The organism is Actinosynnema sp. NPDC004786 (genome assembly GCF_053601135.1).
The window spans coordinates 110,672-166,468 of the sequence record NZ_JBSGBG010000007.1; the positions used below are offsets into that span (position 1 = coordinate 110,672).

General features: G+C 72.8%; 56 protein-coding genes, 2 pseudogenes and 1 riboswitch (2 of these 59 only partly in view). Of the genes and pseudogenes, 23 read left to right on the plus strand and 35 right to left on the minus strand.

Annotated elements, in window-relative coordinates:
- Positions 1-150: the 3' portion of a DUF6191 domain-containing protein gene (locus tag ACWEFJ_RS08470; protein ID WP_378085808.1), read on the plus strand. It extends 147 nt beyond the left edge of the window; 150 of the gene's 297 nt are visible here — the last part of the coding sequence; its start codon lies off the left edge, out of view; its stop codon occupies positions 148-150.
- Here the strand turns inward: ACWEFJ_RS08470 and ACWEFJ_RS08475 are convergent.
- The 4 genes from ACWEFJ_RS08475 to ACWEFJ_RS08490 all read right to left on the minus strand — a co-directional run bounded on the left by ACWEFJ_RS08475 (position 122) and on the right by ACWEFJ_RS08490 (position 2,828).
- Entirely contained in the window at positions 122-1,042 is a 921-nt protein-coding gene (locus ACWEFJ_RS08475) for an aldo/keto reductase (RefSeq protein WP_449713316.1), read from the minus strand. The genes ACWEFJ_RS08470 and ACWEFJ_RS08475 overlap by 29 nt on opposite strands.
- A gap of 132 nt (positions 1,043-1,174) precedes the next feature.
- Positions 1,175-2,017: a helix-turn-helix domain-containing protein gene (locus ACWEFJ_RS08480; RefSeq protein WP_449713317.1), complete on the minus strand. Its 843-nt coding sequence runs from the start codon at positions 2,015-2,017 to the stop codon at positions 1,175-1,177.
- Positions 2,018-2,066: 49 nt separating this feature from the next.
- Positions 2,067-2,294: a hypothetical protein gene (locus ACWEFJ_RS08485; RefSeq protein WP_449713318.1), complete on the minus strand. Its 228-nt coding sequence runs from the start codon at positions 2,292-2,294 to the stop codon at positions 2,067-2,069.
- 129 nt (positions 2,295-2,423) lie between these two features.
- Positions 2,424-2,828 carry an IS5 family transposase gene (locus ACWEFJ_RS08490; protein WP_449713319.1) on the minus strand — a complete coding sequence of 135 codons (405 nt, stop codon included), beginning with the start codon at positions 2,826-2,828 and terminating at the stop codon, positions 2,424-2,426.
- 173 nt (positions 2,829-3,001) lie between these two features.
- On the opposite strand from ACWEFJ_RS08490, the pseudogene ACWEFJ_RS08495 reads away from it, so the two are divergent.
- Positions 3,002-4,113 (plus strand): annotated as a pseudogene (locus ACWEFJ_RS08495) (IS630 family transposase).
- A gap of 88 nt (positions 4,114-4,201) precedes the next feature.
- On the opposite strand, the gene ACWEFJ_RS08500 reads toward ACWEFJ_RS08495, so the two are convergent.
- Positions 4,202-4,969: an ABC transporter permease gene (locus ACWEFJ_RS08500; protein ID WP_378085802.1), complete on the minus strand. Its 768-nt coding sequence runs from the start codon at positions 4,967-4,969 to the stop codon at positions 4,202-4,204.
- Positions 4,966-5,874, minus strand: a complete 909-nt coding sequence (locus ACWEFJ_RS08505; protein ID WP_449713320.1) for an ABC transporter ATP-binding protein — start codon at positions 5,872-5,874, stop codon at positions 4,966-4,968. Before ACWEFJ_RS08505 ends, ACWEFJ_RS08500 begins: the two co-directional genes overlap by 4 nt.
- Before the next feature lie 111 nt (positions 5,875-5,985).
- Between ACWEFJ_RS08505 and ACWEFJ_RS08510 the strand changes: the two genes are divergently transcribed.
- Together ACWEFJ_RS08510 and ACWEFJ_RS08515 are read left to right on the plus strand one after the other, a co-directional pair.
- The gene (locus tag ACWEFJ_RS08510; protein ID WP_449713321.1) at positions 5,986-7,092 is read left to right on the plus strand and encodes a sensor histidine kinase; all 1,107 of its coding nucleotides are present in this window, start codon (positions 5,986-5,988) and stop codon (positions 7,090-7,092) included.
- Entirely contained in the window at positions 7,089-7,733 is a 645-nt protein-coding gene (locus ACWEFJ_RS08515; RefSeq protein ID WP_378085796.1) for a response regulator, read from the plus strand. Before ACWEFJ_RS08510 ends, ACWEFJ_RS08515 begins: the two co-directional genes overlap by 4 nt.
- A 400-nt stretch (positions 7,734-8,133) precedes the next feature.
- On the opposite strand, the gene arc is transcribed toward ACWEFJ_RS08515, so the two are convergent.
- Positions 8,134-9,933 (minus strand): proteasome ATPase, encoded by a 1,800-nt coding sequence (arc, locus tag ACWEFJ_RS08520; protein WP_378085794.1) that lies wholly within the window; start codon positions 9,931-9,933, stop codon positions 8,134-8,136.
- Between the two features lie 240 nt (positions 9,934-10,173).
- On the opposite strand from arc, the gene ACWEFJ_RS08525 reads away from it, so the two are divergent.
- Entirely contained in the window at positions 10,174-10,974 is an 801-nt protein-coding gene (locus ACWEFJ_RS08525; protein WP_378085792.1) for an Rv0361 family membrane protein, read from the plus strand.
- A gap of 66 nt (positions 10,975-11,040) precedes the next feature.
- Here ACWEFJ_RS08525 and ACWEFJ_RS08530 read toward each other — a convergent pair whose 3' ends face one another.
- Together ACWEFJ_RS08530 and ACWEFJ_RS08535 are read right to left on the minus strand one after the other, a co-directional pair.
- Entirely contained in the window at positions 11,041-11,868 is an 828-nt protein-coding gene (locus tag ACWEFJ_RS08530; protein WP_378085790.1) for a tRNA (adenine-N1)-methyltransferase, read from the minus strand.
- Positions 11,869-11,965: 97 nt separating this feature from the next.
- Positions 11,966-12,535: a hypothetical protein gene (locus tag ACWEFJ_RS08535; RefSeq protein ID WP_378085788.1), complete on the minus strand. Its 570-nt coding sequence runs from the start codon at positions 12,533-12,535 to the stop codon at positions 11,966-11,968.
- Between the two features lie 131 nt (positions 12,536-12,666).
- On the opposite strand from ACWEFJ_RS08535, the gene ACWEFJ_RS08540 reads away from it, so the two are divergent.
- The gene (locus ACWEFJ_RS08540; protein WP_378085786.1) at positions 12,667-13,788 is read left to right on the plus strand and encodes a sensor histidine kinase; all 1,122 of its coding nucleotides are present in this window, start codon (positions 12,667-12,669) and stop codon (positions 13,786-13,788) included.
- Positions 13,785-14,435, plus strand: a complete 651-nt coding sequence (locus tag ACWEFJ_RS08545; RefSeq protein WP_449713322.1) for a response regulator — start codon at positions 13,785-13,787, stop codon at positions 14,433-14,435. The genes ACWEFJ_RS08540 and ACWEFJ_RS08545 overlap by 4 nt, the downstream gene beginning before the upstream one ends.
- On the opposite strand, the gene ACWEFJ_RS08550 is transcribed toward ACWEFJ_RS08545, so the two are convergent.
- Complete coding sequence (locus ACWEFJ_RS08550) at positions 14,410-15,540, minus strand: site-2 protease family protein (protein WP_378085784.1); 1,131 nt, start codon at positions 15,538-15,540, stop codon at positions 14,410-14,412. The two genes, ACWEFJ_RS08545 and ACWEFJ_RS08550, sit on opposite strands and share 26 nt — an antisense overlap.
- 225 nt (positions 15,541-15,765) lie before the next feature.
- Between ACWEFJ_RS08550 and ACWEFJ_RS08555 the strand changes: the two genes are divergently transcribed.
- The 3 genes from ACWEFJ_RS08555 to ACWEFJ_RS08565 are packed head-to-tail and all read left to right on the plus strand — an operon-like array spanning position 15,766 to position 18,095.
- Positions 15,766-16,632 carry a RecB family exonuclease gene (locus ACWEFJ_RS08555; RefSeq protein WP_378085782.1) on the plus strand — a complete coding sequence of 289 codons (867 nt, stop codon included), beginning with the start codon at positions 15,766-15,768 and terminating at the stop codon, positions 16,630-16,632.
- 13 nt (positions 16,633-16,645) lie between these two features.
- On the plus strand, positions 16,646-17,419 hold the full coding sequence (locus ACWEFJ_RS08560; RefSeq protein ID WP_449713323.1) for a thioesterase family protein: 774 nt from the start codon (positions 16,646-16,648) through the stop codon (positions 17,417-17,419).
- Between the two features lie 43 nt (positions 17,420-17,462).
- Positions 17,463-18,095 (plus strand): phosphoribosyltransferase, encoded by a 633-nt coding sequence (locus ACWEFJ_RS08565; RefSeq protein ID WP_449713324.1) that lies wholly within the window; start codon positions 17,463-17,465, stop codon positions 18,093-18,095.
- Here ACWEFJ_RS08565 and ACWEFJ_RS08570 read toward each other — a convergent pair.
- From ACWEFJ_RS08570 to ACWEFJ_RS08585, 4 genes are read right to left on the minus strand one after another with little or no spacing between them, the layout of a single operon-like run.
- Positions 18,080-18,367, minus strand: a complete 288-nt coding sequence (locus ACWEFJ_RS08570) for an antibiotic biosynthesis monooxygenase family protein (protein ID WP_378085776.1) — start codon at positions 18,365-18,367, stop codon at positions 18,080-18,082. The genes ACWEFJ_RS08565 and ACWEFJ_RS08570 overlap by 16 nt on opposite strands.
- Positions 18,364-18,627 (minus strand): phosphoribosyl-ATP diphosphatase, encoded by a 264-nt coding sequence (locus ACWEFJ_RS08575; protein WP_033434999.1) that lies wholly within the window; start codon positions 18,625-18,627, stop codon positions 18,364-18,366. The genes ACWEFJ_RS08570 and ACWEFJ_RS08575 overlap by 4 nt, the downstream gene beginning before the upstream one ends.
- A 51-nt stretch (positions 18,628-18,678) precedes the next feature.
- On the minus strand, positions 18,679-19,071 hold the full coding sequence (locus ACWEFJ_RS08580; RefSeq protein WP_449713325.1) for a hypothetical protein: 393 nt from the start codon (positions 19,069-19,071) through the stop codon (positions 18,679-18,681).
- Positions 19,072-19,081: 10 nt separating this feature from the next.
- Positions 19,082-19,534: an N-acetyltransferase gene (locus ACWEFJ_RS08585; protein WP_378085772.1), complete on the minus strand. Its 453-nt coding sequence runs from the start codon at positions 19,532-19,534 to the stop codon at positions 19,082-19,084.
- Between the two features lie 83 nt (positions 19,535-19,617).
- Between ACWEFJ_RS08585 and ACWEFJ_RS08590 the strand changes: the two genes are divergently transcribed.
- The 4 genes from ACWEFJ_RS08590 (at position 19,618) to ACWEFJ_RS08605 (ending at position 22,715) form a co-directional block, all read left to right on the plus strand.
- Positions 19,618-20,793, plus strand: a complete 1,176-nt coding sequence (locus ACWEFJ_RS08590; RefSeq protein WP_449713326.1) for a GNAT family N-acetyltransferase — start codon at positions 19,618-19,620, stop codon at positions 20,791-20,793.
- Positions 20,794-20,868: 75 nt separating this feature from the next.
- Entirely contained in the window at positions 20,869-21,528 is a 660-nt protein-coding gene (locus ACWEFJ_RS08595) for a (2Fe-2S)-binding protein (protein WP_449713327.1), read from the plus strand.
- Positions 21,529-21,576: 48 nt separating this feature from the next.
- Positions 21,577-21,752, plus strand: a riboswitch (cobalamin riboswitch).
- Positions 21,753-21,783: 31 nt separating this feature from the next.
- On the plus strand, positions 21,784-21,969 hold the full coding sequence (locus ACWEFJ_RS08600; protein WP_378085766.1) for a CbtB-domain containing protein: 186 nt from the start codon (positions 21,784-21,786) through the stop codon (positions 21,967-21,969).
- A gap of 8 nt (positions 21,970-21,977) precedes the next feature.
- Positions 21,978-22,715, plus strand: a complete 738-nt coding sequence (locus ACWEFJ_RS08605) for a CbtA family protein (RefSeq protein WP_378085764.1) — start codon at positions 21,978-21,980, stop codon at positions 22,713-22,715.
- A gap of 78 nt (positions 22,716-22,793) precedes the next feature.
- Here the strand turns inward: ACWEFJ_RS08605 and ACWEFJ_RS08610 are convergent, their stop codons facing one another.
- Positions 22,794-23,459 (minus strand): HAD family hydrolase, encoded by a 666-nt coding sequence (locus tag ACWEFJ_RS08610; RefSeq protein WP_378085762.1) that lies wholly within the window; start codon positions 23,457-23,459, stop codon positions 22,794-22,796.
- Positions 23,460-23,820: 361 nt separating this feature from the next.
- Here ACWEFJ_RS08610 and ACWEFJ_RS08615 point away from each other — a divergent pair, with 361 nt between their 5' ends.
- The 3 genes from ACWEFJ_RS08615 to ACWEFJ_RS08625 all read left to right on the plus strand — a co-directional run bounded on the left by ACWEFJ_RS08615 (position 23,821) and on the right by ACWEFJ_RS08625 (position 26,225).
- Positions 23,821-24,717 carry a PAC2 family protein gene (locus tag ACWEFJ_RS08615; RefSeq protein ID WP_378085760.1) on the plus strand — a complete coding sequence of 299 codons (897 nt, stop codon included), beginning with the start codon at positions 23,821-23,823 and terminating at the stop codon, positions 24,715-24,717.
- Between the two features lie 387 nt (positions 24,718-25,104).
- Positions 25,105-25,827 (plus strand): DddA-like double-stranded DNA deaminase toxin, encoded by a 723-nt coding sequence (locus ACWEFJ_RS08620; RefSeq protein ID WP_449713328.1) that lies wholly within the window; start codon positions 25,105-25,107, stop codon positions 25,825-25,827.
- Positions 25,815-26,225: an Imm1 family immunity protein gene (locus ACWEFJ_RS08625; protein ID WP_449713329.1), complete on the plus strand. Its 411-nt coding sequence runs from the start codon at positions 25,815-25,817 to the stop codon at positions 26,223-26,225. The genes ACWEFJ_RS08620 and ACWEFJ_RS08625 overlap by 13 nt, the downstream gene beginning before the upstream one ends.
- Positions 26,226-26,280: 55 nt before the next feature.
- Here the strand turns inward: ACWEFJ_RS08625 and ACWEFJ_RS08630 are convergent, their stop codons facing one another.
- Positions 26,281-26,622 (minus strand): tyrosine-type recombinase/integrase, encoded by a 342-nt coding sequence (locus ACWEFJ_RS08630; RefSeq protein WP_449713330.1) that lies wholly within the window; start codon positions 26,620-26,622, stop codon positions 26,281-26,283.
- A gap of 214 nt (positions 26,623-26,836) precedes the next feature.
- Between ACWEFJ_RS08630 and ACWEFJ_RS08635 the strand changes: the two genes are divergently transcribed.
- On the plus strand, positions 26,837-27,982 hold the full coding sequence (locus ACWEFJ_RS08635; RefSeq protein WP_449713377.1) for an MFS transporter: 1,146 nt from the start codon (positions 26,837-26,839) through the stop codon (positions 27,980-27,982).
- On the opposite strand, the gene ACWEFJ_RS08640 is transcribed toward ACWEFJ_RS08635, so the two are convergent.
- The 5 genes and pseudogenes from ACWEFJ_RS08640 to ACWEFJ_RS08660 form a co-directional block, all read right to left on the minus strand.
- Positions 27,891-29,093: an MFS transporter gene (locus tag ACWEFJ_RS08640; RefSeq protein ID WP_449713331.1), complete on the minus strand. Its 1,203-nt coding sequence runs from the start codon at positions 29,091-29,093 to the stop codon at positions 27,891-27,893. The genes ACWEFJ_RS08635 and ACWEFJ_RS08640 overlap by 92 nt on opposite strands.
- Positions 29,090-29,647 carry a helix-turn-helix domain-containing protein gene (locus ACWEFJ_RS08645; protein ID WP_449713332.1) on the minus strand — a complete coding sequence of 186 codons (558 nt, stop codon included), beginning with the start codon at positions 29,645-29,647 and terminating at the stop codon, positions 29,090-29,092. Before ACWEFJ_RS08645 ends, ACWEFJ_RS08640 begins: the two co-directional genes overlap by 4 nt.
- Positions 29,648-29,696: 49 nt before the next feature.
- Complete coding sequence (locus ACWEFJ_RS08650; RefSeq protein ID WP_449713333.1) at positions 29,697-31,292, minus strand: ABC transporter permease; 1,596 nt, start codon at positions 31,290-31,292, stop codon at positions 29,697-29,699.
- Positions 31,289-31,648, minus strand: a complete 360-nt coding sequence (locus ACWEFJ_RS08655; RefSeq protein WP_449713378.1) for an ATP-binding protein DrrA1-3 family domain-containing protein — start codon at positions 31,646-31,648, stop codon at positions 31,289-31,291. The genes ACWEFJ_RS08650 and ACWEFJ_RS08655 overlap by 4 nt, the downstream gene beginning before the upstream one ends.
- Positions 31,631-32,191, minus strand: a pseudogene (locus tag ACWEFJ_RS08660) (ABC transporter ATP-binding protein); the annotation flags it as partial. The pseudogene ACWEFJ_RS08660 and the gene ACWEFJ_RS08655, both read right to left, overlap by 18 nt.
- A 94-nt stretch (positions 32,192-32,285) precedes the next feature.
- On the opposite strand from ACWEFJ_RS08660, the gene ACWEFJ_RS08665 reads away from it, so the two are divergent.
- Both ACWEFJ_RS08665 and ACWEFJ_RS08670 read left to right on the plus strand, forming a co-directional pair.
- Complete coding sequence (locus ACWEFJ_RS08665) at positions 32,286-32,795, plus strand: GbsR/MarR family transcriptional regulator (RefSeq protein WP_449713334.1); 510 nt, start codon at positions 32,286-32,288, stop codon at positions 32,793-32,795.
- A 186-nt stretch (positions 32,796-32,981) separates the two neighbouring features.
- Positions 32,982-34,787 carry a S8 family peptidase gene (locus ACWEFJ_RS08670; protein ID WP_378085740.1) on the plus strand — a complete coding sequence of 602 codons (1,806 nt, stop codon included), beginning with the start codon at positions 32,982-32,984 and terminating at the stop codon, positions 34,785-34,787.
- 66 nt (positions 34,788-34,853) lie between these two features.
- Here the strand turns inward: ACWEFJ_RS08670 and mshC are convergent, their stop codons facing one another.
- The gene (mshC, locus tag ACWEFJ_RS08675; protein ID WP_449713335.1) at positions 34,854-36,092 is read right to left on the minus strand and encodes a cysteine--1-D-myo-inosityl 2-amino-2-deoxy-alpha-D-glucopyranoside ligase; all 1,239 of its coding nucleotides are present in this window, start codon (positions 36,090-36,092) and stop codon (positions 34,854-34,856) included.
- A gap of 97 nt (positions 36,093-36,189) precedes the next feature.
- On the opposite strand from mshC, the gene ACWEFJ_RS08680 reads away from it, so the two are divergent.
- The gene (locus ACWEFJ_RS08680; protein ID WP_449713336.1) at positions 36,190-36,978 is read left to right on the plus strand and encodes an SPFH domain-containing protein; all 789 of its coding nucleotides are present in this window, start codon (positions 36,190-36,192) and stop codon (positions 36,976-36,978) included.
- Positions 36,979-37,049: 71 nt separating this feature from the next.
- On the plus strand, positions 37,050-38,840 hold the full coding sequence (gene ctaD, locus ACWEFJ_RS08685) for an aa3-type cytochrome oxidase subunit I (RefSeq protein WP_449713337.1): 1,791 nt from the start codon (positions 37,050-37,052) through the stop codon (positions 38,838-38,840).
- 37 nt (positions 38,841-38,877) lie between these two features.
- Here ctaD and ACWEFJ_RS08690 read toward each other — a convergent pair whose 3' ends face one another.
- The 9 genes from ACWEFJ_RS08690 to fabG all read right to left on the minus strand — a co-directional run bounded on the left by ACWEFJ_RS08690 (position 38,878) and on the right by fabG (position 49,416).
- On the minus strand, positions 38,878-40,812 hold the full coding sequence (locus ACWEFJ_RS08690) for a vWA domain-containing protein (RefSeq protein ID WP_378085732.1): 1,935 nt from the start codon (positions 40,810-40,812) through the stop codon (positions 38,878-38,880).
- Positions 40,809-42,194 (minus strand): sigma 54-interacting transcriptional regulator, encoded by a 1,386-nt coding sequence (locus ACWEFJ_RS08695; RefSeq protein WP_449713338.1) that lies wholly within the window; start codon positions 42,192-42,194, stop codon positions 40,809-40,811. The genes ACWEFJ_RS08690 and ACWEFJ_RS08695 overlap by 4 nt, the downstream gene beginning before the upstream one ends.
- 69 nt (positions 42,195-42,263) lie before the next feature.
- The gene (locus ACWEFJ_RS08700; protein WP_449713339.1) at positions 42,264-43,127 is read right to left on the minus strand and encodes an aminoglycoside phosphotransferase family protein; all 864 of its coding nucleotides are present in this window, start codon (positions 43,125-43,127) and stop codon (positions 42,264-42,266) included.
- A 107-nt stretch (positions 43,128-43,234) separates the two neighbouring features.
- Positions 43,235-45,061 (minus strand): glycoside hydrolase family 6 protein, encoded by a 1,827-nt coding sequence (locus ACWEFJ_RS08705; RefSeq protein WP_449713340.1) that lies wholly within the window; start codon positions 45,059-45,061, stop codon positions 43,235-43,237.
- A 430-nt stretch (positions 45,062-45,491) separates the two neighbouring features.
- The gene (locus tag ACWEFJ_RS08710) at positions 45,492-46,289 is read right to left on the minus strand and encodes a hypothetical protein (RefSeq protein WP_378085724.1); all 798 of its coding nucleotides are present in this window, start codon (positions 46,287-46,289) and stop codon (positions 45,492-45,494) included.
- Between the two features lie 32 nt (positions 46,290-46,321).
- Positions 46,322-46,795: a YcxB family protein gene (locus tag ACWEFJ_RS08715; RefSeq protein ID WP_378085722.1), complete on the minus strand. Its 474-nt coding sequence runs from the start codon at positions 46,793-46,795 to the stop codon at positions 46,322-46,324.
- A complete protein-coding gene (locus tag ACWEFJ_RS08720; RefSeq protein WP_378085720.1) occupies positions 46,792-47,820 on the minus strand; it encodes a ferrochelatase in 1,029 nt (342 codons plus the stop codon). Before ACWEFJ_RS08720 ends, ACWEFJ_RS08715 begins: the two co-directional genes overlap by 4 nt.
- A gap of 79 nt (positions 47,821-47,899) precedes the next feature.
- Positions 47,900-48,667, minus strand: a complete 768-nt coding sequence (gene fabI, locus ACWEFJ_RS08725; protein ID WP_378085718.1) for an enoyl-ACP reductase FabI — start codon at positions 48,665-48,667, stop codon at positions 47,900-47,902.
- 44 nt (positions 48,668-48,711) lie between these two features.
- Positions 48,712-49,416, minus strand: a complete 705-nt coding sequence (gene fabG, locus ACWEFJ_RS08730) for a 3-oxoacyl-[acyl-carrier-protein] reductase (protein WP_378085716.1) — start codon at positions 49,414-49,416, stop codon at positions 48,712-48,714.
- A 92-nt stretch (positions 49,417-49,508) separates the two neighbouring features.
- Here fabG and ACWEFJ_RS08735 point away from each other — a divergent pair, with 92 nt between their 5' ends.
- The gene (locus tag ACWEFJ_RS08735) at positions 49,509-52,151 is read left to right on the plus strand and encodes an FAD-binding and (Fe-S)-binding domain-containing protein (RefSeq protein ID WP_449713341.1); all 2,643 of its coding nucleotides are present in this window, start codon (positions 49,509-49,511) and stop codon (positions 52,149-52,151) included.
- A 257-nt stretch (positions 52,152-52,408) separates the two neighbouring features.
- On the opposite strand, the gene cutA is transcribed toward ACWEFJ_RS08735, so the two are convergent.
- The 4 genes in view from cutA to ACWEFJ_RS08755 are tightly spaced (each overlapping or abutting the next) and all read right to left on the minus strand, a layout consistent with a single transcriptional unit that may run on beyond the window.
- Complete coding sequence (cutA, locus tag ACWEFJ_RS08740; protein WP_378085712.1) at positions 52,409-52,732, minus strand: divalent-cation tolerance protein CutA; 324 nt, start codon at positions 52,730-52,732, stop codon at positions 52,409-52,411.
- Positions 52,729-54,684: a beta-galactosidase gene (locus ACWEFJ_RS08745; protein WP_449713342.1), complete on the minus strand. Its 1,956-nt coding sequence runs from the start codon at positions 54,682-54,684 to the stop codon at positions 52,729-52,731. The genes cutA and ACWEFJ_RS08745 overlap by 4 nt, the downstream gene beginning before the upstream one ends.
- A complete protein-coding gene (locus ACWEFJ_RS08750) occupies positions 54,681-55,616 on the minus strand; it encodes a carbohydrate ABC transporter permease (protein ID WP_449713343.1) in 936 nt (311 codons plus the stop codon). The genes ACWEFJ_RS08745 and ACWEFJ_RS08750 overlap by 4 nt, the downstream gene beginning before the upstream one ends.
- A protein-coding gene (locus tag ACWEFJ_RS08755; RefSeq protein WP_449713344.1) for an ABC transporter permease crosses the window boundary here: on the minus strand, positions 55,613-55,797 show its 3' end. It continues 790 nt past the right edge of the window; only the last 185 of its 975 coding nucleotides appear in the window; its start codon lies beyond the right edge, outside the window; it ends in the stop codon at positions 55,613-55,615. The genes ACWEFJ_RS08750 and ACWEFJ_RS08755 overlap by 4 nt, the downstream gene beginning before the upstream one ends.

Sequence of the window (55,797 nt, forward strand, 5' to 3'; positions counted from 1 at the left end):
TTCCACGGCGGCAAGCACGTCGAGCTGGAGCAACGGCAGGTGACGTTGATGCTGGGCGAGGACGAGGAGTCGGGCGCGCCACCGCGCGGGCCGGTCGACCTGGAGTCCGGCGCGGTCCGGCTCACGACCAGGCGAGCGACGCCCGAGTAGCCCAGTACCGGTCGGCCGGCTCGGCGCAGTCCGCGAGCGCGTCCGGGTCGAGGGCGACATTGCGTGCCCTGAGGTTGTCCCGCAGCTGCCCCGGACCGGCCGCGCCGGAGAGCACCACGTCGACCCACGGCTGGGCGAGCACGGCGGCCAGGGCGATCGCGTCCGGGCCGACGCCGTGCTCGCGGGCCAGCTCGCTAACCCGGGGCGGCGGGTCGACCGCCAGGCGGCCGTTCGCCAGGCCCTCCTTGACGAACACCTCCGCGCCGGACTCCTTGGCGAACGCCAGCGCGGGCGCGGCGGAGGTCTCCAGCACGTTCCAGGTCGCCTGGACGGCCTCGAACAGCCGCCGCCCTTCGACGGCCAGCTCCAGCGCGCGGCGGATGGTGTCGCCCTGGTGCGGGCCGGAAGTCGAGAAGCCGAGCCGGACCCCGGAGTCCCGCAGGCCGCCCAGGGCCACGAGCAGGTCGAGGTCGCCGAAGAGCGGGCTGTCGGGCGTCAGCGAGTGCACGCTGTAGAGGCCGACGTGCGGGCCGAGGAGTTCCTCGGTCTCGCGCCACTGCCGGGTGAACCGGTCGAGCGAGTGCTCCTTGACCTCGTGCGTGGCCGCGTCCCGCCGCCAGTCGGCGACGTAGGCGTAGCCCCACTTGCTGGAGACGAGGACGTCCTGGTGACCCCGCTCGGCCAGCCACTGCGCCAGGAACTCCTCCGCGCGCCCGTAGGAGCGTGCCGCGTCCACCCGCCTCACCCCGGCCGCGTAGGCGGCGTCCAGGACGGCGTGGCACTGCGCGCGCATGGCGTCCACGTCCCGCCGTTCGGGCAACACCCCGTCGCGGCCGAGGTTGATGTACGCGGGCCGGCCGAGGGCGGCCAGGCCGAGGGCGAAGTCGGGCACGCCGGACACGGTATCGGCCCCTTCCACCCCGCCGCCCGTCGTGCGAGGCGTCCCCGCCCGCCGCTCCCCGACGGGCCACTCGATCGTGCCGACCGACCACGCCCACAGCCCTCACCGTTCGCGGGACCGCAGTCATCTCCCGGCCGCGTCGGCTTCGGGTTGGACGTGCGAGCAACGGTTGGTTCGGCGACGCACATGGGGTACGCGGTAGGTGCGGGCGGTGCGGGTTGGGGCGAGGAGCGAGCAGGAACTGTCGGACGCCCTGATCACCGGCTTGCCGGACATCACCGCTGACCACGAACTTCTGCCGGGTTGGTCAGGCCGCTTGGGATTGTGGTCGGCCCCAGCGTTGGTGGCGTTCGCTGCGGACAAGGGCCCGTTCGCGGCGTTGCGCGGCGAGGATGTCGGGGTGGCGTGCGTTGGCGTTGTGCCAGCGCAGGTGTCGGCACCGTGGTGCGGACGGATCGACAGCGGCCCGAACTGGTCGAAGGCGAAACACCGGTTCGGGAAACGGGTCAGGACCTCGTCGATGCGGTCGAGTTTGGCGTCGAAGGTCGGGTCGTTGGAGGTCTTCCAGATCCCGGTGCGCTGGAAGGTGACACCGTGGCGGTGCAGGATCTGTCGCAGCCGTTCCCGGCCGATCCGGACCCGCCGGTCGGGGTTGCGGTGCAGGTGGGCGGCGAGTGTGCGCAGGCTCCACCGGGTGAAGGGCAGGCCCGCCCAGGTCGGGCGGGCCTTGGCCGCCGCCACGACGAACGCTTCGTCGTCGCGGCTGATCAGGCGAGGACGGCCTCCCGCCCACCTAGGGTCCAGCGTCGCCAGGCCACGGGCGTTGAAGTCGTGGATGACGTCGTGGACGGTGTCCGGGTCGGCGGCGACCAACCGGGCGATCGACGGAGCCGGTGTCCCGGACGACGAGGCAAGGATGATCATCGCCCGGCGCATCCGGATGGTTCCCTGCTTGCCCCGACGCACGTAGTCCAGGAGGCGACGGCCCTCGTCCTCGGTTGGCTAGGGCCTGTCCTCAAAGCCAGATGAGCAGGGTGGCCAGGTCGAGCATGGCTCGGTAGGAGGTGGCGGTCGGGTCGAAGCGGGTGGCGATGGCACGGAACTGCTTGAGTCGGTTGAAGCAGCGCTCGACCACGTTGCGGCGTTTGTCGGCGGTGCGGTCGAAGACCAACGGGCGTCCGCCGGTTCGGCCTTTGCGTTTGCGGTTGGCCTGCTGGTCACGGCGTTCCGGGAGGCCGGCCATGACCCGGGTGAACCGGGTGTAGTCGATGGTGTTGCCGCCGGTCAGGACGATCGACAGGGGTCGGCCGTGGCCGTCGCATGCCAGGTGGATCCGGTGGCGGGTCCGCCCCGGGAGCGGCCGATGGCATGATCACCTGGCTCGTTGTGCCCGCCGCACGATCCGTCCGCCCCCCGTGTGGGACGCGGTCGCGGTCGTGCGGCGGGCTCCGGCGGCGTGCCGGTGGGCGGGCACGATGCCGGAGTCCACCGAGACCTCGCGGTCGGGCTTGTCGATCGCCTCGGCGACCACCCGCACCTTCCCGACCAGCGTGGTGAGGGTGCCGTCGCGCGACCAGCGCCAGAACCGGTTGCAGACCGTCCTCCACGGCCCGTGGCGTTCCGGCAGGTCACGCCAGGCGACCCCGGTCTTGGCCTTGAACAGCATCCCGTTGATCACCCGACGGTCGTCCACCCGCGGACGGCCTTTCGCGCCCGAGGCCGGCGGCAACGGCTCGATCGCCTGCCACCGCTCGTCGGTCAACTCATGCCTGCGCACCACACGCCAAGATCACAGCAGACCCGCCACACCCACTTTGAGGACAGGCCCTAGTGCGTTGACCACATATGTTCACCGGGTTGGGGACACGCCGGACAAGGTCCCCGACTCCGGTTCGTGGTGATCCCATGCTCGGTGGTGACGTAGTCGCCGCCGAGCATGAGGACGGGTTGATGGCCGAGCCGGTCAGAGCACGTCGATTAACCGAGGACGAGGGCCGTCGTCTGCTGAACTACGTGCGGCGGGGCAAGCAGGGCACGATCCGGATGCGCCGGGCGATGATCATCCTGGCGTCGTCGTCCGGGACACCCGCGCCGTCGATCGCACGGCTGGTCGCGGCCGACCCGGACACCGTGCGGGACGTGATCCACGACTTCAACGCCCGCGGCCTGGCGGCAGTGGACCCTAGCTGGGCGGGAGGCCGTCCCCGCCTGATCGGCCCCGACGACATCGCGTTCGTCCTGGCGACGGCCAAGGCCCGCCCCGCGAGGGCGGGCCTGCCCTTCACCCGGTCAAGCCTGCGCACACTCGCCGCCCACCTGCACCGCAACCCCGACCGGCGGGTCCGCATCGGTCGGGAACGACTGCGGCAGATCCTGCGCGAACACGGGATCACCTTCCAGCGCACCCGGACCTGGAAGACCTCCAACGATCCGGACTTCGACGCCAAACTCGACCGCATCGACGAGGTCCTGACCAGGTTCCCGAAGCGGTGTTTCGCCTTCGACCAGTTCGGGCCGCTGTCGATCCGCCCGCACCACGGCTCCGGCTGGGCACCGAGAACCAGGCCCGACCGACTGCCGGCGACCTACCGCCGCACCCACGGCATCCGCTACTTCCACGGCTGCTGTTCCATCGGTGACGACAAGCTCTGGGACGTGACCCGCCGCCGCAAGGGCGGCGACCACAGCCTGGCCGCCCTCAGGTCGATCCGGGCGGCCAGACCGGACGGCGCGCCGATCCACGTGATCATGGACAACCTGTCGGCCAACAAGACCCCGAAATCCTCGGCTGGGCTGCCGACAACAACGTCGAGATCTGCCTGACCCCGACCTACGCCTCCTGGACCAACCCCATCGAGCCGCAGTTCGGACCACTGCGCACCTTCGTCATCGCCAACTCCAACCACCCCAACCACACCGTCCTGGCCAGACGGCTCCAACAACACCTGCGCTGGCGCAACGCCAACGCCCGCCACCCCGACGTCCTCGACGCCCAACGCCGCGAACGAGCACGCATCCGCAGCGAACGCCACCAACGCTGGGGCCGACCACGAGCAGCCTGACCAACCCGGCGAACCTATGTGGTCAACGCACTAGCGGGGGAGATCGGGTGAGAGGGGCGGAGGTGGGTGTGCGGGTGGGGTGGGGTGGTTAGGCGTCGCGGTGGTGGAGGGTGATGGTGGCGGTGGTCAGGGTGAGCAGGACGTAGAGCAGCATGGTCAGGGCGGCGTAGGGCGGGGACAGTGGGGTGCCCGACATCTCCCCCGAGAGTTGGGGGGCGAGGGCGGGGAGCGTGATCGAGTAGGCGCGCTCGTCCCACGGCTCCGGGAGGAGCATGGTCAGGGAGGGCACGACGAACAGCAGGGCGCACAGGGTCACCAGGGTGCCCGCGGTGGAGCGGAGGATGAAGCCCAGGGCCAGGCCGAGCAGGGCCAGCAGCACCAGCGAGGCTGTGTTCGCCAGCAGGGCCGGCAGGGCGTCGGCGAACGAGCCGTAGGCCGAGATCGGTTCCGGGCGGTCGCCCGTGATCAGTTCGCCCGTCTGGTAGGCCAGCAGGGTGGTGACCGCGCCGACGCCCAGGGACGCGCCTGCCACCACGACGACCTTCGCCAGCAGGTACTTCCGGCGTTGGGGCACGGTGACGAGGGTGGTCCGGATCATGCCGCTGCCGTACTCCGCGGTGATCGCCAGGGCACCCAGGACGCCCAGGCAGAACTGGGTGAACGGGACCACCATCATGCTCGGGTCGGCGGCTCCGAACTTCTCCCGCACGTCCGGCGGCGAGGTGTCCCAGTCGGCCGTCATCAGGTACGACACCAGCGCGCCCACCGCCAGCGACGCCGCGATCGCGAGCAGGACGTAGGTGGTCGAGCGGACCGAGCGGAGCTTCAACCACTCCGAGTTCAGCACGTCCGTCATCGGGCGGTCTCCTTCGTGCGGTACTCCACGCTGTCCTCGGTCAGCTCCAGGTAGGCGTCCTCCAGGGACGCGCTGCGCGGGGTCAGCTCGTGGATCGGGATGCGGGCGCGGGCGGCCAGGTCGGCGATGGCCGGGGCGTCCAGGCCGTGCACGAGCAGCGCGCCGTCCTCGGCCTCCGTGCTCGCGCCGGCGGCGGTCAGGGCGGTCACCAGGGCCGACCGGTCCGGCGTCCGGACGAGCACGTCCTTCTTGAACCTCTCCTGCAGGTCCTGCATCGAACTCTCGAGGATGAGCCTGCCCCGCCCGATGACGATCACCCGGTCGGCGGTCAGCGCCATCTCGCTCATCAGGTGGCTCGACACCAGGACCGTGCGGCCCTCGCGCGCCAGGCCGCGCATCAGGTGCCGGATCCACCGGATGCCCTCCGGGTCGAGGCCGTTGACCGGCTCGTCGAACAGCAGCACGCCGGGATCGCCGAGCAGGGCCGCCGCCACGCCGAGGCGTTGCTTCATGCCCAGCGACAGCGACCCCACGCGTCTCCTGGCCACGCCCGCCAGCCCGACCTGCTCCAGGGCCGCGACGACCCGGCGGTCCTTGATGCCGTTGCTGCGGGCGAGCACGCGCAGGTGGTCGTAGGCCGACCGGCCGCCGTGCACCGCGCCCGCGTCGAGCAGCGCGCCGACGTGGTGCATCGGGCGGCGGATGTCGGCGTAGCGCCGGCCCTCGACGAGCGCCTCGCCGCTGGTCGGCCGGTCCAGGCCCAGGATCGCCCGCATCGTGGTGGACTTGCCGGCCCCGTTGGGCCCCAGGAAGCCGGCGACGTAACCGGGCTTCACCTCGAACGACAGGCCGTCCACGGCGCGGGCGCGGCCGTAGCGCTTGGTCAGGTGCCTCACTTGGATCATGGGGATGAGCCTGCTCGGGTGTGGGGGCGGGCGGATCGGACCAGGGTCCGGGGTTTCGGGTCGGACCGTGGTCCGACGCCCTCCGCCCCGCCGCCGATTACGGTGCCGAGCGTGACCTCACGAGTCCTGCGCCTGCTGCCGACCGCCTACCTGTATGCGCTCGACACGGCGGCCGCGGTGCTGGTCGTCACGGTGTACCTGGAGTTCGCCCGCGCCGGCGGGGTGTCGCTGTGGCTGGGCGTGCCGCTCGCGGCGCTGGTCGGCGCGCCGCTGGCGCTGCGCCGCAAGCGGCCGGTGCTGACGCTCGGCGTCGTGCTGGCCGCGCAGAACGTGGCCACCCTGACCCACGTCACGCTGGAGCCCTACAGCGCGACCGCGTTCGCGCTGTACATGGTGGCCGCGGTCTGCGCGCACCGGGTGGCGGTGGCCGCGCTGGTGTGCTCGGTCGGCACGGCGTGGGTCGCGGTGCTGGTCAGCGAGCCGTGGCCGGACTCGGCCGGGCTGGCCGTGTTCCTGGCGCTGGTGACGGGGTCGGCGTGGGCGTTGGGCCGCACCACGCAGGTCCGCCGGTCCTACGAGGCCCGCGAGGCGGCCGAGGCCGCGTCCCGGGCGCTCACCGAGGAGCGCATGCGGATCGCCCGGGAACTGCACGACGTGGTCGCGCACAGCCTGAGCCTGATCACGGTCAAGGCCGGGGTCGCCGCCCACGTGGCCCCGGCGCACCCCGAAGAGGCGCGGGAGGCCCTGGAGGTCATCGAGCGGACCTCCCGCGGCACCCTGGTGGAGATGCGGCGGCTGCTCGGCGTGCTGCGGTCGGAGGACGCGCGGGTCGAGCTGGCGCCCATGCCCGGTCTGGCCGATTTACCCGAGTTGGTCTCGCGCGCGTCGCTGGCGGGGGTGGACGTGTCGCTGTCGGTGTCCGGCTCGCTGCCCGAGGCGCTGGGGCTGACCGTGTACCGGATCGTGCAGGAGTCGGTCACCAACGTGGTCAAGCACGCGGCGCCGGCCTCCTGCGAGGTGTCCGTCGTCGTCGGGGAGGATTCGGTCCGGGTCTGCGTGGTCGACGACGGGCCGGGCGAGCGGGTCCTGGCCGGTGGCGGCGGTGGGCACGGGTTGATCGGGATGAGGGAGCGGGTGGCGGTGTACGGCGGGACGTTCTCGGCGGGACCGCTGGCCGGGCGCGGGTTCGCGGTGCGCGCCGAGGTGCCGCTGACGTGATCGACGTGGTGATCGTGGACGACCAGGCGCTGCTGCGGGGCAGCTTCCGGGTGCTGGTGGACTCCGCGCCCGACCTGCGGGTGGTCGGCGAGGCCGGCGACGGCGCGGAGGCGGTGTCGGTCGTGCGGGCGACCTCGCCGGACGTGGTGCTGATGGACGTCCGGATGCCGGGCGTGGACGGCATCGCGGCGACCCGCGAGATCAGCGCCTCCTCGGCGGCCAGGGTGCTGATCCTGACCACGTTCGACCTGGACGAGTACGTCTACTCGGCGCTGCGGGCCGGGGCGAGCGGGTTCCTGCTCAAGGACACTCCCCCGGCCGACGTGCTGGCGGCGGTCCGGGTGGTGGCCGAGGGCGACGCCCTGCTGTCACCGTCCGTGACGCGCCGGCTGGTGGCCGAGTTCTCCCGCACGCCCGAGCCGCGCCGGGTCCGCCTCGACTCGATCACGGAACGTGAGCAGGAGGTGCTGCTGCTGATCGCCCGCGGGTACTCCAACGCCGAGATCATGCGCGAGCTGTACCTGTCCGCCGGCACGGTGAAGACCCACATCGGCCGCCTGCTGCACAAGCTCCAGGCCCGCGACCGGGCGCAGCTCGTGATCGCCGCCTACGAGTCCGGCCTGGTCACCGCCCGCTCCTGACCCTCCGACCGCGCAGAACGCCGACGAATCCGACCCGGTCACCGCGCCCGCCACGCGGGACACCCCGCCCGACGAGCCCCGCCGGCTCACGGCCCGGCCGTCACGCAGCCACCACGCGGAGACCCGCCCGAGGAGCCCCGCGTCACCGGCCGGCCCTCGCCTGCCACACGCAAGCCGCTCGACGTTGATGGCGAACGGCGCGTCGCGGCGGCCGCGCACCGCCCGAGTCCCAGCCTGCCCACGCGCCGCCTCATCCACCATGCGAAACGCCCGCCCGAGTCCCGGCCCACTCACCGCCAGCGCCCTCACCCACCACGCGGAACGCCCGCCCGGCCGAGGTGGCGGGGCGGGCGTTCCAGGCGGGTCGCCGCGCGATGACGGCGTTACGGGTAGGACGGTGTCACAGGTACTGACCGGTGTTCGTGGCCGTGTCGATGGCGCGGCCCGACTCCTGGTTCTTGCCGGTCACGAGCGTGCGGATGTACACGATCCGCTCGCCCTTCTTGCCCGAGATCCGCGCCCAGTCGTCCGGGTTGGTCGTGTTGGGCAAATCCTCGTTCTCGGCGAACTCGTCCACGATCGCGTCCAGCAGGTGGCGCACCGACAGGCCCGGCTGCTTGGTGTCCAGCAGGCTCTTGATGGCCGCCTTCTTCGCGCGGTCGACGATGTTCTGGATCATCGCGCCCGAGTTGAAGTCCCGGAAGTACAGGACCTCCTTGTCACCGTTGGCGTAGGTGACCTCGAGGAACCGGTTCTCCTCGGACTCCTCGTACATCCGCTCGACCGTGTGCTGCACCATGCCGTCGATGCAGGCCACCGGGTCGCCGCCGAACTCGGCCAGGTCGTCGGCGTGGATCGGCAGGTCGGGCGTCAGGTACTTGTTGAAGATGTCCTTCGCGCCCTCGGCGTCCGGGCGCTCGATCTTGATCTTCACGTCGAGCCGGCCCGGGCGCAGGATCGCCGGGTCGATCATGTCCTCGCGGTTGGAGGCGCCGATCACGATCACGTTCTCCAGGCCCTCGACGCCGTCGATCTCGCTGAGGAGCTGGGGCACGATCGTGGTCTCGACATCGGACGACACACCGCTGCCGCGGGTCCGGAAGATCGAGTCCATCTCGTCGAAGAACACGATGACCGGCGTGCCCTCGGACGCCTTCTCCCGGGCCCGCTGGAAGATCAACCGGATGTGCCGCTCGGTCTCGCCCACGAACTTGTTCAGCAGCTCGGGGCCCTTGATGTTGAGGAAGTAGCTCTTGGCCTCGCGGTGGTCCTCGCCGCGGGCGGCGTGGACCTGCTTGGCCAGCGAGTTCGCCACCGCCTTGGCGATCAGCGTCTTGCCGCAGCCGGGAGGGCCGTAGAGCAGCACGCCCTTGGGCGGACGCAGCTTGTACTCGCGGAACAGGTCGGCGTGCAGGAACGGCAGCTCCACGGCGTCGCGGATCTGCTCGATCTGCCGGTAGAGGCCACCGATGTCCTCGTACCGGACGTCGGGCACCTCCTCCAGCACCAGGTCCTCGACCTCGGCCTTGGGCACGCGCTCGTAGGCGAACCCGGCCTTGGAGTCGACCAGCAGCGAGTCGCCCGCCTTCAGCGGCGAGTCCATCAGCGGCTGGGCGAGCCACACGACCCGCTCCTCGTCGGCGTGGCCCACGACCAGCGCGCGACCGATCGAGCCGTCCGCCGTGTCGGTCGTCAGCACCTCGCGCAACGTGCACACCTCGCCGGTGCGCTCGAAGTCGCCGCCCTCGACCACGGTCAACGCCTCGTTCAGGCGCACCGACTGGCCCAGGACCAGCGACGCCGTCTCGACCGCGGGCGATACGGAGACCCGCATGCGGCGGCCGGAGGTGAACACGTCCACCGTGCCGTCGTCGAACCTGGCCAGGAACACGCCGTAACCGCTCGGCGGCTGGGCGAGGCGGTCGACCTCCTCGCGCAGCGCGAGCAGTTGGCTCCGTGCTTCTCGAAGGGTGTCGATGAGCTTCGTGTTGCGCTCGGTCAGTTGGCTGACGCGCTCCGTCGCCTCGGCCAACCGCTGCTCCAGCAGGCGGACGTGTCGTGGGGATTCCGTCAACTTGCGGCGCAGCAACGCGATCTCGTCCTCCAGGAACCTGATCTGCGCTGTCAGCTCACCAGAGTTGTTGCCCTTGTTCAGCTCGCCACCCTCATCGGGCTGGCTGCCGGGATGACCGTGCTGCATGTCGGCACCCTCCTCCCGTGTTCGTACGACAACGGTACCGGCGATCACCGACAAAAGCCGCCACCCAGCGGGTTCCCGGGCGTCGTGTGATGACACAAACCGCCCGCTCGGCCGGATCAACTGCTCCATACCGGTGTCTGCCGGAACCTCCTACCCGCTACCGTGCGTCCCATAACGAGTCCCACGCGCGCAGTCCGGGCAGTGTCCACTGCCACCTGCAAGAAGTTCTAGGAGAACGTGATGTCCGTCCCGCCGCAGCAGCCGGGTCCCTACGGTCAGCAGCCGGGTCAATTTGGCCAGCAACCAGGCCAATTCGGCCAGCAGCCGGGGTACGGCCAGCAGCCCGGCGGGTACCCGCCGCCGCCCCAGGGTTTCCCACAGGGTGGGCAGCAGCCCGGTTACGGCACGCCACCCGGTGGTTACGGTCAGCCCGGTCAGCCCGGTCCCGGTCAGCCGCCCTACGGCCCGCCCGGCCAGTTCAACCAGCCCGGTTACGGCCAACCGGGTGGTTTCGGCGACCCCTACGGCACGCCGCCGCGGAAGAAGAGCCCGCTGCCGTGGATCCTGGGCGGCGTCGGGGCCGTGGTCGTGATCGGCGTGGTCATCGCCCTGGTCCTGACGATGGGCGGTGGCGGCAACGGCACCGCCAAGGACGCCGCGGACAGCTACGTCGCTGCCGTCAACAGCCGTGACTTCGACAAGCTCAAGACGCTGACCTGCAGCGAGAAGCACGGCACGATCGACGATATCAAGAAGGCGACCGACCCGGGCGCGTTCGCCGCGGAGCTGGAGAAGGAGCTGAAGGACCTGCCGCCGGAGTTGAAGGAGCAGGTCGAGGCGGCCCAGGAGGCGGCGAAGAACATCAAGGTCAACCTCACCGTCGACAAGGTCGAGGAGAAGAGCGACACGGAGGCCGCGGCCACCGTCTCGGTCCGGTTCGACGGCGTCCCGGACAACATGAAGGAGTTCGTCAAGGACCAGACCGACACGCTGCCGTTCAAGAAGACGGACGACGGCTGGGTCGCCTGCCCGGACAACTGACCGCACCCGCGAGAACGGCCCCGCACCTCGCGTGCCGGGGCCGTTCTCGCTGTTCAGGGCCTTGCGTCAGCCCTTGGACGGCCTCCGCTGCGGCCGGGGCGGCGTGACGCCGTCGGCGAGCCGGCGGGTGGTCAGCAGGAACGCGGTGTGCCCGATCATCCGGTGCTCGGGCCGCACCGCCAGGCCGACCACGTGCCACGGCCGCACGAGCGTCTCCCACGCGTGCGGCTCGGTCCAGTGCTGCTGCTCCCGGATGGCCTCGGTGACCCTCGACAGCTGCGTGGTGGTCGCCACGTACACCACCAGCACGCCGCCGGGGATGAGGCTGCGGGACACCGTGGGCAGCACCTCCCAGGGCGCGAGCATGTCCAGCACGACCCGGTCGACCTCGCCCTCGTGCGCGGCCACGTCCCCCACGGTCAACGACCAGTTGCCCGGCCGCTCGCCGAAGAACTGCTCGACGTTGCGCACCGCGTGGTCGGCGTGGTCCTGCCGCACCTCGTAGGACGTCACGCTGCCCTTCTCCCCCACCGCCCGCAGCAACGAGCAGGTCAGGGCGCCCGACCCGGCGCCGGCCTCCAGCACCCGCGCGCCGGGGAACACGTCGCCGTACATGACGATCTGGGCGGCGTCCTTGGGGTAGATCACCTGGGCGCCGCGCGGCATGGACAGCACGTAGTCCGGCAGCAGGGGCCGCAGGGCCAGGAACGACGTGCCACCGACCGAGACGACCACGGACCCCTCGGGCTGCCCGATGAGCTTGTCGTGCGGCAACGCGCCGCGGTGGGTGTGGTACTCCTTGCCCGGTTCGAGCACGATCGTGTAGTGCCGTCCCTTCGGGTCGGTCAACTGCACCCGGTCTCCCGGTCGGAACGGACCACTGGCGGTGCTCACCGCGGCGAACCTCCTGCTGCACGCGTCGTCAAGGGCGCACGATGGTCGCACGGACGCCGCGCGCGGCCGGCGGCAGGTGCGCCCCCGCCCGACGCGCTCAGTCGCCCTTGACGGCGGCCTTGTCCTTGCGGAACAGCTCGGTGACCGTGTGGTACAGGGGCCAGCCGACCAGCCAGATCAGGCCGACGACCGTCATGGTGGCCATCTGCCCCCACAGCGCCAGGGTGCGCTCCCGCGTGCCCGCGACGTAGGTGAGCAGCAGCACCACCGCGCCCGCGATGGCCCAGGCCAGCACGAACTTGCCCCACTCGCGCCACTCGTAGCGCACCTTCGCCGCGCCGTGCCTGGGAGGCTTGGTCGGCGGCGGGCCGCCCGCGAACCGGTGGGCGACCCGCTGGTCGGCCCACCGCAGCATGGTGTGCCCGAACGCCACGCTCACGCCCAGGTAGACGGCGGCGAGCCCGTGCGCCGCCGTGGCCTCCCCGCCCGACCGCAGGTCCACGACGGTGGCCACGAGCAGCACGACGTCCACGACGGGTGTGCACACCAGCAGCACCGCGCTCAGCCTGCGCATCCGGAGCGCGTAGCGGGCCAGCAGCCCCGCGCCCAGCAGCACCCAGAACCCGATCTCGCACGCGACGATGACGACTACCAACGGATCGACCACGGGATCAATCCTGCCCACTCGCGGCCTCGCGCGCGTCGGCGGGCCGAACGACATCGCGTCATCAGTTAGTAGGACGCCGCCGGGTCGGTTGGGGGGACGACCGGCGTGCGGCCCTGTGCTGTGATGACGGGGTGGAGCTCCACGGGAAACGCCGGGACGTGCTGGTCGCGGCGCTGTTCTTCGGCGTGGGGCTGCTGGTCGCCTGGCTGGGGATGGACCTGGCGCCGGGCGCCCGGGGCACCGCGGCGCCGACCTGGGCCCGGGTGGGCGTCCTGGCGGTGGCGTGCGCCGGCCAGGCGTTCCGCCGCGGCTCGCCGCCCGTGGCGTTGGCCGTGGTCGGGGCGGCCGTGCTCACCGACTGGCACTTCGACCTGGGCATGCCGGTGCTGATGGTGTGCGTCGACGTGCTGTTCGTGGCCACCCTGCACGGGCCGCGCCGGCTGCACCGGTTCCTGGTGGGCGGCGTGGCGGTGGCGACGGTCGGCGTCACGGTGGCGGCCGCGGTGCTGGGCGACTGGCGGCAGTCCTTCTCCACCGGTCTGCAGGTGTTCTCGCTGCTCGTGGTGCCCGTGTGGTGGGCGACGAACGTGCGGCAGCACCGGGAGAGCGCCGAGCAGGTCGCCCGCATCGCCGAGCTGGACCGGCGGGCCGCGGTGAACGCCGAGCGCAACCGGATGGCCCGCGACCTGCACGACGTGGTGGCCGGGCACCTGTCGGCGATCGCCATCCAGTCCGAGGCGGTGCTGTCGGTGCGGGAGCCCTACCCGGAGCGGGTGCGCACGGTGCTGAGGTCGGTCCGCGAGAACAGCGTCCGGTCCCTGGCCGAGATGCGGACCATGATCGACGTGCTGCGGGCCGACGGGCCCGCGGACGAGCCGGTGGCGGTGCGGCTCGCGGACGTGGGCCGGCTGGTCGAGTCGGCCGCCGCGAGCGGGCTGGCGGTGGAGCTGCGCGGCGCCGACGTGGGCGAGTTGCCGGTGGAGGTGGAGCTGGCGGCGTACCGGGTCGTGCAGGAGGCGTTGACCAACGCGGTGAAGCACGCGCCGGGCTCGCGCACGTCGGTGGTGCTGGAACGGCAGGTCAGGCGGTTGGTGGTGGTCGTGCGCAACGACGTGGTCGACGGGCCGCGCGGCGACGGGACGGGAACGGGGTTGGTGAGCATGGCCGAACGCGCCCACCTGGTCGGCGGGGAGTTCTCCGCGGGCCGCGACGGCGACGGCGGGTGGGTCGTGCGGGCCGGGTTCCCGCTGTGATCCGGGTCGTGGTGGCCGACGACCACGCGGCGATCCGCGCGGGCCTGGTGATGATCCTCGACGACGCGGACGGCGTCGAGGTGGTCGGCGAGGCGGCGGACGGCGCGGAGGCGGTGCGGCTGGCGACGCGGCTCGCGCCGGACGTGGTGCTGATGGACATCCGGATGCCCGGGATGGACGGCATCGAGGCGACCCGGCGGCTCAGCGGCGTGTGCGACGTGCTGGTGCTGACCACGTTCGACCTGGACGAGTACGTGCGGGGCGCGCTGCGGGCGGGCGCGGCCGGGTTCCTGCTGAAGTCGGTGGAGGCGTCCGCGCTGGTCGACGCGGTGCGGCAGGTCGCCGCCGGGGACGGCGTGCTCGCGCCGGGCGTGACGCGGCGGGTGATGCGCGAGTTCGCCTCGACCGCGCCGCGGCCTCGCCCGGCCGGGCTCGACGCGTTGACCGAGCGTGAGGTCGAGGTGCTGGTGTGCCTGGGCGAGGGTCTGTCGAATCACCAGATCGGGCGAAAGCTGCACATCGGTGAGACGACGGTGAAGACCCACGTGTCCCGGGTGCTGACCAAGCTGGGCCTGCGGTCGCGGGTGCAGGCGGCGATCCTCGCGCAGGAGGCCGGGCTGCTCAGCGGCGGTCCAGCGCGGCCTTGAGGTCCTCGCGGCGCAGCACGCCCGCCGGTCGCCCTTCGAGGTCGACCACCAGGTACTCCCAGGCGGCGGTGCCGTGCACGCGTTCCACCACCTCCGCGCCGGTCTCGTTCTCCAGCAGCACGGTCTCCGGCCGGATCGGCACGGCGGCCTGCTCGGCGGGCGCGTGCGGTGACGTGCTGGCCAGGCGGGTGGCCAGCTCGCGGTCCAGCAGGCCGGCCGCGACCCCGTCCGCGCGGACCAGGACCACGCCCCGGCCGGCGGACGCGGTGAGCGCGCCCGACACCGGGCTCTCGGCGGGCAGTTGCAGCACGGGTCGGACGAGCTGGCCCAGGGTCAGGCCGTCCGGCCAGGTGCTGCGGCGCTCGGCGGTCAGCTCGCCGCGCGCGCCGGCCAGCACGAACCACGCGGTCAGCAGGCACACGCCGAAGCGGATCCAGCGGTCCTCGGCCCCGTCGAGCACGCCCCACAGCGCCCAGACGACCAGCAGCGCCGCCACGACGCCGCCGCCGATCACGGCGGCCCTGGTGCCCGCCGCGCGGCGGCCCGTGACGGCCCACACGCCCGCGCGCAGGATCCGGCCGCCGTCCAGCGGCAGGCCGGGGAGCAGGTTGAACACCGCGACGGCGGCGTTGGCGAACGCGGTCTGCGCGATCAGCAGCCAGACCGCGTCCGGCCGCGGGATGGCGGCGGCGGCCAGCGCGAACAGGCCGGCCAGCACGATGGAGACGATCGGGCCCGCGGCGGCGATGGCGCCCTCGTGGCCGGGGCGGGTCGGGGTGCGCATCACCTCGGACACACCGCCGAGCAGGAACAGCCGCAGCCGGCGCACCGGCAGGCCCAGGCGCAGGGCGACCAGGCTGTGGCCGAGTTCGTGCGCCAGCACCGAGAGGCCGAGGAAGATCGCGAACGTGGCGGCCAGCAGCACGCCGGTGAGCCCGCCCGCGCCGGGCGCGATGCGGCCGACCAGCGGCGCGTAGAGCACCACGATGGCCGCCGAGCCGAGCCACCACGAGGGCGCGAGCAGCACCGGGATCCCGGCCGCGCGGAACAGCGGCAGCCCGCCGTCCCGGCCGACCTGCCGCCGCCAACTCCCCGTCGTCGCCACGTCCCGAGCCTAGGGTGCCGGGTGTATCGGCACTGTGTTGGATCAGCGCCGGGCGCGGCGTCCCGGTCGGCCGGGCCGCCGTGGGCTCCGGTCCGCGACGCCGCCACCAGCGCCGTGACCTGCACGGCGAGACCGACCGGCACACCCGCGCACACCCCGACGAGCGCACCGGGCGCCCCCGCCGGAACCCGATCTTGTCGGGGGCTTGGCCTATGGTTCTCGACCATGGCAGTGCCCACGATCACCGAGCGCCCGGTCCGCAGGCCGGCGCTGTCGCCCTCCCGCGCGGGCGACTTCAAGCAGTGCCCGCTGCTCTACCGCTTCCGCGCCGTCGACCGGCTGCCGGAGAAGCCGACGAGGGCGCAGGTGCGCGGCACGGTGGTGCACGCGGTGCTGGAGGACCTGTTCGGGCTGCCCGCGGCCGAGCGGCTGCCGGAGACGGCGCGGGCGCTGCTGGGGCCGGCGTGGGAGCGGGTGCGGGCGGAGCGGCCCGAGTTCGCCGAGCTGTTCGCCGAGGGCGACCCGGAGCAGGAGCGGTGGCTCGCCTCGGCGGAGGAGCTGCTGGACGGCTACTTCGGGCTGGAGGACCCGCGCCGGTTCGACGCCGACGCGCGCGAGCTGCTGGTGGAGTGGGAGCTGCCCTCCGGGGTGCTGCTGCGCGGGTACATCGACCGGGTGGACGTGGCGCCGACCGGCGAGATCCGGGTGGTCGACTACAAGACGGGCGCCGCGCCGCGCGAGGTCGGCGAGGCCAAGGCGCTGTTCCAGATGAAGTTCTACGCGCTGGTGCTGTGGCGGCTGCGGGGCGTGGTGCCGCGCCAGCTCCGGCTGATGTACCTGGCCGACCGGCAGGCGCTCGCCTACCAGCCGGACGAGGCCGAGCTGACCCGCTTCGAGCGCACGCTGGAGGCGATCTGGGACGCGATCCTGCGCGCGGCGAAGTCGGGCGACTTCCGGCCGAACCCGGGCAGGCTGTGCGACTACTGCGACCACAAGGCGCTGTGCCCGGCGTTCGACGGCACGCCGCCGCCGTACCCGGGCTGGCCGGAGCCGGACGCCGGGGTGGAGACCGCGCTGGACCGGGCCGACTGACGGGGGCCGACCGATGGACGCGTTCTACGAGCGGCTGGCCGACGACCGGTTCGCCTCCACCCGGCACACCTCGGGGCCGTGGAGCGAGGACAGCCAGCACCTCGGGCCGCCGTCCGCGCTGCTGGTGCGGGCGCTGGAGCGGTGCGCGCCGCGTCCCGGGACGGCGCTGTCGCGGGTCGCGTTCGAGGTGCTGGGCCCGGTGCCGGTGGCGGAGCTGACCGTGACGGCGTCGGTGCTGCGGCCGGGCCGTTCGGTGGAGCTGCTGACCGCGGAACTCGCGCACGCCGGCCGGCCGGTGCTGCGGGCCCACGCCTGGCGGATGGTGGTCGGCGACACGGCGTCGGTCGCGGCCGGCGACCAGGGGCCGCCGACCCCGCCGGCGGAGTGCGGGCCGATGGCGATCCCGGAGCACTGGCGGGGCGGCTACCTGGGGGCGATGGAGTGGCGCTCGGTCCGCGGCGGGGTCTTCACGCCCGGCGACGCGGTGGTGTGGGCCCGGCCGCGGGTGCGCGTGGTGGCCGGCGAGGAGCCGAGCGCGACGCAGCGCCTGTTCACCGCGGCGGACTCGGCGAGCGGCGTGTCGAGCCGGCTCGACCTGCGCACCTGGTACGCGATCAACACCGACCTGACCGTGCACCTGCACCGGGAACCGGTCGGCGAGTGGTTCGCCCTGGACGCGCGGACCGTGATCGGACCGTCCGGCGTCGGCGTGGCGAGCAGCGTGCTGCACGACGAGCGCGGCGAGGTGGGGCGCGGCGCGCAGTCGCTGTTCGTGCGGGAGCGCTAGCCCGGCGGTCGCCGGCCGCCCGCGACGCGCGCACCATGGGGGTGTGAGGTTCGCGGACCGCTCCGACGCCGGCCGGGTGCTCGCCCGCGCGCTGGCCGACCGGACGTGGACCGACCCCCTGGTGCTCGGCCTGGCCCGCGGCGGTGTGCCGGTGGCGGTCGAGGTGGCCTCGGCGCTGGGCGGCGAGCTGGGCGTGGCCGTGGCCCGCAAGATCGGCGCGCCCGGCCACCCCGAGTACGGCGTCGGCGCGGTCACCGCCGACGGCGCGCCGATCTTCGACGAGGACGCGCTGCGCCTGCTCCGCCTCACCGCCGACGACCTGGCCGAGACGTGCGCGGCCGAACGGCAGGAGGCCCGGCGGCGGCTCGCGCGGTACCGCGACGGGCCGGTGCGGCTGGAGGGCCGGGACGTGCTGGTGGTGGACGACGGGCTGGCCACCGGCGTCACCGCCCGCGCCGCCCTGCGGGAAGCCCGCGGGCAGCGGCCCGGCCGCCTGGTGCTGGCGGTGCCGGTGGGCGCGGCGGACGCGGTGCGCGCCCTGGCCGAGGACGCCGACCTGGTCGTGTGCCCGCACGCGCGGGCCGACTTCCGCGCGGTCGGCCGGTTCTACGAGCGGTTCGACCAGGTCACCGACGACCAGGTGGTCGCGCTGCTGGGCGGTCAGGGCTCGCGGTAGTGCTCGACGGTCGGGAACGGGTCGTAGAAGTGGTGCAGCAACGCCTTCCAGCGCGGGTACAGCGGTCCCTGCCGGAAGCCGACCGTGTGGTCCTCCAGCCGTTCCCACCCCACCAGCAGCAGGTACCGGGACGGTCGTTCGACCGAGCGCCGCAGGTCGAGCGAGACGAACCCGGGCGAGCGCGCCACGAGCCCGCGCGCCTCGGCGAACGCCCGCTCGAAGTCCGCCTCCAGCCCGGGGCGGACGTCGAGCGCGGCGACTTCCAGGATCACAGGTGCTTGTAGACGTCTTCGAGGGTCAGGCCGCGGCCAAGCATCAGCACCTGCACGCGGTACAGCAGTTGGGAGACCTCTTCGGCCAGGCGTTCGTCGGACTCGTGCTCCGCGGCGATCCAGACCTCGCCGGCCTCCTCCAGCACCTTCTTGCCCTGCGCATGCACCCCGGCCTCCAGAGCCGCGGCGGTGGCGGAGCCCTCAGGGCGGGTGCGTGCGCGTTCGCTCAGCTCGGCGAACAGCTCGTCGAAGGTCTTCACGGGGTCTGATCCTCCCATCCCCCGAACGGCCGCAGGCAGCCAGGACCCCGGTCAGGCCGGGACGGACCGCGCCGCGCGGGCACGGGCGCGCAGCCCGGCCGCCTGCGCGGCCACCGACGCCACGGCGAACACCGCGCCCAGCCCGGGACGCGGCCGGACGGCTGGGATGACGTGGTCGAAGATGTGGGACGAGGCGTCGTAGCCGGTCGCGACGACCACCGCCGCCACCAGCGCGACCACGGCGAACGCCGCCGCCACCGGCAGCGCGGCACGCGGCGGCGCCATCGCGGTCGCGTGCATCGCCGACGCCGCGCCCACGTAGGCCCACCAGAGCGGCAGGCGGGGCAGCTCGACGTCGATGCCGCCGTAGTGCGACCACGGCACCAGCACGGCGAGGACGGTGAGGCAGACGGCGACGATGGTCCACTTGGCCGACGAGGTCACCACACGGACTCTAGATCCCGTACTCGGGACTGGTGAAGGGCCACACCTCGGCGATCCACTTCGGCACGAACGCGTCGAGCGCGCGTTCCAGGTCGGTGCCCACGTGCCCGTCCACGACCCACCAGGAGATCCGCGCGTCGGCGGGCTCGTGCTCGGCCACGGGGTCGATGTAGACGCAGCCGAGCAGCGCGGTCTCGGCGGCGTCGAACAGGGCGTAGTTGAACGACTCGTGCGCGTCCTGCTCGCGTTCGTGGCGGGCGAGGTCCACCCGGTCCTGCTCGTGGGTCATGTCGGCGGGCGGCCAGCCCCACTTCTCGCCGTACCGCGACCACAGCCGCTCCCGCGAGCCCATCACGGCCGGGTAGTCGATGTCCACATCGGACTCGCGGATGGGCCGCAGGTGGTGCTCGGCGTCGAGCGGCACGCGGGTCGGGTGGGCGAAGTCAGCGGGGAGCCAGGGCATGCGCGGATTGTGCGGTGGCGTGGCCGCCGACGCCACCGAAAAACCGATGGCGCGGTCTCCGGTCGCCTGACGACACTGGCGTGGTGACCGATGGGCTGGTGCTGCGGACCGCGCGCCCCGAAGACCTCGACCGGATCGGCGCGCTGCTGGCCGAGCGCGGCGAGCCGGCCGACGCCGTGGACCACCGCCTGGTGGTCGAGGACCCGGACGCGGGCTGGGACGCGTGCGCGGTCGTGGTGGACGGCGACGAGGTCGTCTCGACCGCGACCCTGCTGGACGAGACGCTGGTGCTCGACGGCGTGGAGATCCCGGCGGGGCAGGTCGAGCTGGTCGCCACCCACCGCGACTACGAGGGCCGGGGGCTGGTGCGGGCGCTGATGGCGTGGGCGCACGAGCGCTCGGCCGCGCGCGGTCACCTGGTGCACGTGATGCTCGGCATCCCCTACTTCTACCGGCGGTTGGGCTACACCTACGCCATCCCGATCCCGGCCACCCGGCCGGTCGTGCGACGCCCCGACGTCGGCGGGCACGTGGTGCGCGAGGCGACCGTGGCCGACATCCCGGCGATGGCGCGCCTCCAGGACGCCGAGCAGGCGCGGGCCGACCTGCGGATGCCGCACTCCCCCGCGCTGTGGCGGTGGCTGGTGGCCCGCGACGGCAGCGCGCAGTGGCTGGTGGAGCGGGACGGCGTGCCGGTCGCGACCGGCCGCACCACGCCGCCGGAGGAGGGCGTGCGGCTGTGCGAGGTGGCCGCCGTGGACGAGGCGGCGGCGCACGCGCTGCTCGCCGCGACGGGGGCCACCGAGATGACCGACCGGCCGTGGTCGGTGGCGGGCGCGGCGCTGGCGCCGTTCCTCGGGCCGCCGCCGGAGGAGGCCAACTCGTACTACGTGCGGATCGGTGACCCGGTCGCGTTGCTGGAGCACCTGCGGCCGGTGTTCGGGCGGCGGTTGGCGAACAGCGGTTTCGCGGACCGGGAGGGTGAGGCGATCGTCTCGTTCTACGGCTCGCACGTGCGGCTGCCGTTCCGGGCGGGCGAGGTCGGGCCGGTCGTGCCGGGCGGTCGGATGCAGGCGCCGGGCGCGGCGGGCGGCGCGGGGGTGGCGCCGGACCGGTTGGCGTCGCTGCTGTTCGGTCCGCACGGTCTGCGCGGCCTGACGGCGCGGGAGCCGGACGTGTACCCGGGGCCGAACGCCGAGCTGATGCACGCGCTGTTCCCGCCGGTGCGGGGCGACCTGATGACGTTCTACATCCCCTGACGGACGAGGGCGGCGGACCAGCGGCGGACGGGGGCTTGCGGACGCAGGTGGCGCGGTGGCGGCAGACTGGGGCGCGTGTCCGAGTTCGCCCGAGTCCTGGCCACCCTGCGGCAGGTCCGCGGCCTCAGCCCGTTCTTCGCCCTCGACGTCGGCCGGCCCGACGACGGCTGGCACGACGGCGAGGCGCTGGCGGACCGCGGCCCCGCCCTGCCCGACGCCCTCGACCGGATCGCCGCCCGCTACCGCACCGGGGAGCGGCGGGTCGCCGGGTCGCTGTTCTTCCTCGGCTACACGGCGCGGCTGCTCAGCCCGGTCGTGGCCGCCCGCGCGGTCGGCGGTGTCGCGCCGGACGTCCGACCCGCGAACCTGTGGTGGCGTTACGGCCCGGACGGGCTCCAGGTCCGGCTGAAGGACCCGCTGCCCGGCGTCGGCCTCGCCGAGTCGCTGGAGCCCGTGGTGGAGGCGCTGCACACGACCACCCGGGTGGCCCGCGGTCTGCTGTGGGGCAACGCGGGGTCGTCCGCGGCGGGCGCGTTGCGCACGGTGCACCGCGGCGGCGTCGACTGCGCGGCGTTGGCCGACGAGCTGTTCGCCGAACCGCCGCTCAAGGGCACCGGCGACTTCATCCCGTTCCCCGGCGAGATCGCGTTCCGGCGGCGGAGCTGCTGCCTGTACTACCGGCTCGACGGCGGCGGCACGTGCGGCGACTGCCCGTTGCCGCCGCGGCGGGGATGACGCGCACGACAACTCGTCTGGTCGGTTGTGCCCGCCGGTGATCGGCCTCTACCGTTCGGGCGCCGCAGTGGACGGGAAGCCGGTGGGAATCCGGCGCGGTCCTCGCCACTGTGACCGGGGAGCCAACCCGCCGAGCACGTCACTGGCCGCGCGCAGCGGCTGGGAAGACGCGGGGACGGCGTCGATCCGGGAGTCAGGAGACCGGCTGCGGCACGAGTTGTTGTTGACCTTCCACGAGGTATGGAGGAGGCCGTCATGACGAGCCCCGCGCACCCCCTCTCCCCACCGGTCCCCAAATGGGCCTACGCCGTCGCGCTGGTCGCGCTGGCCGTGACCTGGCTGGTGCTGCAGGAGAACGGCATCGCGCTCGGCCACGCCGCCGAGACCGTGCACGAGTTCTTCCACGACGGCCGGCACGCGCTCGGCGTCCCGTGCCACTAGGCGCCGGCGTGAGGACACCCACCTACCAGGGGTTGTTGGCCCGCGGTGTGGGCGCGGGCGCGGTGTCCGGGCTGCTCGCGGGCCTGGTCGGCGTGCTCGTGGTCGAGGCGCCGATCCGGGCGGCGCTGGCCGTCGAGGAGGCGCGGCCCGCGGCGTCGGGCGGGCACGGGCACGGCGAGGTGTTCAGCCGGGGCACGCAGGTCGTCGGCGGCGTGCTGGCCGCGGTGCTCGTCGGCGTCGCGGTCGGGGCGTTGTTCGCCACGGCGTACGCGGGGTCGCGGCGGTGGTTCGCGGGCCGGACGCCGTTCGTGCGGGCGGTGACGCTGTCCGCGGCGGCGTTCGGCGCGGCCGCGGTGCTGCCCGCGGTGAAGTACCCGGCCAACCCGCCCGGTGTCGGCGACGCCGACACGGTGGAGTACCGCACCGTGCTCTACCTGGGGTTGATCGCGGCCGGGCTGCTGGTCGCGGCCGGGGCGAGCCGGCTCGCGTCGCGGCTTCACCGGTTGAGCCCGCCGGTTCGCGGCACGGTGGTGGCGTTGGCGGTGGTCGCGGCCGTGGTCGTGCTGCTGGTGGCGTTCCCGGGCACGCCGGACGCGGTGCCGGCCGACGTGCCGGGTGCCGTGCTGTGGGAGTTCCGGCTCGCGTCGCTCGCCGAGACGGCCACGTTGTGGCTGGGTCTCGGGGTGGTGTTCGGCCTGCTGGTCGACCCGGCCGTGCGGCGGGTTCGGCCGGTGTCGGCGGTCTAGCGGCGGTCGGTCCGGCTGTATCGGTCTGGCTGCGGTCGGGCCGGTTGTGGCCGGGTCGGCTGCGGTCGGGCCGGGGTCTCAGCCGTTCAGGAGCGGGGCGAGCGTCGCGAGGGTGACGCCCACCAGGGAGTCGCGGAACACGCGGCGCTCGCCCGGCTCCACCGGCACGTCGCACGGCACCACCAGGACCGTGCACCCGGCGGCCGCGGCGGAGGCCACGCCGGTCGGCGAGTCCTCGATCGCGACGCAGCGCGTCGGGTTCGCGCCGAGCAGGCGCGCGGCCTTCAGGTACGGGTCGGGCAGCGGCTTGTTGCGGCGGTCCACCTCGTCGCCGCACACGGTGACGTCGAACAGGTCCCGCCCGATGGTGTCCAGCGCGACCTCGGTCAACTGGCGCTCGGTCGAGGTGACCAGGGCCATCGGCACCCCCGAGTCACGGACCGCGCGCAACGCCTCCTGCGCGCCCGGCCGCCACGGCAGCCCGGCGCGGAACACCTCCTCGGTGCGGCGCATGATCCACGCCGCGCCGTCGGCCACGTCCTCCGGCGTCGGGTTCGGCTCGCCGACCTCGGCGAACAGCATCGCCATCGTGCGCGGCACGCTCGACCCGACCATCGCCTGCCTGGTCTCCAACGACAGCGTGCCGCCCAACTTCTCCACGAACTCGTAGAGCGGGATGTCCCACAGCTTCTCCGAGTCCAGCAGCGTGCCGTCCATGTCCCAGAGCACAGCCTCGACCGTCATGTGCGCCTTTCGCCGTTCGGTGCCTCAGGGGTGGTGTGCCGCGAACGGGTGAGTTCGGCACCCCGACGTGACAGTTCCAAGATCCGCTCCTCGACGCCGCGCCCGGCCCGTCCGGAGGGCTCCGCTCCGGGCGCGAGGGCACCGGCGACGTCCGGCCGGGCTCCGGTCGCGATCCCGTCGCGGTCCCGGTGAGCTGCGAAGTCGTCCGACGGACGGCGGGCGGACCTCGGCGTCACGCCCGTCACGGCCCCCGCGACGAGGAGGTGGTCGGCGAGCGCGCCCCGGAACGGGGGCGTGACACGATCCGACATGCGCCAAGCCTACGGCGTCGGGTGTGCGCCGGTGGTCGTAGTCTGGCGCCGTGACCGATCCGGACCAGGCCGACCAGACCCCCTACGACCCCAGCGAACCGCTCACCAACCCGATCATGGTGTGCGCGTTCGAGGGGTGGAACGATGCAGGCGACGCCGCCAGCACGGCGATCGAACACCTGCAACTCACGTGGGACGCGAGGCCGTTGGCGGAGGTCGATCCGGACGACTACTACGACTTCCAGGTGACTCGACCCACAGTCCGGATGGTGGACGGTGTCACCCGACGGGTGGAATTCCCGACGACGCGGTTGTCGGTGTGCCGTCCACCCGGCTCCTCCACCGACGTGGTGCTGGTGCACGGGATCGAGCCGAACATGCGCTGGCGGAAGTTCGCCGGCGAGCTGCTCGGGCACATCGAACGGCTGGGCGTGACGACGGTGGTCACGCTGGGCGCGCTGCTGATGGACACCCCGCACACCCGTCCCGTGCCCGTGACGGGCACCGCCTACGACGAGGCGGCGGCCGCCAAGTACGGGTTGGAGCGGTCCCGGTACGAGGGGCCGACCGGGATCGTGGGCGTGTTCCAGGACCTGTGCGTGCAGGCGGGCGTGCCCGCGATCTCCTTCTGGGCGGCCGTGCCCCACTACGTGTCCCAGCCGCCCTCGCCGAAGGCGACGTTGGCGCTGCTGCACCGGGTGGAGGAGGTGCTGGACGTCGAGGTGCCGCTCGGCGCGCTGCCCGAGCAGGCGGAGGAGTGGGAGCGCACGGTCAGCGAGATGGCCGACGAGGACGAGGACGTGCGCAACTACGTGCGGGCGTTGGAGGAGCGCGGGGACGCGGAGTTGCAGATCACCGAGGCCAGTGGTGACGCGATCGCGGCCGAGTTCGAGCGGTACCTGCGGCGGCGGGGGCGTGGGCCCGGGCGTGGGCCGACCGGGATGTGACCCGAAAAGCAAGAAGAGTCCTCGCCGGACGGGCAGATCGGCAGGATGACGGGCCATCGTCGTTGACTGCGGTCGGATGGTGGGGCCGGTGTCCGTGTCATCCCGCCGACGTGTCCAAGGTGGTACGCGACGTGGGCAAGTGGCGTGCTCACCTCGCCCCGGCCAGCGCGAGCGAGCAACTGGGCGATGCCGCGGCTTGCCCACGTTCCCCCACTCTGGCGGGTCGGACACGGAGTGTGGCGACACGGTCACTGTCGGACCCCTCTGCCACGCTGGCGCGCGGGGAGAGGGGACCGGGTGGCCTCGATCGGGGAAGTGGCTCAGAGCCTGTCCCAGGCGTGCGATAAGGCGTCACAGTGCCGCGACGCAGTCGGACGGGCTCAGGACTTGGCTGAAGAGGCGCACGACCTGTTGGCGGCACACCTGCGCGGGGCCGTCGGGCTGGAGTCGGCCACCGAACAGGCGCTGGCCGGCTTCCAACAGGTGATCAACGGGGTGAGTGACCTGTGGAAGATCCTCGGGGCGGGCATGGACCGCGCACAGGCCGCGTTGACCGCGCTCACGGGTGCGGACACCGTGCCACCGGCCCCGGACGCTCCACGGCCGGCACAGCCACCGCAACGGCCGCCCGAACAACAGCCGTCCACACCACCACCACCGACCAACCGGGCCGAACCCGAAGGGCCCGCGGTCCCACCCGAACGGGTCGGGGAACTACGCCGCGAACTACCCCCGCCCGTAGTGCCCGGAGCCGGGCAGAAGACGCGCGGTTACTGGATCGGCCCGGACGGCACGGCCCAACCGATTGTCAGCGGCCGGGACGACGATGCCGACGCGGCCGATGCCCGACTACGTGACATGGGGATGCCGCGAAAATCCGCCAAGACCGGGGATGTGGAAATCAAACTTGCCACGCGCATGAGCCGGGAGGGAATCCGACACGCCACGGTCGTAATCAACAATGAGCCGTGCGTCGGCCCGTTCGGGTGTGACACCCTCGTGCCGATCCTGCTCCCGGAAGGATCGACGCTCACCGTGTACGGCACGACCGAACAAGGCGAACCCATCAGCAAGCGATACACAGGAGGTGCCCGCCCGTGGTGGCGCTAGAAGCTTGGTACGACAGGAAAGCCACCGGGCCCACCGTCGTCCACACCCCGGCCGAGTTGGACGCCGTGTTCGACACCGTCGTGGGCTGGAACGCACCCATCACGATCCAACTGCTCATCCACGGCGATCCCGGCCACGCGATCCTTGACGTCGGGTTGGACGCCCGCACCGGCCGTGGAGTCCTCTACTACTCCGGGCCCGACGCTCCCGACGCCTGTATCAGCAAGGGACCCGACACCGCCGAGCAACCACCCCTGTACTACTTCACCGGCTCAGACACCGAATTCCCGGCAAACGCCGAAATCCCGCTGACCGAAGCACGCCGCGCCGCGCACGAGTACATGAACACCGGGGGCGCACGGCCAACCGGGATCGAGTGGCAACCCAGTTGGAACTAGCGGACCCCGCCGGGCCCGCCAAGTAGTGCCGACCCCGGCCGGTACGTCACCAGGTTCACGGGCACGACACCGCCGGCAGCGGAACCCCGTCGGTGAGCAGCCACGCGGCGTGGGTGTGGCGCAGCTCGTGAATCCGGGACCGCTTGACCATCCCGGCCGCCGTCGCGTGATCCCGGGCGCGAGCAAAAGCCTTGCTCACCTGCTGGCGGGACCACCACCCGCCGGTAATCGGGTTGGCGAACACCGGGCCGTCTTCGGCCGGTTCCCAATCAGGCCGGCCAACAGAACGGCCGTGTCGCGATCCAACACCACCCGCCGCGCCGACGCTTCCGTCTTGAGCGGAACCGGGGGTGGGAACCGCGTGCGGACGCGAGTACCGCGCCAACTGCAATTCCACGTCCAACCTGTCAAGGGGGCCGTTCCAGCCTCGGGTGCGGTAGGGCCGGGAGTGCCCCCTTGACACGTGTGGTTGGGCAGGGCCAGGTCGGCGGGATGACACGGCCCCCTCCTTCGGGGAAGAAGAGCCCTTGCACGGGGGGCTTGGCAACGGTTGTCATGGTGGTGGGCGGTTAGGGTCCGGGTCCGTGGGTGAGGTCCGGGGCCGTGTTCGGGTGGCGGCGTTGTACGCGGGTGGGTTCCTCGGGCCTTTCGGTGGGGCCATGACGGCTTCGGTGTTGCCCGAGGTCGGTGGGGACTTCGGGGTTTCCGGTGGCACGGCGGCGGCGACGGTGAGCGGGTACCTCGTGCCGTTCGCGTTGTTGATGTTGTTCTCCGGTACGTGGGGGGAGGGGTGGGGAGCCCGTCGCACGGTTCGGGTGGCGTACGCGGTGTACGTGGTGGCGTCGGTGCTGTGCGCGGTGTCGTGGTCGTTTCCCGTGCTCATGGGTGGGCGGGCGGTGCAGGGGGCGGCGAACGCGTTCACCACTCCCCTGTTGTTGGCGACGATCGCGGCGGTGGTGCCGAAGGAGCGGCTCGGGCGGGCGTTGGGGGTCTTCGCGTCCATGCAGGCGGCGGGGCAGACGTCGGCGCCGTTGTTGAGCGGGTTGGCGGCGGAGGTGTCGTGGCGGTGGGCGTTCGTCGGGGCGGCGGTGGTGGCGGCGGGGTTGGCGGTGGCCGGGTTGCCCGCGGACCCGCCGCGCGGGGGTGAGCGGCCGCGGTTGCGCAGCGCGTGGCGGGGGCGGACGGTGCGGTTGGCCGCGACCGGGTTCGTGGCCTGGGGTTGTCTGGGCGGGTTGTCGTTCCTGGTGGCGTTGCGGCTGGGTGACGCGTTCGGGATGGGTGCGGGTGGGCGGGGGTTGGTGTTGACCGGGTTCGGTCTGGTCGCGATCTGCACGGCTCGGCTCACCGGGTGGTCGATCGACCGGTTCGGGGCGCGGTGGTGCGCGGTGGCCGGCACGGCGGTCGGCGGGGTGCTGCTCGCGGGTGTCGGGCTGTTGCCGTCGGTGGTGGCGGTGGCGGCGTTGTGGGCGGTGGCGGGTGCGTGCAGTCAGGCGGTGATCGTCGGGCTGAACGCCCTGGCGCTGTCGGGGGACGGCGCGAATCGCGGTGGGGCGGTGTCGGTGGTGCAGTCGTTGCGGTTCCTGGGTGGGGCGGTGTCGCCGGCGGCGATCGTGCCGCTATACCACGCGGACCCGGTCGGCGCGTTCCTGGTGCCCGCCGCGCTGGTCACGGCCGCGCCGCCGGCGCTGCTCTTCGGTCGCGGAGGACGGCCGGGGCCAGCACGCCGGCCGCGAGGTAGAGCGCGGCCTGGGCGTTGAGCAGGGCGGACAGGCCGAACACGGGCATGAGCGCGCCCGCCAGCACCATGCCGAGCGCCTGGCCGCCGTCGTAGAGGCTGCCGAAGGTCGCCATGACCCGGCCGCGCACGTCGTCGGACGTGTGCAGTTGCAGCACGGACATCATCCCGGCCCCCGCGACGACGCCGGGCACGCCCACCACGGCGAACACGGCCAGGTAGAACACCGGCGCCGTGGTCAGGTGCGGTCCGTTCCAGCCGAGGGCGGCGATCGCGGCGAACCCGAGCAGCGACGCGCCCAGCAGCCGGTCGGGGGTGAGCCGGCGGGCCAAGACGCCGATCAGCAGGCCGCCGAGCAGACCGCCGACGGCCTGCACCCCGCGCAGCAGCCCCACCTCGGCCGCTCCCCCGCCGAGGCGTTCGGTCACGAAGACCACGAACAGCACGACGAAGAGGCCCTGGCCGGTGGCCATGAGGCCGACCACGGCGACCATCGGCCGCAGTGGGCCGCGCAGCTCGCGCAGCCCGTCCAGCCAGGCGCGCCACGCGGGTGCGCCGGCTCCGCGCCGCTGGTCGCTCGTGCGCAGCGTCGCCAGGAGGGCCGCGGCCAGCAGGAACGACGCCACGTCGGCGAGCACCACGCCCGTCAGCCCGGTGTAGCCGAGCAAGAGACCGCCCAGCGACGCGCCGACCAGCCGGGCCAGGTTGGCGTTCAGCGCCACCAGCCCGTTGGCGGCCGGCACCTGCTCGCGCGGCACGAGGGTCGGCAGCAGGGCGTTCTTGGCGGGCTCGAACAGCGCCGCCAGCCCGGCCTGCACCGCCGTGACCACGTTGACCAGCACGAGGTCGCCGGTGAGCAGCGGCAGCAGGGTGACCGCCTGGGCGAGGCTGACCAGCAGCATCAGCTTCCGCCGGTCGAAGCGGTCGGCCAGCACCCCGGCCACCGGGGACAGCGCGAGGCTCGGCAGCAGGGCCACCACGAACGTCGTGGCGGTGGCGGCCGTGGAGCCGGTGCGCTGGTACACGTGCACCGGCAGCGCGACCAGCAGCACCCAGTCGCCGATCTCGGAGACGAACCCCGCGATCCACAGCCGGCGGAACGCGGGCCCGCGCAACGGCCCGGGCCGGCTCACCGGGGGAAGGCCCTGATGCCGACGTGGGTGGGCAGCGCGCCCTCGGGCACGTCCTGCCGCACCGGGACCAGGTACGGGCGCAGGACGTCGTCGATCCGGCCGAGCAGGTCCTTCAGCTCCTCGGCGGTCACGGCGAGCGTGTAGCCGTGCAGCGCGGACGCGTCCAGCCACTCGCGCGGCAGTTCGCGCTGCCGGTCCAGGAACCGCCGGACGAGCCGGTCGTCCTCGTTCAGGGCCAGCGCGAGCAGCGCGTCCTGCGGGGTGCGGACCTCGGGGTCGTCGGCGAACGCGCCGACGTCGTAGCCGACGGAGGTGGCCCGCCACGGCCGTTCCCGCCCGTCGCCCGCGTCGGCCCGCTCGACGAACCCGGACTTGGCCAGTTGCCGCAGGTGCCAGCTGCAGTTGGAGGCCGTCGACCCGACCGCCTCGGCGCACTCGCTCGCGGTGCGGGGGCCGACGGCCAGCAGGTGGTTCAGCAACGACACCCGCAGGGGGTGCGCCAACGCCTTCAGCGCGTCGGCATCGGCGACGCGTCGGGGCCGTGGGAGGTCCATGGCCCCGACGGTAGACCTGAAAGCGTCCTTTCGAAAGTGCCCTTTCAGATCACCGGCCGACGTCCCGCCGCCGGAACCCGGCGAAACCCACCGCCACCAGCGCGGCGGCCACCACCGTCAGCCACACCAGGGGCGTCGCGGTCAGCTCCGCGCCCGGCACCTTCGGGATGTGGGTGAACGGCGAGAGGTCCATCGCCCACTGGTCGAGCCGCAGCAGCGGACCGAGCTGCCCCAGCACCAGGAACACCACGATCACCGCCCAGCTCGCCGACGACAGCTTCGGCGCCAGCGCGAACAGGGCGAACGCGAGGCCCGCGACCACCCAGACCGCCGGGACGTGCGCCAACGCCGCGCCGACCAGCCGCGCGACCTGGCCGCCGACGTCGCCGACCCGCGCGCCGTGCACCAGGCCCGCGCCGGCGCCGGCGGCGGCCAGCACGACGGCCGTGCCGACGGTCGCGAACAGCACGTGGCTGCCGACCCACGCGAACCGGCTGACCGGGGTGGCCAGCACCGGCTCGGCCCGGAACGCGGACTCCTCGCCGCGCAGCCGCAACGTCGACTGCACCACGTAGATGGCGCTGAACAGGGCGATGATGCCGATGATCGAGGCCAGGTAGACGTCCACGATCGCGCCCGTGCCGCCCATCTGCGCGATGATCCGCTCCAGCGCCGGGTTGGCCTCCAGCATCTGCTCGACGCCCCGCGCGACCGACCCGTAGACGGCGCCGAGCACGAACAGGCTCAGCGTCCAGCCGATCAGCGTGCCGCGCTGCAACCGCCAGGCCAGGCCGAACGCGCTGCCCAGCGAGGCGGGCGCGCGGGCCGGGCCGAGACGGGCCGGCAGCAGCCCACCGCCGTGGTCCCGCCTGGTCACCAGCACCGACGCGACCGCGAGCAGCACCCCGAGCAGGGCCACCGGCAGCAGCAGGACCCAGAACCGGTCGCCCGCGAACGCCCGGGTCAGCTCCAGCCAGCCCAGCGGGGACAGCCAGGTCAACCAGGTCGGCCCCTCGTCGCCCGCCGCGTCGCCGACGGCCCGCAGCAGGTAGGCGAGGCCGAGCGCGGCGCCCGCGATCGAATTTGCGGTGCGGGTGCTCTCCGAGACCTGCGCGGCGACCGCGCCGACCCCGGTGAACACCCACCCGACGGACGCGAACGCGAGGCCCAGCGCGAACGACCCGCCCACCGGCTCGCCCAGGCCGATCAGCCCGAGTGCGACGAGCAGGCCGATCACCGCGGCGGCCAGCAGGGCCACCACCACGGCGGCGGCCAGGGGCGCGTGCCGGGCGACGACGGTCGAGCCGATCAGCTCCAGCCGTCCGGCCTCCTCCTCCGCCCTGGTGTGCCGGGTGACCAGGAACATCGCCATCAGGCCGACCAGCAGCCCGCCGAACACGCCCCACCGCCAGGCCACCACGCCGCCGGTCGTGGACGCGTCGTACAGCGGGCCGAGCATGGCCAGGAACGCCGGGTTGCTGCCGGCCGTCGCACCGAGCTGCTGCCGGGACTCGACCGTGCCGTACAGCTCGCCCACGGTCGACGCGGTGGACAGCGTGATGCCGACCAGGCCCACCACCCACACGGCCAGCAGCAGCCGGTCGCGGCGCAGGGCCAGGCGCACCAGCGCCCCGAGCCCGGTCACGACGACATCGCCCCCTCCGCCACGTCCTCGTAGTGGCGCAGGAACAGCTCCTCCAGCGTCGGCGGCCGGCTGGTCAGCGTGCGCACGCCGCCGCGGACCAACGCGCGCAGGGCGGTGTCCAGGTGGTCGGTGTCGACCTCGAACCGCACCCGCCGCCCCTCGACCACCAGGTCGTGCACCCCGGGCAGGTCGGCCAGCCCCTCGGGGGCGTCGACCAGCTCGGCGGCGACGCTGGTGCGGGTCAGGTGGCGCAGGTCGGCCAGCGTGCCGCTCTCCACGGTGCGGCCGTTGCGGATGATGCTGACCCGGTCGCACAGCGCCTCGACCTCGGCCAGGATGTGGCTCGACAGCAGCACGGTCCGCTCGCCGCGCAGCTCGTTGACCGCGTCCTGGAACACGGCCTCCATCAGCGGGTCCAGCCCGGAGGTCGGCTCGTCCAGGATCAGCAGCTCCACGTCGGAGGCGAGCGCCGCGACCAGGGCGACCTTCTGCCGGTTGCCCTTGGAGTAGGTGCGGCCCTTCTTGCGCGGGTCCAGCTCGAAGCGCTCCAGCAGCTCGGCGCGGCGCTTCTCGTTCAGCCCGCCGCGCAGCCGGCCCAGCAGGTCGATCACCTCGCCGCCGGTGAGGTTCGGCCACAGGCTCACGTCCCCCGGCACGTAGGCCAGCCTGCGGTGCAGCTCGGCGGTGTCGCGCCACGGGTCGCCGCCGAGCAGCGACGCGGAGCCCGCGTCGGCGCGCAGCAGACCCAGCAGGACCCGGATGGTGGTGGACTTGCCCGCCCCGTTCGGGCCGAGGAAGCCGTGCACCTCCCCCTCGCGGACGGTCAGGTCCAACCCGTCCAGTGCTCGCGTCGGGCCGAACGCCTTGACCAGGCCCGACACGGATATCGCAGCAGTCATGGCAGGGAAGCTACAGTATTTTCACAAACTCGTGAAGTTAAGGAAGCGTATAAACTGCCACCCGATCAGCGGTACTTGAAGGGATGATCCGGCGGTGACTCACGTGGGCGAGCGGGACGATCAGGCGGTGTTGCGCTTCATCGAGCGCTTCTCCTCGGTGTTCACGGAGTCCGGCCTGCCCCGGATGCCGTCACGGGTGTTCGTCGCCCTGCTCTGCACGGACTCCGGCGGGATGACCTCCGCGGAGCTGGCCGAGCTGTTGCGGGTGTCACCGGCCGCGATCTCCGGCGCGATACGTTACCTCAGCCAGGTGAACCTGGTGACCCGCGAACGTGAGATCGGCACGCGCCGTGATCTCTACCGGCTGTTCGACGACGTCTGGTACGAGGCGTTGTTCCGCCGCGACGAGATGTTCCGCCGCTGGGAGGCCCCGCTCAAGGAGGGCATCGGCGTGCTGGGGTCCGACACGCCCGCCGGCGGGCGCATCGCCGAGATGCTGATGTTCTTCCAGTTCGTCCACTCCGCGCTGCCCGACCTGCTCGCCCGCTGGCGGGCGTACCGGGACGAGCACCTGGGCCAGGACGGACCCGCCGATCGGACCTGATCGGTCCCGATTCGACGTAGTTACGACTAACGGCGCTACTGGGCGGTCGGTTTTCTCCCGACCATGCAAGTGACCAGGTCGCCACACACCGTTCGCGCGAACGTCCCCATCCCTGCACCGCTCGGCCGACCGGCTCACCCGCCGGCCCGGCCGCGCAGCCCTGCCCGAAAAGGGAGAACCCTGCTCATGGGAGACGCCCGAACCACCAGAAGACTGGCCGCGCTCGGCCTGGCCGCCGTGTCGGCCACCGCGCTGGCCTTCTCGAACGTCGGCGTGGCGGCGGCCGAGGGCGCCGTGCTCGGCGCGGACCGCGCCGACGCCGTCCCCGGCTCCTACATCGTGGCCCTCAACGACTCGGCGTCGCCGAGGTCGGCGTCCGCGTCGACCGCGTCCTCGCTGGTCGGCAAGTACGGCGGTCAGGTCCGGGTGGCCTGGCAGCACGCGCTCAACGGCTTCCACGCCACGATGTCCGCGGCCCAGGCCCGGCGCCTGGCCGCCGACCCGCGGGTGGCGTTCGTGCAGGCCGACCTGCCGATCAAGGTCGAGGCCGTCCAGCCGAACCCGCCGTCGTGGGGCCTGGACCGCATCGACCAGCGCGACCTGCCGCTGGACAGCGCCTACAACTACGCGACGACCGCGAGCAACGTGCGGGCGTACATCATCGACACCGGCATCCGGACCACCCACCAGGACTTCGGCGGCCGGGCCACCTGGGGCACCAACACGGTCGACAGCAACAACACCGACTGCAACGGCCACGGCACCCACGTCGCCGGCACGGTCGGCGGCACGGCGCACGGCGTCGCCAAGGGCGTGCAGCTGATCGCGGTCAAGGTGCTCAACTGCGCCGGGTCCGGCACCACCGCCGGCGTGGTGAACGGCGTCAACTGGGTCACCCAGAACGCGGTCAAGCCCGCCGTGGCCAACATGTCGCTGGGCGGCGGCGTCGACACCGCCCTGGACACCGCGGTGCGCAACTCGATCGCCTCGGGCATCACCTACGCGGTCGCGTCCGGCAACTCCAACGCCAACGCCTGCAACTACTCGCCGGCGCGCGTCGCCGAGGCGTTGAGCGTGAACGCGTCGACCAACACCGACGCGCGTGCCTCGTTCTCGAACTACGGCACCTGCACCGACCTCTTCGCGCCGGGCCAGAACATCACCTCGGCGTGGATGACCAACGACACCTCCACCAACACCATCAGCGGCACGTCGATGGCGTCGCCGCACGTCGCGGGCGCCGCCGCGCTGTACCTGGCGGCCAACCCGACCGCGACCCCGCCGACCGTGAACGCGGCGATCGTCGCCGCCGCCACCTCGGACAAGGTGTCCAACCCGGGCTCGGGCTCGGCGAACAAGCTGCTGTTCACCGGCACGACGGTCCCCGGCGGTCCGGCGGTGACCAACCCCGGCAACCAGTCGACCGTCGTGGGCTCCCCGGCAAGCCTGCAGCTGACCGCCTCCGGCGGCACCGCGCCGTACTCGTTCTCGGCCACCGGCCTGCCGCCGGGCCTGTCGATCAGCACGTCGGGCCTGATCAGCGGCACGCCGACCACCGTGGGCACGTACTCGGTGACGGCGACCGCGACGGACTCGGCGTCGCGGACCGGCAGCACCACGTTCTCGTGGGCGATCACGTCGACCGGCGGCGGCTGCGACCCGGTCACCAACGGCACCGACGTGACGATCGGCGACAACTCCGACGTCAGCAGCTCGATCACGCTGACCTGCGCGGGCAACGCCTCGGCCACCACGACCGTGCAGGTGGACATCGTGCACACCTACATCGGTGACCTGATCGTCGACCTGGTCGCGCCGGACGGCTCGGTCTACAACCTGCACAACCGCAGCGGCGGCGGCACCGACAACATCAACCGCACCTTCACCGTGGACGCCTCCTCCGAGGCGGCCGCGGGCACCTGGAAGCTGCGCGTCCGCGACCAGGCATACCTGGACACGGGCTACCTGAACAGCTGGACGCTCGACGTCTGAGCGTGACGTGACCGGCGGGGCCGTCCCCTCCCGCGAGGGGGCGGCCCCGCTCCCACGGTTGCCGCCTTACAGCTCCACGCCCAGCAGCGAGTCGACCGCCGCCCGGAACAGGGTCGGGCCGGTGTGGTCCGAGCCGCCGGTCGACAACGCCTCCGCCGCCCACGCGTCCAGCGCCGCCAGCGCCTTGGGCGTGTCCAGGTCGTCGCTCAGGTGGTCGCGCAGCCGGGCGACCACGGCCGCCGCGCCCGGCCCCGACGGCAGCGCCGCGGCCTGCCGCCACCGCGCCAGCCGGGCCTCGGCCTCGGCCAGCAGCTCCGCGCTCCACGGCCGGTCGGTGCGGTAGTGGCCCGCGAACAGCGCCAGCCGCACCGCGTTCGGGTCGACCTTCTCCGCCCGCAGCTTGGACACGAACACCAGGTTGCCGCGCGACTTGGACATCTTCTCGCCGTCCAGGCCGATCATGCCCGCGTGCACGTAGTGCCGGGCGAACGGGTGCTGGCCGGTCAGCGCCTCGGCGTGCGCGGCGGAGAACTCGTGGTGCGGGAAGATCAGGTCCGACCCGCCGCCCTGCACGTCGAACGACGTGCCGAGCCGGTTCAGCGCGATGGCGCTGCACTCGATGTGCCAGCCGGGCCTGCCCTCGCCCAGCTCCGACGGCCACGACGGCTCGCCCGGCCGGGCCGCGCGCCACAGCAGGGCGTCGAGCGGGTCGCGCTTGCCGGGCCGGTCCGGGTCGCCGCCGCGTTCGGCGAAGAACCGGGTCATCGTCCCCAGGTCGTAGTGGGACTCGTAGCCGAACCGCCCGGTCGCGGTGTGGTCGAAGTACACGTCCGGGAACTCCGGGTCGTCCACCCGGTACGCGGCGCCGTTGGCGAGCAGCTTGGCGATCACCTCGACCACCTCGGGGATCGCGTCCACCGCGCCCACGTAGTCGCGCGGCGGCAGCACCCGCAGCGCCACCATGTCCTCGCGGAACAACGCGGTCTCCCGCATGCCGAGGACCACCCAGTCGTCCTGGTCCCGCTCGGCCCGCTCCAGCAGCGGGTCGTCGATGTCGGTGACGTTCTGCACGTAGTGCACGTCGTGGCCGTTGTCCAGCCACACCCGGTGGACCAGGTCGAACGCCAGGTAGGTGGCCGCGTGGCCCAGATGGGTGGCGTCGTACGGGGTGATGCCGCAGACGTACAGCCCGGCGGTGTCGCCGGGAGCGGTCGGACGGACCTCGCCGGCGGCGGTGTCGAACAGCCGCAGCGGGCGCGGCTCGCCCGCTACCCGCGGGACAGGGGTGGAGGACCAGGTCTGCATGTCACCGACCCTAACTCGCGCGCCCCACCAGGGCCGAAACGTCCGCCTCGCGGGAGGCGCGGCGTACGCTCGTCCTGGTACGTGGGAGATGGTCGCGATGGTGCTCGACATCCTCATCGCCGCGCTGGGCGTGGCCGCGCTCGGGCTCGCGGGCAGCGCGCGTGTCGTCAAGCAGTACGAGCAGGGCCTGGTGTTCCGCTTCGGCCGGGTCCTCGCCAAGCCGCGCGGGCCGGGGTTGGCGCTGGTCGTGCCGGGCGTCGACCGGCTGCGGAAGGTGAACCTCCAGATCGTCACCCAGCCCATCCCGGCGCAGGACGGCATCACCCGCGACAACGTGACCGTGCGCGTGGACGCCGTCGTGTACTTCAAGGTGGTCGACCCGGTGCGGGCCGTGGTCACGGTCGAGGACTACCGGTTCGCCATGCTCCAGGTCGCGCAGACCTCGCTGCGGTCGATCATCGGCAAGAGCGAGCTGGACGACCTGCTGTCCAACCGGGAACGCCTCAACCAGGGCCTGGAGCTGATGATCGACAACCCGGCGTTGTCGTGGGGCGTCGAGATCGACCGGGTGGAGATCAAGGACGTGGCGCTCCCGGAGAGCATGAAGCGGTCCATGTCGCGGCAGGCCGAGGCGGAGCGGGAGCGGCGGGCCCGGATCATCACCGCCGACGGCGAGCTGCAGGCGTCGAAGAAGCTGTCCGAGGCCGCCGCGACCATGGCCGCGACGCCGTCCGCGCTCCAGCTGCGCCTGCTCCAGACCATCGTGGAGGTGGCGGCGGAGAAGAACTCGACCTTGGTGCTGCCCTTCCCGGTCGAGCTGCTCCGATTCCTCGAACGGGCGACAAATGCGGTGGAACAGCAGGTCAAGGCGGCGGAGCCCGGCTGAGCGTTTGCCCCGTTCGGCCTACCGGAGGAGCATTGTGCCCTGGCTCACGTCGTCGGGACGAGGGAGGCGGCATGACCGCGCTCAAGCCGGTACCCGTGATCGCGCACCCCGGTGCGGCCCGCCGACGGTCCAAGGGAGCGGTGCTCCTGGGCCTGTTCCGGACCACCGACCCGAAGCAGATCGGGCTGCTCTACCTGAGCACCTCGTTCCTGTTCTTCATGGTCGGCGGCGTGATGGCGCTGCTCATCCGGGGCGAGCTGGCCCGGCCGGGCCTGCAGTTCCTGTCCACCGAGCAGTACAACCAGCTGTTCACCATGCACGGCACGATCATGCTGCTGCTGTACGCGACACCGATCCTGTTCGGCTTCGCCAACTACATCCTGCCGTTGCAGATCGGCGCGCCGGACGTGGCGTTCCCCCGGCTCAACGCGCTGTCGTACTGGCTGTTCCTGTTCGGCGGCCTGACCGTGATGGCCGGGTTCCTCACCCCCGGCGGCGCGGCGGACTTCGGCTGGACCGCCTACACGCCGCTGAGCAGCGCCGCGCACGCGCCGGGCGTCGGGCCGGACCTGTGGATCATGGGCCTGGCGGTGTCCGGCCTCGGCACGATCCTCGGCGGCGTGAACATGGTGACCACGGTGTGCTGCCTGCGCGCGCCCGGCATGACCATGTTCCGGATGCCGATCTTCACCTGGAACATCTTCGTCACGAGCCTGCTGATCCTCATCGCGTTCCCGATCCTCACCGCGGCCCTGATGGGCCTGGCCGCCGACCGGCACCTCGGCGCGCACGTGTTCGACCCGGCCAACGGCGGCGTGATCCTGTGGCAGCACCTGTTCTGGTTCTTCGGCCACCCCGAGGTCTACATCGTGGCGCTGCCGTTCTTCGGCATCGTGAGCGAGATCTTCCCGGTGTTCAGCCGCAAGCCGCTGTTCGGCTACAAAGGACTGGTCTTCGCCACGTTCGCCATCGCGGCGCTGTCGACGGCGGTGTGGGCGCACCACATGTTCGCCACCGGCGCGGTGCTGCTGCCGTTCTTCTCGCTGATGACGTTCCTGATCGCGGTGCCGACCGGCATCAAGTTCTTCAACTGGATCGGCACCATGTGGAAGGGCGCGATCACGATGGAGACCCCGATGCTGTTCAGCGTCGGGTTCATGGCGACGTTCCTGCTCGGCGGCCTCACCGGCATCATCCTGGCCTCGCCGCCGCTGGACTTCCACGTCACCGACACGTACTTCGTAGTGGCGCACTTCCACTACGTGCTGTTCGGCACGATCGTGTTCGCCACCTACGCGGGCCTGTACTTCTGGTTCCCGAAGATGACCGGGCGGATGCTGAACGAGCCGCTGGGCAAGCTGCACTTCTGGACCACGTTCCTGGGCTTCCACGGCACGTTCCTGATCCAGCACTGGCTGGGCAACGAGGGCATGCCCCGCCGGTACGCCGACTACCTGCCCGACGACGGGTTCACGCTGCTGAACACGATCTCCACGATCAGCGCGTTCGTGCTGGGCGCGTCCGTGCTGCCGTTCGTGTGGAACGTGCTGCGCAGCTACCGGTTCGGCGACCCGGCCGAGCGCGACGACCCCTGGGGCTTCGGCAACTCACTCGAATGGGCGACGTCCTGCCCGCCGCCGCGGCACAACTTCACCGAGCTGCCGCGGATCAGGTCCGAACGGCCCGCGTTCGAGCTGCACTACCCGCACATGGTCGAGCGGATGCGCGACGAGTCCCACTTCTCCCTCACCCGGTCGGGCAAGCACGACGTCGGCGCGGACACGGCCACGGAGAAGGTGCTGGCCCCCACCGAGCGCGAGCGCGAGACCAAGGACGAGGTCAGGGAGGACCGCGAGGACTGAGCGGCGGTGCGGGGCCCACCAGGGGTGGGCCCCGCGCTCACCGGCGCTTGCGCGACCGCAGGTAGTCGCTGACCACGGCCGCGCCCAGGCCGTCCTCGCCCGGCGCGACCACGCGGCCGCCCGACCGGCGGGCCACCGTGTCCACGAACCTGGTCAGCCTCGGGTCGTCGCCGAGCCGGAACACCGTGACCGACGCGCCGAGCCGGGCCAGGGCGTCCACCTCGACCAGGGTCTTGCCGATGGTCCGCGGCAGCGGCGGGTAGTGGAACTCCGCGTCGCCGGTCGCCTCCAGGTGCGCGGTCGGCTCGCCGTCGGTGACCACCAGGACCACGGGCTGCGCGTCGGGGTGCCTGCGCAGGTGGCGGCCCGCGAGCAGCAGCGCGTGGTGCAGGTTCGTGCCCTGCTCCCACACCCCCTCCAACGCGGTGAGCTGCCCGATGTCGACGGTCTCCGCGTGCCGGCCGAACGTGATCAGCTCCAGCGCGTCGGTGCGGAACCTGGTCCGCACCAGGTGGTGCAGCGCCAGCGCGGTGCGCTTCATCGGCACCCACCGGCCGTCCTGCACCATCGACCAGGACGTGTCCACGCACAGCGCCACGGCCGCCCGCGACCGCTGCTCGGTCTCGCTGACCTCGACGTCCACCACGTCCAGCCGGACCGGGCCGCCCGCCGACCGCAGCACGGCGTTCGCCACCGTGCGCGGCACGTTCCACGGCTCGGTGTCGCCGAACCGCCACGGCCGCGTCGACCCGACCAGCTCGCCGGACGCGCCCGCCGACGTGCTGTCCCGCCGGCCCTGCTCGCGGGCGCGGTCGAGCACGCCGCGCAACGCGGTCTCGCCGAGCTGCCGCAGCGCCTTCGGCGTCAACCGCAGCGAGCCGTCCGGCGCGCGTTCCAGCAGGTTCTGCGACCGCAGCTCGCGTTCCAGCTCGGCCAGCCGGCGCGCGTCCACGCCCGCCTCGTCGCCGAGCTGCCGGACCAGCGCCTCCAGGTCGATGTCCTCCAGCCGCGCGCCGGGGTAGGACTGGGACAGCTGCTCGGCCAGCGCGTCCAGCTCGGCCAGGTCCGCCATCGCCTGCGCGCCCTCGCCCAGGCCCAGCGGGTTGTTGCCCCGGAACCGCGCCGACCCCGTCCAGTCCTCGCCCGGCCGCAGGCCCTGGAGCAGCGAGTCCAGCCGGGAGAGCTGCGAGCCGATGCCGGAGTCGCCGAACGCCTGCTGCGACAGCTCCGCCAGCTCGCGCCGCTGGTCCTCGGACATCGAGTTCATCATGCGCTGGGCGGCGGCCGACCGGGCGGCCAGCGCGTCCACCAGCTCGTCCACCGACCGCGGGTTCTCCGGGAAGAACTCGCCGTGCTCGCGCATGAACCGCTCGAACCGCTCGGTCGTGTCCTCGCCCGCGGCGTGCGCGGCGAGCAGCCCGTTCAGGTCGTCCAGCATGGCCTGGATGCGCCGCACGTCCTGCGGGCGGACGTTCTCCATGGCCTGCTTCATGCCCTGGAACCGCTGGTCCATCAGCTCGCGGCCGAGCAGGTCGCGGATCTTGTCGTACGACTCGCGGGCCTGCGGCGACCGCCAGTCGTACTCGGCCAGCTCGTTCACCGCGGCCGCGGTCGACTGCGGCAGCGCGTCCAGCCGGGCCTCGCGGAACCGGGCGTCGTCGTCCGGGTCGGGGAACAGCGCGGCGCGCTCGGCCCGCAACGCCTCCTCCAGCAGCCGCTGGACCTCCTGGAGCGTGCCGTCCAGCCGGTGCCGCCTGGTCAGCGCGGCGCGCTTCTGCCACAGCCGCGCGGTCAGGTCGTCCAGGCCGCGGGTGCCCGGCAGGCCGCGGCGCAGCAGCTCGCGCAGCGCGGCGGCGGGCGACGCGCCCTCCATGACCTCGCGGCCCAGCTCGTCCATGGCCGCGCGCAGGTCGGTCGGCGGCGCCAGCGGGTCGGGCCCGTCGACGTACCGGCCGTACCGGTAGCCGCTCATCCGTACACCGACCGGTCGTCGTCGCTGTCCTTGGAGAGCTGACGGGTGAGGTAGAGCGACTCCAGCGCCAGCTCGACGGCCGAGGCGATCCGCCCGGCCGGGTCCTTGGGACCCGCGCCGACCCGCTGCGCCACGTCGTGCAGCACGGGCAGCTCCGGCAGCGCGGCCAGCAGGTCGCCGGGGTGCACCCGCTCGCCGGTGGCCACCGGGTGGCCCTCGGACACCAGCCGGGCCAGCGGGCGCAGGTCGACGCCCGCGAACGTGGACCGCGCGGTGTCCGCGATCGCCCGGCGCAGCAGGTGCACCAGCACCTCCTGCTCGCGGCCCTCCTCGCCCGCCTCGAACTCGAGCTTGCCGCGCAGCACCTCGGGCACGGACTCCAGGTCGACCGGGCGGGCGACGGGCGGGTTCTCGCCGATCAGCGCGCCGCGCCGCAGGGCGCTCGCGGCCACCGTCTCGGCCGCCGCGACCGCGAACCGGGCCGAGACGCCGGAGCGCTGGTCGATCGACGACGACTCGCGCAGGTGCCGCACGAACCGGGCGATGACCTCCAGCAGGTGGTCGCCGACCTCGGCGACCAGGTTCGCCTCCTGGCGGACCAGGTCGATCTCCGCGCCGATCTCCAGCGGGTAGTGCGTGCGGATCTCCGCGCCGAACCGGTCCTTGAGCGGGGTGATGATGCGGCCGCGGTTGGTGTAGTCCTCGGGGTTGGCGGTGGCGACGAGGAGGACGTCCAGCGGGAGCCGCAGCGTGTAGCCGCGGATCTGGATGTCGCGTTCCTCCATCACGTTGAGCAGCGCCACCTGGATGCGTTCGGCCAGGTCGGGCAGCTCGTTGACGGCGATGACGCCGCGGTGGGAGCGGGGCAGCAGGCCGTAGTGGATGGTCTCGGGGTCGCCCAGGCTGCGGCCCTGCGCGACCTTGACCGGGTCCACGTCGCCGACCAGGTCGCCGACGCTGGTGTCCGGGGTGGCGAGCTTCTCGGCGAACCGCTCGTCGCGGTGCTTCCAGGTGACGGGCAGGTCGTCGCCCAGCTCGCGGGCGCGGCGACGGGACTCGGGGGTGATGGGGTCGAGCGGGTGCTCGTTCAGCTCGGCGCCCTCGATCACCGGGGTCCACTCGTCCAGCAGGCCCACGAGGGTGCGCAGCAGGCGCGTCTTGCCCTGGCCGCGTTCGCCGAGGAGCACCACGTCGTGGCCCGCGAGCAGCGCGCGTTCGAGCTGCGGGAGCACGGTGCGGTCGAAGCCGACGATGCCGGGCCACGGGTCGCGGCCCTCGCGCAGCGCCGCCAGCAGGTTCTCCCGGATCTCGGTCTTGACGCCGCGCGGGAGGTAACCGGCCGCGCGGAGGGCGCCTGCGGTGGTGGGGAGGTCGGAGGTCACCCCTCCGAAGTTACGCACCCGACGGCCTCCGGTCGATGTGGAGCGGCTCCACCTCCGGGACCGGCGGCGTCAGCCGGCCAGGACCAGCAGCTCGGCGCGGGCGGCCTCGTCGTCCAGGCGGGACACGGCGATCACCGGGGCCAGGGCGCGGCACCACTCGCGCAGGCGGTCGGGGTCCAGCGCGGCGGCCTCGGCCACCAGGCCCGCGCGGGCGGCCACGCCTTCGCGTCCCGCCGCGTCCAGGACGTAGTCCACTACGTCGAAGCACGGGTCGCCGACGCACGGCCTCGGGTCGATCGCCACCAGACCGCGGTCCGGGCCGCCGTCGAGCACGTTGCCCAGGTGCAGGTCGCCGTGCAGCAGCACGCGGGGCTGGGTGTCGAGCAGGGCGCGGCACCGCCGCGCGGCCCGTGCCCACATCGGCCCGGTGACGTGCGCGGCCACGGCCGGGTCGGCCAGCCGGCGGCCGATCCGGGTGAAGAACTCCTCGCACCGGTCGCGCAGGTCCAGCCACCCGTCGCCCGGGTCGGGCGCGCTGTGCAGCGCGGCCGCCAGGCCCGCCCACTCGCGGGCGGACGGCGGGGTCGGCAGCTCCTCGGCCATCGTGCCCGGCCGGATCGCCTCCATCAGCACCGCGCCCGCGGCTTCGGCGAGCACGGCGGGCACCCGGCCGGACGGGGCGAACAGCCGCAGCACGGCCGACTGGCGGGCCAGGAAGCCCTCGTCCGGGCTGAGCTTGAGCACCAGCGGCGTCCCGTCCGGGCGCTCGCAGGCCAGCACCGCCGACGAGGCGCCTTGCGGCGTCATCCCGACCGGCGTCACGTCCCAGCGCGTGGCCAGTTCCGACACCCGCGAGGGCAGCTCCGCGCACCACCGCGCGATCGAGGAGCCGAACCTCAGGGCCAACCGCGCGGTGATCTCCTCGACGTCCACCGGGGACACGGTAGCGGGACGCGGAAAGCCCGTAGGCGGTGTCCACGAGGGACACCGCCTACGGGTTGTGCAGAGCTTATTCAGTTGTCGTGCCGGTCAGTCGATGGTCACAGCGCCGGGTAGGCGTTGCGCATCAGCTCCTGGAACTGGGCCGAGAACCAGTGGCCCGAGACCGGCGCGTCGGGGAGGGCGCCCGACGGGTTGTTGCCGTTGCGGACGTTGCCGCCGTAGGTCGGGTCGCACATGCGGTCGAAGCCCTTGCCCTCGTCGTTCGGGATCGCCTTGCTCGAACCGTCGGACTCACCCGGCGGCTTGATCCAGACGTAGGCGTCGATGTTCGGCTTCGGAGCCGCCTTCGGCCGCTCGCCCAGACCGGCACCGGACTGGTTGCACCAGTTGCCCTTCTGGTAGCGACGGTCGATCCGCGACTCGTTCACGTAGGTGTCCGGGTTCGTGGAGGTCGACTTCGCGGTGGGCCGGTTCGGGCCGCCCCAACCGTTGCGCGAGGTGTCGATCAGCATGCCGATGCCGCTGTCGAAGCCCTGCTTGACCAGCTCGGTGCGCATCGCCGTGGCGAAGCCCAGCTCACCGTTGAAGTCGTTCCAGTCGACCCACTTGGCCTGCTCCTTCACCGGGCGGCCACCGACGTTGTCGTCGACCGTCCAGTACGGCTCCTCCAGCGCGGAGTAGTTCGCCGTGTTGGTGATGAAGCCGTGGACCTTGTCCTTGGTGGCGCCGTTCTTGCCCAGGATGGCAGCGAACTGCTTCGCCGAGGCGTAGAAGTTGTCGTACTCGGGCACCGTGTCGCCCCACCCGATCCAGCCGTGGTGGCCGGAGTCGATGTAGTTGTAGACGTTGGAGATGGCGCCGAGCTTGCCGACGGCGTAGGACACACCCTCGACGTAGTTGCCGTTCTGCTTCATCACGTCGCAGTTCGGCGTCGCGGTCGCCCGCGGCGACACGTTGGTCACCAGGTTCGGCAGCGAGTCGATCTCGATGACCGCGACGATGCGCAGCTTCGAGTACTTCGAGTCGCCGACGATGCCCGCGATCTTGTCGATGTACTCGGTCTTGTAGCGACCGATCTCGTCGGGCTTCAGCTCACCGTTCGACGCCAGCGCGGCGCAGTCGCGGCCGGGCAGGTTGTAGACGACGAACTGGAAGACGAGCTGGCCGTCCGAACGGGCGGCGCGCTGCTTCTCCGCCTCGTCCAGGTGGTCGCGCAGGCCCATCGAGCCGGTGGTCGGCGAGCCGTTGCCGTCGATCGCGCTGATCCGGTCCAGCCACACACCGGTCGGCTGGTTCGCGATCCGCGAACCACCCGGCTCGGCGGCCGCCAGGCGCGACCACTGCGGGTTGACGTACACGCCCGCGCCCACGTACGGGTTGTCCACCCGCGGACCGCCGGGGTTGGTGCCCGTCGTCGTGGTGGTCGTCGTGGTGCTGGTCGTGGTCGACGTCGTGGTGGTGGTCGTCGTCGTCGACGTGGTCGTGTTGATGCTCCCCGTGCACACCGTCCCGTTCAGGCGGAACTGCGTGGGAGCCGGGTTGGACCCGTTCCACGAGCCGTTGAACCCGGGGGTGACCGAGGCGCCGGTGCCGAGGCTCGGGGCCCAGGAGGGGTTGCGGACCGTCACGCGCGCCCCGGACTGGGAGAACGTGCCGTTCCAACCCTGCTGGACCTGCTGGCCGGCGGCGAAGTCCCACTCCAGCGTCCAACCGCCGGAGATGGCGTCACCCAGGTTGGTGACCGTGACGTTGGCGCCGAATCCGCCTTGCCACTGGCTACTGATCTGGTACGACACCCGGCACCCCGGGGCAGCGTTGGCGGTGGCTCCGGAAGCCACCACCCCGGCCACGGCCAAAGCCGAGACCGAGGTCACCGCCAACGCCCCGGTGAGTTTCCGGGAACGTACGAACGTGCGCAGACTCATGCATCGCCTCCTTGCGAGCAACCCGCCATCTGGGAGCGCTCCCAGCGAAGCCGCCGAATCGGGATTCGACGCGAGACCGAAACGGGGTGGCTGGGAGCGCTCCCAGACGTACCGTAACGCACGACACCTCGTGTTGACGAGGGGTTGACCTGGACATAATCGGCGTCTATACCCGTGCGCGAAGCCATCCACAAGGCCCCTGACCTGTGGGTTCAGCGCATCGAACACCAATGGGATTGTTACTTCCGCTTCGGCCGGAATCGATTCGGAGGGCAAACGGCTGTCAGCCGTGTCACCTGTTCAGCCGATTGCCGGCACCGTGTCCGGAGTAGTTCCGCGTCGAATCTTCGACTGGCCGCGAATCAGTGGTCCCGCAACAGCATTTCGACCACCGCCGAATCGCTGTCGAACATTCGACGGCGGGTGCCGCCTAATGGCGGCCGGCCCCCTGATCCGAAAGCACCCGGACGGCTTCGTCCACGGCCGCGAGCCGCGCCCGCCGGACGGCCTCGGACAGCGGCCGCAGCGCCTCGTCCCGAGCCCGCGTCGCGGTCGCCGAGACGGCCCCGCCGGGCGCGTCGGACGCCGCCACGGTGAGGATCGCGGCCACCTCGGCGGCCCGCTGGAGCACCCGCAGCGCGCGCGGCGGCATGCCGGCGGGCCAGGCCACCTTCGTCTGCTCGGCGGACAGCTCGGCGATCTCGGCGCGCACGTTCGGGCGGTGCCGCGCCACGTCGAGCGTCACGAGCGCGGTGGCCGCCTCCCGCATCGCCGACGCCAGCCCGTGCTCGGCCTCGCCGATCGGCACGTGCTCGCCGGGCGTGGCGTTCGGCAGGTCGAAGACGGTCCACCGCATCACGCCGTCGGCCACCAGCTTCGGCACCAGGCCCACGCCCACCTCGGGCAGCACGGCGGCCTGCCCGGCGCGCAGCGCGGACTTGCCCAGCGGCCCGCTGCCGCCCAGCCCGCGCACGTCACCGGGGACGGGGATCACCATCCGGGCCGTGGTCGCGTTCGCGCGGCGCAGCGACGCCAGCAGCAGCGCCGGTCCCACCGGGGCCTCGTCGGGGCCGGGCAGGTCGAGCGCGGTCGCGGTCCCGTCGTCGTCGGCCACCACTTCGTGCAGCTCGGCCCAGAACCCCAGGGCGTCCAGGACGTCGTCGGCCGCGGCCGCACCGTGCAGCCAGGCAGACGTCCAGACGACCAGCGTCGCACTCGCACCAGACACGCCTGCCGAGGGTACGCGGGCCGCCCCGGAACTCAGGTCGCCGGGCCGACGTGTTCGACCAGCAACGCGCGGAACCGGTCGACGGCGTCGCGGTCGGCGAACGCGCGGTGCGGCACGGCGTACAGCGCGGTCGTGCCGGTCCTGAGCACGAAACCGCGCGCCGTCTCCACCCAGCCCGGCAGCTCCGACCAGCTCAGCTCGCTGCGCGCGGCCTCGCCGACGGACATGCGCAGCGAGTGCGCGTCCGCCGTGCCGGTCACGGCCTTGGCGGCCAGCGGGTGGTTGTGGAAGTTCACCGCGGTGCCCACCGGCACGAGTGCGATGATGATCACAGCGAGCCCGAGCCCGAACACACCCGCCCAGGTCATGCCCATCACCAGCACGACCACGCCCAGCGCGGCGAGCACCGCGGCGAACCACGGCGCCCACCGGTACAGCGGCACGGCGATGCGCAGCGCGTCACGCCAGTCCGCGGGCCGGGGCGACCAGCTGAAGTCCACGCTCATCCGGCGGCTCCCGGCCGTTTCGCCGGCTCGCAGCAGCGGGTGGCGCAGAACGCGCCGTCCCGCGTGCAGCCCAGCGCCGGGAAGTCCGACAGCTTGCGCGCGGGCGCGCCGGACACGTGCTCGGCGACGAGTTCCGCGACGAGCCGGGCGAACCGGGGGTCGTTGTTGGGCGTGGCCGCGCGGGCGAACCCCATGCCCAGCTCCTGGGCGCGTTCGCGGGCCTCCGTGTCGAGGTCCCACACCACTTCCAGGTGATCGCTGACGAACCCGATCGGGCACACGACCACGTTGCGCACACCCTTGTCGTAGAGGGTGTCGAGGTGGTCCACGATGTCCGGTTCGAGCCACGGGATCTGCGGCGGCCCGGACCGCGACTGCCACACCACGTCGTGGTCGGACACGCCCACGGCCTCCGCGACCAGCCGGGACGCCTCCGCGACCTGCCGGGAGTAGAGGTGGCCGCCGTCCTCCGGCGGCCCGGCGGCGCGGTCGGCCGACACCGGCACCGAGTGGGCGGTGAACACGAGGCGGTAGTCGTCGCCGGGCAGCCCGGCCGCGGCGGCGCGGACGGCCTCGGCGAACGACTCCACGAACAGCGGGTGGTCGAAGAACTGGCGCAGCTTGACCAGCTCCGGCGCGTCCTCGACCGCCGCGCGGGCCCGCAGGATGTCCTCGTCGTACTGGCGGCACGCGGAGTAGCCGCCGTAGGCGCTGGTCGGGAAGACGAGCGCGCGCTCGACGCCGGCGGCCTTCATCTCGGCCAGCGTGTCCTCGACCATCGGGTGCCAGTTGCGGTTGCCGAAGTAGATCGGCAGGTCGACCAGCCCGCGCACGGCCTCGATGGCGGCGCGGTTGAGCGCGTTGATCGGCGACACGCCGCCGAAGTGCAGGTAGTGCCGCTCGACCTCGTCCAACCGCTCGGGCGGCACCCCGCGGCCGCGGGTCACGTTCTCGAGGAAGGGGCGGACGTCCTCCGGTCCTTCCGGTCCGCCGAAGGACAGCCAGAGCAGCGCGTCGTAACTCACCCGGACATCCTCGCGCCGACGACCGGTGGCCGCACAACCGGGTCGGCGTGACCGACCGCACGCCGACCCGGGTCGCGCGCTACAGGCCCAGGAAGTGCACGCCGCCGTCGACGAACACCATCGACCCGGTCGTGGCCGGGAACCAGTCCGACAGCAGCCCGCACACCGACTTGGCGACCGGCTCCGGGTCGGCCACGTCCCAGCCCAACGGCGCCTTCTCCGCCCACAGGGCCTCCAGCTGCGGGAAGCCGGGGATCGACTTGGCCGCCATGGTGCGCACGGGGCCCGCCGAGACCAGGTTGACCCGGATGCCCTGCGGGCCGAGGTCGCGGGCCAGGTAGCGGTTGATCGCCTCGAACGCCGCCTTCGCGGGGCCCATCCAGTTGTAGGCGGGCCACGCCTGGCGGGCGTCGAAGTCCAGGCCGACGACCGACGCGCCGCGGCCCATCAGCGGCAGGGTGGCCTGCACCAGGGCCTTGTAGGAGTACGCCGAGACGTGCATGGCCGTGGAGACGTCCTCCCACGGCGCGTCCATGAACGGCGCGCCCAGGCACGACGGCGGCGCGTAGCCGATCGCGTGCACCACGCCGTCGAGGCCGTCCACGTGCTCGCGCACCCGGTCGGCCAGCGTGTCCAGGTGCTCCTGGTTCTGCACGTCGAGCTCGACCAGCGGCGCCGGCTGCGGCAGGCGCTTGGCGATCCGGTCCACGAGGCTCATCCGGCCGAAGCCGGTGAGCACGACCTGGGCGCCCTGCTCCTGCGCGACCTTGGCCACGTGGAAGGCGATCGACGCGTCCGTGATCACGCCGGTGACCAGCAGCCGCTTGCCTTCGAGCAGTCCCGTCACTGAAACCCGTCCTCCGAGAAGTTGTGCTTGGTAGTGGCAGTGGCTCAGTGGCCCATGCCGAGGCCGCCGTCGACCGGCAGCACCGCGCCGGTGATGTAGGCGGCGGCGTCGGAGGCCAGGAAGGTGACGGCGGCGGCGATCTCGTCGGTCGTGCCGTAGCGGCCCGACGGCACCTGGCCCAGGATCTGCTTCCGGCGCTCCTCGGGCAGCGCGTCGGTCATGTCCGTGGTGATGAACCCGGGCGCGACGACGTTGGCGGTGATGTTGCGCGAGCCGAGTTCGCGGGCGATCGACCGGGCCACGCCCACCAGGCCCGCCTTGCTCGCGGCGTAGTTGACCTGGCCCGCGCCGCCGGTGAGGCCGACCACGGAGGAGATGAACACGATCCGACCGTAGCGCTTGCGCAGCATGCCCTTGGACGCGCGCTGGGCGACCCGGAACGCGCCGGTCAGGTTGGCGTCCAGGACGCGGGTGAACTGCTCGTCGGTCATCCGCAGCAGCAGGGTGTCGTCGGTGATGCCGGCGTTGGCCACGAGCACCTCCACCGGCCCGTGCGCCTCCTCGACCTCGGCGAACGCCGCGTCCACCTCGGCGGAACTGGTCACGTCGCACTTGACGCCGAGCAGGCCCTCGGGCGCGCCGGACCCGCGGTGCGTCACCGCGACCTTGTCGCCCTGCGCGGCGAACGCCTGAGCGATCGCCAGACCGATGCCCCGGTTGCCGCCGGTGACCAGAACGGACCTCGACACGCTTGCTCCCATCGCTGCTGGTTGATGCGGGCGAGGCTATCCCGTACCCCGGAGTACGCCATCATCGGCCGGAGGTGGATCACAATCGGGCCGTGACCGGTTTCGTCGAACACCTCCGGACCGCGGTGGACGGCGACGTGCTCGCCGACCCCGGCGACCGCGCGCTGTACTCCGTCGACGCGTCCAACTACCGCCACGTGCCCGCGGTCGTGGTGCGCCCGAGGTCGGTGGACGGGGTGGTGGCCGCGGTCGGGGTGGCGGTCGAGCACGGCGTGCCGATCACCCACCGCGGCGCGGGCACCTCGATCGCGGGGAACTCGGCCGGGTCCGGCCTGGTGATCGACTTCTCGCGGTACCTCGACCGGGTGATCTCGGTGGACCCGGTGGAGCGGGTCGCCGTGGTGCAGCCCGGGGTGGTGCTGGACCGGCTCAACGACGCCGCCCGGCCGCACGGGCTGGTGTTCGGGCCCGACCCGTCCACGCACTCCCGCTGCACGCTCGGCGGCATGATCGGCAACGACGCGTGCGGCGCGCACTCGGTCGCGTGGGGCAAGACCAGCGACAACGTGCGGGCGCTCGACGTGCTGCTGGCCGACGGCCGCCGGTTCGACACCCGCACTCCCCCGCCGCTGGACCTGCCCGAGGTGGACCCGTCGTGGTTCCCGGCGCTGGACCGGCGGGTGTCGGGGTACCGGCTGGACGCGTTGCCGGACCTGACCCGGGCGCTGGTCGGCTCGGAGGGCACGTGCGCGACCGTGCTGGGCGCGACGGTGGAGCTGGTGCCCGCCCCGCCGCGCCGGGTGCTGGCGGTGCTCGGCTTCGACGGCCCGTACGACGCCGCGGACCTCGCGCCGGCGCTGCGCGAGCTGGACGTGCTCACGATCGAAGGGCTGAACGTCGAGCTGGTGCGCGCGGCGGGCGACTCGCGAGGGCTGCTGCCGCCCGGCCGGAGCTGGCTGTACGTGGAGGCGGTGGAGGACTCGGTCGCGCACCGGGCCGCCGCGCTCGCGCCGCACTCCGTCGTGGTGACGGACCCGGGGCGGCAGCGTGCGCTGTGGCGGCTGAGGGAGGACGGCGCGGGGCTCGCGACCCGGATGGCCGACGGCGGCGAGGCGTGGTCGGGGTGGGAGGACGCGGCCGTGCCGCCGGAGCGGCTCGGCGCGTACCTGCGCGAGTTCGACGCGTTGCTGGCGGGGCACGGCCGGCGCGGCGTCACCTACGGGCACTACGGCGAGGGCTGCCTGCACGTGCGCATCGACTTCGACTTCCGGCGGGGGCACCGGTCGTTCCTGGAGGACGCGGCGGACCTGGTGGTGGCGCACGGCGGGTCGTTGTCGGGCGAGCACGGCGACGGCCAGGCGCGGTCGGAGCTGCTGCCCCGGATGTACCCGCCGGCCGCGATCGAGGCGTTCGGGCGGTTCAAGGCGGCGTTCGACCCGGGCAACCTGATGAACCCGGGCCGGATCGTGTCGCCCGCGAAGCTGGACGCCGACCTGCGCGTGCTGGTCGCGCCGCCGGTGATCCCGACCAGGGCGAAGCTCGCGCTGCACGCCGACGGCGGCGACCTGGCGGCGGCGACGCGGCGGTGCGTGGGCGTGGGCAAGTGCCTGAACACGTCCGGTGGGGTGATGTGCCCGAGCTACCGGGTGACGCGGGAGGAGAAGCACTCCACGCGCGGTCGGGCGCGACTGCTGTTCGAGATGCTGAACGGGCAGGTCGTGCGCGGCGGGTGGCGGTCGGAGGAGGTGCGGGAGGCGCTGGACCTGTGCCTGGGCTGCAAGGGGTGCAAGCGGGACTGCCCGGTGGACGTGGACATGGCCACGTACAAGGCGGAGTTCCTGCACCACCACTACCGGGGGCGGGTGCGGCCGGCGGCGCACTACTCGATGGGGTGGCTGCCGTTGTGGTTGCGACTGCGGTTGGTGAACCGGGTGAGCGCGCGGTTCGCGCGGTTCGGCGGGGTGGCGCCGGAGCGGCCGTTGCCGACGCCGGTGCGGTCGTTCCAGTCCCGGTTCGCCGGCGGTGGCGGCGGTGGTGAGCGGGTACTGCTGTTCCCGGACACGTTCACCAACCACTTCGAGCCGGGGATCGGGTTCGACGCGGCGGCCGTGCTGGGGCACGTCGGGCAGGCGGTGGAGGTGCCGAAGGGCGCGGTGTGCTGCGGGTTGACGTGGTTCTCGACCGGGCAGCTCGGCGTGGCGCGGCGGGTCGTGCGGCGGACCGCGCGGCTGCTGCGGCCGTGGACGCGGGACGGCGTGCCGGTGGTCGGGTTGGAGCCGAGCTGTGCGGCGTTCCTGCGCTCGGACGCGGTGGAGGTGGCGGGCGACGACCCGGACGTGGTGCGGCTGGCCGCGTCGGTGCGGACGTTCGCCGAGCACGTGTCGCCGTTGCTGGAGCCGGTGGCGGGCGGTGGGCGGGCGGTCGTGCAGCCGCACTGCCACCAGTACGCGGAGCTGGGGACGGACGCCGACCGGGACGTGCTGGCCAAGGCGGGGCTGAGCGCGGCGGTGCTGGAGGGGTGCTGCGGGTTGGCGGGCAACTTCGGCTTCGAGCGGGGGCACTACGACGTGTCGATGGCGGTGGGCGAGCAGGCGTTGCTCCCGGCCGTGCGGTCGGCCGACCCCGGCACGGCCGTCGTGGCCGACGGGTTCAGCTGCCGCACCCAGATCCGCCACGGCTCGTCCGCCGCCCCCGTCCACCTGGCCACCCTGCTCCGCCAGCGCCTGTCCCTCTGACCGCCGCGCGTGTCCTACGTTCGCGTCACGCGTGTCCTACCTCCAGAACGCGTGAGTCCTACGTTCAAGTCTCGAGAGTCCTACGTTCGCGCCCCCTGAGTTCAACACTCAGGACGGTCGGCCGGTGACCTGAGCGTTGAATTCAGGGGTTCCGAACGTAGGACACGCGCGTTCTGAACGTAGGACACACGCGTTCTGGAGGTAGGACACGCGGGGTCTGGAGGTACGACTCACGGGGGTGCGAAGGGGGCGGGGGGTTAGGGGCGGGTTTCGGTGGTCAGCCAGGTCAGGTAGTCGGGGTTGCCGCCCAGGACGGGGAGGGCCAGCACCTCGGGCACGTCGTAGGTGTGGTGCGCCTTGACGAACTCGGTCAGCTCGTCCACCCGGTCGTAGGCGGTCTTGATCCAGAGCTGGTGCTCGGGCTCGTCGGCGACCTCGCCCTGCCAGCGGTACACGCTGCGGATCGGGCCGCTGATCTGCACGCACGCCGCCAGGCGGGCCTCGACGATCGCCTTGGCCAGGGTGGCGGCGGCGGCCTCGCTGTCCGTGGTGGTGATGACCACGACGTGGTTGTCGCTCATCCTCCCGAGGCTAGCGGCGCGAGGGCGGCGACCCCGAACTTCCCCAGCGCCACGGAGCCGGCGACGGTCGCGCCGGTCAGCAGGTCGACGTGCGACCCCGGCACGTCCAGCCGCACCTCCGACGTCCCGTGGTTGACCAGGAACAGCACGTCGCCCCGGCGCACCGCCTCCACCCCGCGCGGCGGTCCGAGCACCGGTTCGACACCGGCCTCCGCGACCACGCGGGCCAGCAGCCGCCCCATCGCGTCGGCGGACGGCCGGGTGCCCACGTACCACGCCACCCCGTCGCCGAACGCGTTGCGCAGCACCACCGGCACCCCGTCGACCAGCGACGCGACGACCTCCGCCCCCTCGGCCCGCAGGTCGTCGTACCAGAAGTCGGCCGTGAACTCCCCCAGCGACGCCGACGTGCACGCCAGCACCTCGTCCGGCCCGAGCGGCACGACCTCCTCGACCCGGAGCCCCAGCACGTCCCGGAACGGCGCGGGGTAGCCGCCGAGCCGGACCTCGTCGTGCTCGTCCACCACGCCGGAGAAGAACCCCATGACCAGCGTGCCGCCGCCCGCCACGAACGACCGCAGCGGCTCCGGGTCGCGCACCAGGTACAGGTTCGGCACCACGACCAACCGGTACGCCGACAGGTCCGCCTCCGGGTGCGCGAAGTCCACCGTCACGCCGAGGTCGAACAGCGGCTCGTAGAAGTCCCGCACCCGCCGCAGCACGTCGAAGTCCGCGGACGGGTGCCCGTCGAGCTGTGCCGCCCACCAGCTCTCCCAGTCGAGCACCACGGCCACCGACGCGGTCACCCCGGCGCCCGCCACCGGCGCCAACGCCGCCAGGTCCGCCCCCAGCGCCACCACCTCGCGGAACACCCGGCTGTCCGGTCCCGCGTGCGGCACCATGCCCGAGTGGAACTTCTCCGCGCCGGCCCGCGAGGCCCGCCACTGGAAGAAGCACACCGCGTCCGCCCCCCGCGCCACCGCCTGCACGGACTGCGCGCGGAGCTGCCCGGCGGGCTTGGGCGGGTTGCGCCGCCGCCAGTTCACCGCGCTCGCCGCCTGCTCCATCAGCACCCACGGCCCGCGCGCCAGCGACCGCATCAGGTCGAAGCCCAACGCGCTCATCACGTGCCCGGTCGGGTCGAACGGGTCTGCGTACCAGTCGTGCGACACGACGTCCTCGTGCCGGGCCAGCTCCCAGTAGTCCAAGGGGGCCTGCAGGCCGATGAAGTTCGTCGTCACCGGCACGTCGGGCGTGACCGCCCGCAGCACGTCCCGCTCGGCCCGGAACGACTCCACCAGCACGTCCGAGCAGAACCGGGCGAAGTCGAGCCGCTGCGCGGGGTTGATCAGGTACGGCGCGCGGCGCGGCGGGATCACCTCCGCCCAGTCGCCGTAGCGCTGGCTCCAGAACGTGGTGTGCCAGGCCGCGTTCAACGCGTCCAGCGAGCCGTACCGCGCGCCCAGCCATTCCCGGAAGTGCCGCGCGGTCACGTCGCAGTGGCACACCGGCCCCAGTTCGTTGCCCACGTGCCACATCGCCAGCGCCGGGTGGTCGGCGTACCGCCGCGCCAGGTCGGAGACCAATGCCAGCGCGTGCTCCCGGTACACCGGCGAGGACGGGCAGAACTGGTTGCGCGAGCCGTAGGCCAGCCGGTGGCCGTCGAAGTCCACCGGCAGGGTCTCCGGGTGCCGGTGCCCGAGCCACGGCGGCGGCGAAGCGGTCGGCGTGGCCAGGAACACCTCGATGCCGCCCCCGTGCAGCAGGTCCAGCACGCGGTCCAGCCAGCCGAAGTCCCGCTCCCCCGGGACCGGCTCGATGCGGGCCCAGGAGAACACGCCGACGGTCACGGTGTTCACGCCCGCGCGGCGCATCAGCTCGACGTCCTCGGCCCACACCTCCTCCGGCCACTGCTCCGGGTTGTAGTCGCCGCCGTAGCGCAGGCCCGTCATCCCTTGATCGCCCCCACGATCACTCCCTTGGTGAAGTGCTTCTGCACGAACGGGTAGACCACCAGCACCGGCACCACGGCGAGCACGATCACCGCCATCTTGATCGCGAGTGTCGCCACGACCCCGCCGGTGCCGGTCAGCGTGGAGTCCACCGCGCTCGCGCCCGGGATCGACTGGCCCTGCAGCACGTACGTGCGCAGCACGAGCTGCAACGGCCACTTGTCGTTGGAGTTCAGGTACAGGAAGGCGTTGAAGAACGCGTTCCAGTACCCCACCCCGTAGAACAGCGCGATGACCGCCGTGACGCCCTTCGACAGCGGCAGCACGATCCGGGTCAGCACGCCGAACTCGCTCGCGCCGTCGATGCGGGCGCTGTCGATGACCTCCTGCGGCAGGTTCATGAAGAACGACCGCAGCACGACCAGGTTGAACGCCGCCACCGCGCCGGGCAGCACCAGCGCGGCGTAGGTGTCCAGCAACCCGAGCGAGTTCACCAGCAGGTAGGTCGGGATCAGGCCCGGCCCGAACAGGAACGTCAGCAGCACCATGAACAGCAGCGGCCGGTGCGCGAACGACCCGGGCCGCGACAGCCCGTAGGCCGCCAGCAGGGTCACCACCGTGCTGAACAGCGTGCCGACGACCGTGACGCCGGTGCTGACGAGCACCGACCTGGTCACCACGCCGCCGGACAGCAGTTCGGCGTAGGCGCCGAGGCTGAACCCGTCCGGCACGATCACCAGGCCGCCCGCCTCGGTGATCGCCCTGGCCGGCGACAGGCTGGTGACCACCACCACCCACAGCGGGAACAGCACGGCCAGCAGGACCACGCCCACCAGCACGCCCTTGGCCACCTGGCCGATCCGCGTCGGCGGCTCGTCCCAGACGGGCCGCCGCCGCGCCGAGGCCGACCTGCGCGCGAGAGCCGTCGTCATCGCGAGTACACCCCCTGCTCCCCCACCATGTGCGCCACCCGGTTCGCCGCCAGCACCAGCAGCAGCCCGATCACGCCCTTGATCAGGCCCGCCGCGGCGGCGTAGGAGTAGTCGGCGTTCACCACGCCGGTGAAGTAGACGTAGGTGTCCAGCACCTCCGCCGCCTCCTGGCCGACCGCGT

Bases quoted from the DNA above. Each gene is read 5' to 3' on its own strand.
- ACWEFJ_RS08485 (WP_449713318.1), bottom strand. From the start codon at position 2,294: ATGGCCGGCCTCCCGGAACGCCGTGACCAGCAGGCCAACCGCAAACGC.
- ACWEFJ_RS08500 (WP_378085802.1), bottom strand. From the start codon at position 4,969: ATGACGGACGTGCTGAACTCGGAGTGGTTGAAGCTCCGCTCGGTCCGC.
- ACWEFJ_RS08505 (WP_449713320.1), bottom strand. From the start codon at position 5,874: ATGATCCAAGTGAGGCACCTGACCAAGCGCTACGGCCGCGCCCGCGCC.
- arc (WP_378085794.1), bottom strand. From the start codon at position 9,933: ATGCAGCACGGTCATCCCGGCAGCCAGCCCGATGAGGGTGGCGAGCTG.
- ACWEFJ_RS08525 (WP_378085792.1), top strand. From the start codon at position 10,174: ATGTCCGTCCCGCCGCAGCAGCCGGGTCCCTACGGTCAGCAGCCGGGT.
- ACWEFJ_RS08555 (WP_378085782.1), top strand. From the start codon at position 15,766: ATGGCAGTGCCCACGATCACCGAGCGCCCGGTCCGCAGGCCGGCGCTG.
- ACWEFJ_RS08560 (WP_449713323.1), top strand. From the start codon at position 16,646: ATGGACGCGTTCTACGAGCGGCTGGCCGACGACCGGTTCGCCTCCACC.
- ACWEFJ_RS08585 (WP_378085772.1), bottom strand. From the start codon at position 19,534: ATGCCCTGGCTCCCCGCTGACTTCGCCCACCCGACCCGCGTGCCGCTC.
- ACWEFJ_RS08600 (WP_378085766.1), top strand. From the start codon at position 21,784: ATGACGAGCCCCGCGCACCCCCTCTCCCCACCGGTCCCCAAATGGGCC.
- ACWEFJ_RS08610 (WP_378085762.1), bottom strand. From the start codon at position 23,459: ATGACGGTCGAGGCTGTGCTCTGGGACATGGACGGCACGCTGCTGGAC.
- ACWEFJ_RS08645 (WP_449713332.1), bottom strand. From the start codon at position 29,647: ATGGACCTCCCACGGCCCCGACGCGTCGCCGATGCCGACGCGCTGAAG.
- ACWEFJ_RS08670 (WP_378085740.1), top strand. From the start codon at position 32,982: ATGGGAGACGCCCGAACCACCAGAAGACTGGCCGCGCTCGGCCTGGCC.
- mshC (WP_449713335.1), bottom strand. From the start codon at position 36,092: ATGCAGACCTGGTCCTCCACCCCTGTCCCGCGGGTAGCGGGCGAGCCG.
- ACWEFJ_RS08680 (WP_449713336.1), top strand. From the start codon at position 36,190: ATGGTGCTCGACATCCTCATCGCCGCGCTGGGCGTGGCCGCGCTCGGG.
- ctaD (WP_449713337.1), top strand. From the start codon at position 37,050: ATGACCGCGCTCAAGCCGGTACCCGTGATCGCGCACCCCGGTGCGGCC.
- ACWEFJ_RS08690 (WP_378085732.1), bottom strand. From the start codon at position 40,812: ATGAGCGGCTACCGGTACGGCCGGTACGTCGACGGGCCCGACCCGCTG.
- ACWEFJ_RS08705 (WP_449713340.1), bottom strand. From the start codon at position 45,061: ATGAGTCTGCGCACGTTCGTACGTTCCCGGAAACTCACCGGGGCGTTG.
- ACWEFJ_RS08715 (WP_378085722.1), bottom strand. From the start codon at position 46,795: ATGAGCGTGGACTTCAGCTGGTCGCCCCGGCCCGCGGACTGGCGTGAC.
- cutA (WP_378085712.1), bottom strand. From the start codon at position 52,732: ATGAGCGACAACCACGTCGTGGTCATCACCACCACGGACAGCGAGGCC.
- ACWEFJ_RS08745 (WP_449713342.1), bottom strand. From the start codon at position 54,684: ATGACGGGCCTGCGCTACGGCGGCGACTACAACCCGGAGCAGTGGCCG.
- ACWEFJ_RS08750 (WP_449713343.1), bottom strand. From the start codon at position 55,616: ATGACGACGGCTCTCGCGCGCAGGTCGGCCTCGGCGCGGCGGCGGCCC.